At 63.1% G+C, this 56,534-nt stretch carries 50 protein-coding genes (2 of these 50 cut by a window edge); 26 read left to right on the top strand and 24 right to left on the bottom strand.

What is annotated here, in order from left to right; translation table 11 throughout:
• The 4 genes in view from benA to AC57B1_RS28015 are tightly spaced (at most 24 nt apart) and all read left to right on the top strand, a layout consistent with a single transcriptional unit that may run on beyond the window.
• A protein-coding gene (benA, locus tag AC57B1_RS28030) for a benzoate 1,2-dioxygenase large subunit (RefSeq protein ID WP_408182687.1) crosses the window boundary here: on the top strand, nucleotides 1-935 show its 3' portion. The gene continues 457 nt to the left of window position 1, outside the view; 935 of the gene's 1,392 nt are visible here — the last part of the coding sequence; its start codon lies off the left edge, out of view; its stop codon occupies nucleotides 933-935.
• The gene (benB, locus tag AC57B1_RS28025; protein ID WP_091807474.1) at nucleotides 932-1,423 is read left to right on the top strand and encodes a benzoate 1,2-dioxygenase small subunit; all 492 of its coding nucleotides are present in this window, start codon (nucleotides 932-934) and stop codon (nucleotides 1,421-1,423) included. Before benA ends, benB begins: the two co-directional genes overlap by 4 nt.
• 24 nt (nucleotides 1,424-1,447) lie before the next feature.
• Complete coding sequence (gene benC / locus AC57B1_RS28020; RefSeq protein WP_408342641.1) at nucleotides 1,448-2,467, top strand: benzoate 1,2-dioxygenase electron transfer component BenC; 1,020 nt, start codon at nucleotides 1,448-1,450, stop codon at nucleotides 2,465-2,467.
• A gap of 5 nt (nucleotides 2,468-2,472) precedes the next feature.
• Nucleotides 2,473-3,261 carry a 1,6-dihydroxycyclohexa-2,4-diene-1-carboxylate dehydrogenase gene (locus AC57B1_RS28015; protein WP_496419291.1) on the top strand — a complete coding sequence of 263 codons (789 nt, stop codon included), beginning with the start codon at nucleotides 2,473-2,475 and terminating at the stop codon, nucleotides 3,259-3,261.
• 11 nt (nucleotides 3,262-3,272) lie between these two features.
• Here AC57B1_RS28015 and AC57B1_RS28010 read toward each other — a convergent pair whose 3' ends face one another.
• From AC57B1_RS28010 to AC57B1_RS28000, 3 genes are read right to left on the bottom strand one after another with little or no spacing between them, the layout of a single operon-like run.
• Nucleotides 3,273-4,379 carry a porin gene (locus tag AC57B1_RS28010; protein ID WP_496419290.1) on the bottom strand — a complete coding sequence of 369 codons (1,107 nt, stop codon included), beginning with the start codon at nucleotides 4,377-4,379 and terminating at the stop codon, nucleotides 3,273-3,275.
• A 53-nt stretch (nucleotides 4,380-4,432) separates the two neighbouring features.
• Complete coding sequence (locus AC57B1_RS28005; protein WP_496419289.1) at nucleotides 4,433-5,761, bottom strand: uracil-xanthine permease family protein; 1,329 nt, start codon at nucleotides 5,759-5,761, stop codon at nucleotides 4,433-4,435.
• Between the two features lie 38 nt (nucleotides 5,762-5,799).
• The gene (locus tag AC57B1_RS28000) at nucleotides 5,800-6,915 is read right to left on the bottom strand and encodes an aryl-sulfate sulfotransferase (protein ID WP_496419288.1); all 1,116 of its coding nucleotides are present in this window, start codon (nucleotides 6,913-6,915) and stop codon (nucleotides 5,800-5,802) included.
• A gap of 104 nt (nucleotides 6,916-7,019) precedes the next feature.
• On the opposite strand from AC57B1_RS28000, the gene AC57B1_RS27995 reads away from it, so the two are divergent.
• The gene (locus tag AC57B1_RS27995; protein ID WP_496419287.1) at nucleotides 7,020-7,976 is read left to right on the top strand and encodes a LysR family transcriptional regulator; all 957 of its coding nucleotides are present in this window, start codon (nucleotides 7,020-7,022) and stop codon (nucleotides 7,974-7,976) included.
• On the opposite strand, the gene AC57B1_RS27990 is transcribed toward AC57B1_RS27995, so the two are convergent.
• Nucleotides 7,969-10,113, bottom strand: coding sequence for a tetratricopeptide repeat protein (locus AC57B1_RS27990; protein WP_496419286.1), 2,145 nt, complete (start codon nucleotides 10,111-10,113; stop codon nucleotides 7,969-7,971). The genes AC57B1_RS27995 and AC57B1_RS27990 overlap by 8 nt on opposite strands.
• A 207-nt stretch (nucleotides 10,114-10,320) precedes the next feature.
• Here AC57B1_RS27990 and AC57B1_RS27985 point away from each other — a divergent pair, with 207 nt between their 5' ends.
• From AC57B1_RS27985 to AC57B1_RS27975, 3 genes are all read left to right on the top strand, one after another.
• The gene (locus AC57B1_RS27985) at nucleotides 10,321-10,722 is read left to right on the top strand and encodes a DUF2946 domain-containing protein (RefSeq protein WP_408342631.1); all 402 of its coding nucleotides are present in this window, start codon (nucleotides 10,321-10,323) and stop codon (nucleotides 10,720-10,722) included.
• Between the two features lie 82 nt (nucleotides 10,723-10,804).
• Nucleotides 10,805-13,219: a TonB-dependent receptor gene (locus AC57B1_RS27980; RefSeq protein WP_496419285.1), complete on the top strand. Its 2,415-nt coding sequence runs from the start codon at nucleotides 10,805-10,807 to the stop codon at nucleotides 13,217-13,219.
• Nucleotides 13,220-13,293: 74 nt separating this feature from the next.
• A complete protein-coding gene (locus AC57B1_RS27975; RefSeq protein WP_496419284.1) occupies nucleotides 13,294-14,850 on the top strand; it encodes a PepSY-associated TM helix domain-containing protein in 1,557 nt (518 codons plus the stop codon).
• A 79-nt stretch (nucleotides 14,851-14,929) separates the two neighbouring features.
• Here the strand turns inward: AC57B1_RS27975 and AC57B1_RS27970 are convergent, their stop codons facing one another.
• The 3 genes from AC57B1_RS27970 to AC57B1_RS27960 all read right to left on the bottom strand — a co-directional run bounded on the left by AC57B1_RS27970 (nucleotide 14,930) and on the right by AC57B1_RS27960 (nucleotide 18,785).
• Entirely contained in the window at nucleotides 14,930-16,276 is a 1,347-nt protein-coding gene (locus AC57B1_RS27970; protein ID WP_496419283.1) for an MFS transporter, read from the bottom strand.
• A 65-nt stretch (nucleotides 16,277-16,341) separates the two neighbouring features.
• The gene (gene mhpA, locus AC57B1_RS27965; protein WP_496419282.1) at nucleotides 16,342-17,871 is read right to left on the bottom strand and encodes a bifunctional 3-(3-hydroxy-phenyl)propionate/3-hydroxycinnamic acid hydroxylase MhpA; all 1,530 of its coding nucleotides are present in this window, start codon (nucleotides 17,869-17,871) and stop codon (nucleotides 16,342-16,344) included.
• Between the two features lie 62 nt (nucleotides 17,872-17,933).
• Nucleotides 17,934-18,785 (bottom strand): fumarylacetoacetate hydrolase family protein, encoded by an 852-nt coding sequence (locus AC57B1_RS27960; protein WP_496419281.1) that lies wholly within the window; start codon nucleotides 18,783-18,785, stop codon nucleotides 17,934-17,936.
• A gap of 144 nt (nucleotides 18,786-18,929) precedes the next feature.
• Here AC57B1_RS27960 and AC57B1_RS27955 point away from each other — a divergent pair, with 144 nt between their 5' ends.
• Complete coding sequence (locus AC57B1_RS27955; protein ID WP_496419280.1) at nucleotides 18,930-19,496, top strand: VOC family protein; 567 nt, start codon at nucleotides 18,930-18,932, stop codon at nucleotides 19,494-19,496.
• Nucleotides 19,497-19,643: 147 nt separating this feature from the next.
• Here the strand turns inward: AC57B1_RS27955 and AC57B1_RS27950 are convergent, their stop codons facing one another.
• The 3 genes from AC57B1_RS27950 to AC57B1_RS27940 all read right to left on the bottom strand — a co-directional run bounded on the left by AC57B1_RS27950 (nucleotide 19,644) and on the right by AC57B1_RS27940 (nucleotide 22,786).
• Nucleotides 19,644-20,399 (bottom strand): IclR family transcriptional regulator, encoded by a 756-nt coding sequence (locus tag AC57B1_RS27950; RefSeq protein ID WP_496419279.1) that lies wholly within the window; start codon nucleotides 20,397-20,399, stop codon nucleotides 19,644-19,646.
• Between the two features lie 42 nt (nucleotides 20,400-20,441).
• Nucleotides 20,442-20,774, bottom strand: coding sequence for a DUF2322 family protein (locus AC57B1_RS27945; RefSeq protein ID WP_496419278.1), 333 nt, complete (start codon nucleotides 20,772-20,774; stop codon nucleotides 20,442-20,444).
• Between the two features lie 95 nt (nucleotides 20,775-20,869).
• Nucleotides 20,870-22,786 (bottom strand): SMP-30/gluconolactonase/LRE family protein, encoded by a 1,917-nt coding sequence (locus AC57B1_RS27940; protein ID WP_496419277.1) that lies wholly within the window; start codon nucleotides 22,784-22,786, stop codon nucleotides 20,870-20,872.
• Nucleotides 22,787-23,189: 403 nt separating this feature from the next.
• On the opposite strand from AC57B1_RS27940, the gene AC57B1_RS27935 reads away from it, so the two are divergent.
• Entirely contained in the window at nucleotides 23,190-24,863 is a 1,674-nt protein-coding gene (locus tag AC57B1_RS27935; protein ID WP_496419276.1) for an FAD-dependent oxidoreductase, read from the top strand.
• 41 nt (nucleotides 24,864-24,904) lie between these two features.
• Here AC57B1_RS27935 and AC57B1_RS27930 read toward each other — a convergent pair whose 3' ends face one another.
• The 4 genes from AC57B1_RS27930 to AC57B1_RS27915 are packed head-to-tail and all read right to left on the bottom strand — an operon-like array spanning nucleotide 24,905 to nucleotide 27,459.
• On the bottom strand, nucleotides 24,905-26,224 hold the full coding sequence (locus AC57B1_RS27930; RefSeq protein ID WP_496419275.1) for a sensor histidine kinase: 1,320 nt from the start codon (nucleotides 26,222-26,224) through the stop codon (nucleotides 24,905-24,907).
• Nucleotides 26,221-26,961 (bottom strand): response regulator, encoded by a 741-nt coding sequence (locus AC57B1_RS27925; RefSeq protein WP_496419274.1) that lies wholly within the window; start codon nucleotides 26,959-26,961, stop codon nucleotides 26,221-26,223. The genes AC57B1_RS27930 and AC57B1_RS27925 overlap by 4 nt, the downstream gene beginning before the upstream one ends.
• A 7-nt stretch (nucleotides 26,962-26,968) precedes the next feature.
• The gene (locus AC57B1_RS27920; RefSeq protein ID WP_286162180.1) at nucleotides 26,969-27,091 is read right to left on the bottom strand and encodes a hypothetical protein; all 123 of its coding nucleotides are present in this window, start codon (nucleotides 27,089-27,091) and stop codon (nucleotides 26,969-26,971) included.
• Nucleotides 27,088-27,459, bottom strand: a complete 372-nt coding sequence (locus AC57B1_RS27915; RefSeq protein ID WP_408342611.1) for a GFA family protein — start codon at nucleotides 27,457-27,459, stop codon at nucleotides 27,088-27,090. The genes AC57B1_RS27920 and AC57B1_RS27915 overlap by 4 nt, the downstream gene beginning before the upstream one ends.
• A 209-nt stretch (nucleotides 27,460-27,668) precedes the next feature.
• Here AC57B1_RS27915 and AC57B1_RS27910 point away from each other — a divergent pair, with 209 nt between their 5' ends.
• The 3 genes from AC57B1_RS27910 (at nucleotide 27,669) to AC57B1_RS27900 (ending at nucleotide 29,965) form a co-directional block, all read left to right on the top strand.
• Nucleotides 27,669-28,208 carry a thioredoxin family protein gene (locus AC57B1_RS27910; protein ID WP_496419273.1) on the top strand — a complete coding sequence of 180 codons (540 nt, stop codon included), beginning with the start codon at nucleotides 27,669-27,671 and terminating at the stop codon, nucleotides 28,206-28,208.
• Nucleotides 28,209-28,415: 207 nt separating this feature from the next.
• The gene (locus AC57B1_RS27905) at nucleotides 28,416-28,667 is read left to right on the top strand and encodes a DUF4148 domain-containing protein (protein WP_408342607.1); all 252 of its coding nucleotides are present in this window, start codon (nucleotides 28,416-28,418) and stop codon (nucleotides 28,665-28,667) included.
• 194 nt (nucleotides 28,668-28,861) lie between these two features.
• A complete protein-coding gene (locus tag AC57B1_RS27900; RefSeq protein WP_408295688.1) occupies nucleotides 28,862-29,965 on the top strand; it encodes a linear amide C-N hydrolase in 1,104 nt (367 codons plus the stop codon).
• Between the two features lie 22 nt (nucleotides 29,966-29,987).
• On the opposite strand, the gene AC57B1_RS27895 is transcribed toward AC57B1_RS27900, so the two are convergent.
• From AC57B1_RS27895 to AC57B1_RS27885, 3 genes are all read right to left on the bottom strand, one after another.
• Nucleotides 29,988-30,689 (bottom strand): OmpA family protein, encoded by a 702-nt coding sequence (locus tag AC57B1_RS27895; protein WP_408342603.1) that lies wholly within the window; start codon nucleotides 30,687-30,689, stop codon nucleotides 29,988-29,990.
• A 91-nt stretch (nucleotides 30,690-30,780) separates the two neighbouring features.
• Nucleotides 30,781-31,545: a flagellar motor protein gene (locus AC57B1_RS27890; protein ID WP_091807398.1), complete on the bottom strand. Its 765-nt coding sequence runs from the start codon at nucleotides 31,543-31,545 to the stop codon at nucleotides 30,781-30,783.
• Nucleotides 31,546-31,617: 72 nt separating this feature from the next.
• The gene (locus AC57B1_RS27885) at nucleotides 31,618-32,862 is read right to left on the bottom strand and encodes a Crp/Fnr family transcriptional regulator (protein ID WP_408182739.1); all 1,245 of its coding nucleotides are present in this window, start codon (nucleotides 32,860-32,862) and stop codon (nucleotides 31,618-31,620) included.
• A 506-nt stretch (nucleotides 32,863-33,368) separates the two neighbouring features.
• Here AC57B1_RS27885 and AC57B1_RS27880 point away from each other — a divergent pair.
• Together AC57B1_RS27880 and AC57B1_RS27875 are read left to right on the top strand one after the other, a co-directional pair.
• On the top strand, nucleotides 33,369-33,518 hold the full coding sequence (locus AC57B1_RS27880; protein WP_496419272.1) for a hypothetical protein: 150 nt from the start codon (nucleotides 33,369-33,371) through the stop codon (nucleotides 33,516-33,518).
• Nucleotides 33,519-33,581: 63 nt separating this feature from the next.
• Nucleotides 33,582-33,932: a DUF4148 domain-containing protein gene (locus AC57B1_RS27875; protein WP_408182743.1), complete on the top strand. Its 351-nt coding sequence runs from the start codon at nucleotides 33,582-33,584 to the stop codon at nucleotides 33,930-33,932.
• Nucleotides 33,933-34,113: 181 nt separating this feature from the next.
• On the opposite strand, the gene AC57B1_RS27870 is transcribed toward AC57B1_RS27875, so the two are convergent.
• From AC57B1_RS27870 to AC57B1_RS27850, 5 genes are all read right to left on the bottom strand, one after another.
• Entirely contained in the window at nucleotides 34,114-34,965 is an 852-nt protein-coding gene (locus tag AC57B1_RS27870) for a carbohydrate ABC transporter permease (protein WP_091807391.1), read from the bottom strand.
• A 10-nt stretch (nucleotides 34,966-34,975) separates the two neighbouring features.
• Nucleotides 34,976-35,956, bottom strand: a complete 981-nt coding sequence (locus tag AC57B1_RS27865) for a carbohydrate ABC transporter permease (RefSeq protein WP_408295698.1) — start codon at nucleotides 35,954-35,956, stop codon at nucleotides 34,976-34,978.
• A 161-nt stretch (nucleotides 35,957-36,117) separates the two neighbouring features.
• On the bottom strand, nucleotides 36,118-37,371 hold the full coding sequence (locus tag AC57B1_RS27860) for an ABC transporter substrate-binding protein (protein WP_496419271.1): 1,254 nt from the start codon (nucleotides 37,369-37,371) through the stop codon (nucleotides 36,118-36,120).
• Nucleotides 37,372-37,459: 88 nt separating this feature from the next.
• Nucleotides 37,460-39,445, bottom strand: coding sequence for a beta-galactosidase (locus tag AC57B1_RS27855; protein WP_408342597.1), 1,986 nt, complete (start codon nucleotides 39,443-39,445; stop codon nucleotides 37,460-37,462).
• 11 nt (nucleotides 39,446-39,456) lie between these two features.
• The gene (locus AC57B1_RS27850) at nucleotides 39,457-40,611 is read right to left on the bottom strand and encodes an ABC transporter ATP-binding protein (protein ID WP_496419270.1); all 1,155 of its coding nucleotides are present in this window, start codon (nucleotides 40,609-40,611) and stop codon (nucleotides 39,457-39,459) included.
• Between the two features lie 192 nt (nucleotides 40,612-40,803).
• On the opposite strand from AC57B1_RS27850, the gene AC57B1_RS27845 reads away from it, so the two are divergent.
• The 6 genes from AC57B1_RS27845 (at nucleotide 40,804) to AC57B1_RS27820 (ending at nucleotide 47,567) form a co-directional block, all read left to right on the top strand.
• Entirely contained in the window at nucleotides 40,804-41,835 is a 1,032-nt protein-coding gene (locus AC57B1_RS27845; RefSeq protein WP_408182749.1) for a LacI family DNA-binding transcriptional regulator, read from the top strand.
• Between the two features lie 264 nt (nucleotides 41,836-42,099).
• Nucleotides 42,100-42,864 (top strand): flagellar brake protein, encoded by a 765-nt coding sequence (locus AC57B1_RS27840; protein WP_408342593.1) that lies wholly within the window; start codon nucleotides 42,100-42,102, stop codon nucleotides 42,862-42,864.
• A 468-nt stretch (nucleotides 42,865-43,332) separates the two neighbouring features.
• Nucleotides 43,333-44,337 carry a sugar ABC transporter substrate-binding protein gene (locus AC57B1_RS27835; protein WP_408182753.1) on the top strand — a complete coding sequence of 335 codons (1,005 nt, stop codon included), beginning with the start codon at nucleotides 43,333-43,335 and terminating at the stop codon, nucleotides 44,335-44,337.
• Nucleotides 44,338-44,429: 92 nt separating this feature from the next.
• Nucleotides 44,430-45,416, top strand: coding sequence for an ABC transporter permease (locus AC57B1_RS27830; protein ID WP_091807372.1), 987 nt, complete (start codon nucleotides 44,430-44,432; stop codon nucleotides 45,414-45,416).
• 84 nt (nucleotides 45,417-45,500) lie between these two features.
• Complete coding sequence (locus AC57B1_RS27825; protein WP_091807369.1) at nucleotides 45,501-46,298, top strand: ATP-binding cassette domain-containing protein; 798 nt, start codon at nucleotides 45,501-45,503, stop codon at nucleotides 46,296-46,298.
• Nucleotides 46,299-46,328: 30 nt separating this feature from the next.
• The gene (locus tag AC57B1_RS27820; RefSeq protein ID WP_408182756.1) at nucleotides 46,329-47,567 is read left to right on the top strand and encodes an ROK family transcriptional regulator; all 1,239 of its coding nucleotides are present in this window, start codon (nucleotides 46,329-46,331) and stop codon (nucleotides 47,565-47,567) included.
• Nucleotides 47,568-47,597: 30 nt separating this feature from the next.
• Here AC57B1_RS27820 and AC57B1_RS27815 read toward each other — a convergent pair whose 3' ends face one another.
• Nucleotides 47,598-50,678, bottom strand: a complete 3,081-nt coding sequence (locus AC57B1_RS27815) for a transglycosylase domain-containing protein (RefSeq protein WP_496419269.1) — start codon at nucleotides 50,676-50,678, stop codon at nucleotides 47,598-47,600.
• Nucleotides 50,679-50,873: 195 nt separating this feature from the next.
• On the bottom strand, nucleotides 50,874-51,857 hold the full coding sequence (locus AC57B1_RS27810) for a LysR family transcriptional regulator (protein WP_496419268.1): 984 nt from the start codon (nucleotides 51,855-51,857) through the stop codon (nucleotides 50,874-50,876).
• Nucleotides 51,858-52,016: 159 nt separating this feature from the next.
• Here AC57B1_RS27810 and AC57B1_RS27805 point away from each other — a divergent pair, with 159 nt between their 5' ends.
• From AC57B1_RS27805 to AC57B1_RS27785, 5 genes are all read left to right on the top strand, one after another.
• Complete coding sequence (locus AC57B1_RS27805; RefSeq protein WP_496419267.1) at nucleotides 52,017-52,949, top strand: dihydrodipicolinate synthase family protein; 933 nt, start codon at nucleotides 52,017-52,019, stop codon at nucleotides 52,947-52,949.
• A 448-nt stretch (nucleotides 52,950-53,397) separates the two neighbouring features.
• Complete coding sequence (locus tag AC57B1_RS27800) at nucleotides 53,398-53,967, top strand: RNA polymerase sigma factor (protein WP_091807359.1); 570 nt, start codon at nucleotides 53,398-53,400, stop codon at nucleotides 53,965-53,967.
• Nucleotides 53,967-54,749, top strand: a complete 783-nt coding sequence (locus tag AC57B1_RS27795) for an anti-sigma factor (protein ID WP_091807356.1) — start codon at nucleotides 53,967-53,969, stop codon at nucleotides 54,747-54,749. The genes AC57B1_RS27800 and AC57B1_RS27795 overlap by 1 nt, the downstream gene beginning before the upstream one ends.
• 142 nt (nucleotides 54,750-54,891) lie before the next feature.
• A complete protein-coding gene (locus tag AC57B1_RS27790; protein WP_496419266.1) occupies nucleotides 54,892-56,172 on the top strand; it encodes an NAD(P)/FAD-dependent oxidoreductase in 1,281 nt (426 codons plus the stop codon).
• A 94-nt stretch (nucleotides 56,173-56,266) separates the two neighbouring features.
• A protein-coding gene (locus AC57B1_RS27785) for a TetR/AcrR family transcriptional regulator (protein ID WP_091807353.1) crosses the window boundary here: on the top strand, nucleotides 56,267-56,534 show its 5' end (the start). Its footprint extends 428 nt past the window's final position; 268 of the gene's 696 nt are visible here — the first part of the coding sequence; the start codon lies at nucleotides 56,267-56,269; its stop codon lies off the right edge, out of view.

The following is a 56,534-nucleotide window of genomic DNA, read 5'->3' as shown; positions in this document are numbered from 1 at the left end:
AGATCGCGCGCTTCCAGAGCTATCGTGGCTTTCTGTTCGGCAGCCTGAATGCCGACGTGCTGCCACTGGAAGCGTTTCTCGGCGAGGCCGCGCGCATCATCGACATGATTGTCGATCAGTCGGAAGACGGGCTCGAAGTGCTGCGCGGCGCATCGACCTATACGTATGAAGGTAACTGGAAACTGCAAACCGAAAACGGCGCCGACGGCTATCACGTCTCGGCGGTTCACTGGAACTATGCGGCGACGACCAACCATCGTAAGGAAGAAAACGCACGGGTCGATCAGGTCCGCGCGATGGACGCGGGCAACTGGGGCCGGCAAGGCGGCGGCTTCTATGCGTTCGAACATGGGCACATGTTGCTATGGTCGCGTTGGGCCAATCCGGAAGACCGTCCGAATTTCAGCCAGCGTGACGCATTTGCCGCGCGCTGCGGCAGCGAGACCGCCGACTGGATGATCCAGAACTCCCGCAACCTGTGCCTCTATCCGAACGTGTATCTGATGGACCAGTTCGGTTCGCAGATCCGCCTGCTGCGCCCCCTCTCCGTCGACAAGACCGAAGTGACGATCTACTGCATCGCGCCCAAAGGCGAATCGGCCGAAGCGCGTGCGCGCCGCATCCGGCAATACGAAGACTTCTTCAATGTGAGCGGCATGGCCACGCCCGACGATCTCGAAGAATTTCGCGCCTGTCAGCAAGGCTATGCCGGCAGCGCGCTCGAATGGAACGACATGTGCCGTGGCGCGCAACACTGGATCGAAGGTCCGGACGAAGCGGCGAGCCGCATCGGCCTCAAGCCGTTGATGAGCGGCGTCAAAACCGAGGACGAGGGACTCTACACCGTGCAGCATCGCTATTGGGTCGAGACGATGAAACAGGCGTTGAAGCCGGCAACGGCGCCAGCCCGTTCCGCCGAAGGAGTCGACGCATGAAGCCGATCGTCATCACCGACCTCGAAGCGTTTCTCTACCGCGAAGCGCGCCTGCTCGACGACGAGCAATGGGACGACTGGCTCCAGTGCTACCACCCCGATGCGGTGTTCTGGATGCCTTCATGGGACGACGAGGACAAACTCGTCACCGATCCGCAAACCGAAATCTCGCTGATCTATTACCCAAATCGCCAGGGACTCGAAGACCGTGTGTTCCGTATCAAGACGGAGCGATCGAGCGCGACGATGCCGGACACGCGCACCAGCCACAACATCAGCAACGTGGAACTGGAAAGCGAGCAGGACGGCGTGTGCACCGTGCGCTTCAACTGGCACACGCTGAGCCACCGCTACAAGACGAATTACAGCTACTTCGGCATGTCGCGCTACGTGATCGACTTTTCGGGCGATGAGCCACGGATCCTGAACAAGTATGTCGTACTGAAGAACGACTACATCAATCAGGTTATCGACATTTACCACATCTGAACAGACGTGGTTCGGGAGCAGCACATGGAACATAGCATTGCACTTCAATTCGAAGACGGCGTGACCCGCTTCATCACCTGCCGCGACAACGAAACGTTGTCGGACGCGGCGTATCGCCAGAAGGTCAACATTCCGCTGGACTGCCGCGACGGCGCATGCGGCACGTGCCGAGGCTTCTGCGAATCCGGCAAGTACGATCTGCCCGCGTCGAGCTATATCGAAGACGCGCTCACCGCGGACGAAGCCGCTCAGGGCTACGTGCTCGCCTGTCAGACGCGGCCGCGCTCGGACTGCGTGATTCGGGTGCCGGCTTCGTCGGCCGCGTGCAAGACCGGCGTATCGAAGCATGCGGGCAAACTGGCGGCGATCGACAAACTCACCGACTCGACCATCCATTTTTCAATCGACGTAGACCAGCCGGAGCAATTGGGCTTTCTGCCCGGTCAATATGTGAACGTCGACATTCCGGGCAGCGACACCTTCCGCTCGTACTCGTTCAGCTCCGCTCCCGGCGCTACGCAGGCCGCTTTCGTGGTGCGCAACGTACCGGATGGCCGCATGAGCCGCTATCTGTGCGAGGAAGCACAAGCGGGACAGCGCATTACGTTTTCCGGTCCCTATGGCAGCTTCTATCTGCGCGAGCCGGTTCGTCCCGTGCTGTTTCTCGCCGGCGGCACCGGCATTGCGCCGTTTCTCTCGATGCTGCATGTGCTTGGCGCACGCGGCAGTACGCAACCGGTTCGCATGGTCTATGGCGTCACGCATGACAGGGACCTGGTAGGCACCGAGCAGCTCGATGCAGCACAACGCGCGATCGGGCAATTCGAATACCGCACGTGCGTGGCCGACGCCGCCAGCGATCACGCTCGCAAAGGTTATGTGACGGAGCATGTGGACCCCGCGTGGCTGAACGACGGCGATGTCGACGTCTATCTGTGCGGCCCGGTCGCAATGGTCGAGGCCGTGCAGACATGGCTGCGCGCCAGCGGCATCACACCGGCGCATTTCTTCTACGAGAAATTCTCGGCAAGCAATCTCGCGTGATGACCATGACTTCGTCCAACCAACGCTTCAATGAAAAAGTCGTGATCGTCACCGGCGCGGCGCAAGGCATCGGCCGGGGCGTGGCGCTGCGCGCCGCCGCCGAAGGCGCTATCGTCGTGCTCGCCGACCGCGCGGAACTCGTGCACGAGGTGGAGGCGGAGATCGCCGCCCTCGGCAGTCCCACGCTCGCCGTGATCGCGGATCTGGAGACTTACGCCGATGCGTGCAAGCTGATGCGAGCGGCGCTCGACGCCTTCGGCAAGATCGACGTACTGGTCAACAACGTGGGCGGCACGATCTGGGCCAAACCATACGAAGAGTATGACGAAGCGCAGATCGAAGCCGAAGTGCGCCGCTCGCTCTTCCCTACCTTGTGGAGTTGCCGCGCGGTGCTGCCCGCCATGATCGCGCAGCGGCGCGGGGCGATCGTGAACGTGTCGTCGATCGCCACGCGCAGTATCTACCGCGTGCCGTATGCGGCATCAAAGGGTGGCGTGAACGCGTTGACCGCCAGTCTCGCGTTTGAACATGCGGACGACGGCATCCGCGTGAACGCCGTCGCCACCGGCGGCACCGAGGCACCGCCGCGCAAGGTGCCGCGCAATACGGCGCCGCAGAGCGAGCAGGAGGCGCGCTGGTATCAGGGCATTGTCGATCAGACCATCGCGTCGAGTTTGATGCACCGTTACGGCACGATCGACGAACAGGTCGGCGCGATTCTGTTTCTCGCCTCGGACGAGGCGTCGTATATCACCGGCACCGTGTTGCCCGTGGGCGGCGGCGACCTCGGTTGATACGGGCTGGCTCAGAACAGGTGATGGATCCCGCTGAGGAACACCGTCTGCCGTCCGCCTGAAGCGGCGCCAATGCCGAGCGTATTGGCCACCGAGCCGCCGCTTGCGGTCTCGAACATCAGATCCGCGTAGAGCTGCGTGGTTTTCGACAGCGAATACACGTTGGCCAGCGTGAACTGCGTCCAGCGACGCCCATCGAGCGTCGCGGTCCATGCGCCGGCCGCGACTTCCTCGGCGGGCGTCAAACGCAGATTGGCGCCGCCGTCGATGCTCCGAAAGTGTTCACTGCCGCCGTTCGAGGCGATCCGCACATCGGTGGCGAGCGCGTGCAGCGTCACCCGCTCGAAACGGTACGACCCGCCAATGCCCATGTCACGCACCTGTTTCGCGTTGAAGGTTGCGCCGGGCGTAAGCGTCTGCCCTTCGAACGAGGTCAGGCCGAGTCCGTTCGAGAGCGGCAGCAAGCGGTCGCGATACTCGGAATACACGGCCACCAGCTTGAGCGGACCATTGCTATAGTTAGCGCCGAAGCTGATAGTTCGTCCGTTGGTATTGCTGGCCGTCGCGCCCGGAAATCCATACAGCGCGCCGAGCGTCAGGCCGCGATAGCTCGCGCTCTTCCATTTCACCGTGCTCGACAACTGCACGGGCAAGGTGCTGCCGAGTCCATCCAGATTGCCGGGGTGAAACGCGGAGAAGTCGCCGAGCACCTGCCCTGTCGAGAGCGACCCGAGCCAGTCGAAATTCCAGTCTGTCTGGCGGCCGAGGGTCACTGTGCCGAACATCGGATCGGCCAGGCCCACGTACGCCTGGCGGTTGAAGAACGTGCTGCTGCTCGCGGACGCGCCCGTCGTCGTGACGAAACCGCTTTCGAGCCTGAACACCACCGAGCGGCCCGCGCCGATATCCTCGACGCCCTGAAAGCCGAAGCGGTCGGCCTGCAAGGTGCCCTGCTCCGCGATATAAGCCGGCGAGCCGTGCAGATTGCTCACGTAACCCAGACCTGCATCGAGACTGCCGTACAGCGTGACACTGCTCTGCGCGTAGGCCGTCGAGGAAACGACGAGCGCGAGCGAGCCCGCGACGAGCGTCGCGTGGAAAGCGATTTTGTTTTTCATGGCGTGTGGGTGAAGCGTTGGAAGGAAAACTGCGCGGGCCCGGAAGCCCGACATCAGGTGGTCTGGATGTTCTCCGCCGGTGCGAGGCGCCACGCGCCGAACACCAGATTGACAACGATGGCCGTGAGCGTGCCCGCCGCCATGCCGTTGCCCAGCACGATCTGCAACGGTCCGGGGAACGACGCGTAGACGTTCGGCACCAGCACCGGTATCAGCCCCACGACGAGCGCCGCCGCCAGCGTGTACTGATTGCCTCGCTCATGCAGGTCGACCTTGCCGAGCAGATTGATGCCCATCACACCGATCATCGCGAAGACAATCAGCGCGGTGCCCCCGACCACCGGCGCCGGAATCGCGTAAGCGAAACGCCCGAGCGGCGCGAACAGGGCGATCAGCATCAGCATGCCGCCCGCCGTTGCGGTGACGTAGCGCGAGCGCACGCCCGTGGTCTGCACGACGCCGATGTTCTCCGCGCTGGTGATGATGAGCGACGTGCCCAGCAGCGAGCCGATCAATGACGCGAGCGCATCGCCGCGAATCGTGCGCGGCACGTCGCGCCGCATGTCGATCTTCCTGCCCGTGATTTCGCCGACGGCTACCGTCTGCCCCGTCGCCTCGGCCATCGAGATCACGCTGAAGATCAGCATGGGCAGCGCGGCCAGCACGTCGAAACGCGGCATGCCGAATGGCAGCAGCGTCGGCAGCGTGACGAGCGGGCCGCTCCAGAGTCCGCCCGCGGCCATCTGCCCCGTCGCCCAGCCTGCGAATGTGCCGACGGCGAGGCCCAGCAGCACCGCGAGCCTGCCCACGGTGCCCTTGAACAGACGCGCCACCGCGAGCGTGGCCACGATCGTGACCAGCGCAAGGCCGAGCGACTGAGGCCGCGCGAAAGCCGGCGTACCCGGCTGTCCGACAACGATGCCGGCGTAGATCTTGATGAGGCTCACCGACACGAGCAATAGCATCGTGCCCACCACCACGCGTGGAAAAAACCGCAGGCAGCGCGCGAATACCGGTAGCACGATCCAATAGAACAGACTGGTGAGAATCGCGGCGCCTGCCGCCGTACGCAAATCCGTTTGCGTCGCGATAACGGCGAACAGCATGGCGGGCGCGCCGCCCGGCACCATCACGAAGGGCAGCCGCGCACCGATCGGCCCGGCGCCGAGCGACTGCAGCAGCGTGCCCACGCCGCATACGAAAAAGGTCGCGCCGATCAGATGCACCGTCATGTCCGACGGCAGCGACACCATGCGCGACACGAGAAAAACCGCAGTGACCGGCGAGGCGGCCATGGACAGCACATGCTGCAGGCCGAACAGCACGAGTTGCCACGCGGGCAAGCGCGCGTCGACGCTATGAATGGCGGGTTCTGGATTCACGTTACCCTCGGAGTTCGAAGCGCAATGAAGCGCGGCAGTCATGCGCGCAGCCACGGCAATTGCTCGCGGCTGTAGCGGAAAGTCTGGAACACGCTGTTCAACTGGCCCGGACCGGTTTTACGCGCCGCTTCGTCCGGATACTCGCCGAACCACGGAATCACGTATTCCCACACCACTTCGCCTGCCGGCGTCACTTCGAACAGACGCCCGGTGGCCGACTCGGTGATATGCGTGTTGCCGTTCGCGAGGCGTTGAGCGTTGCCCATGAACGCGCTGTAGAACATGTTCACCATGTCGTCGGCATACGACCACACCACTTCGCGGCTCGACGGATCGATCTCCAGCACGCGTGAGAACGCCACGTGCGCGCCGGTGCGGAAGTTACCGTTGTCGAAGGTGAGAATGTTGCCGTTGGCGAGCGCCACCGGGGCGTGCTGATGCGAGACCACGCTCGGCGGGATATGCGTCGTTACGCCGCCAGTCTCGCGATCCACGGCGATAATGCCCGACGTGGTGCGCAAACTCATCAGCACTTCGCCCCTGGCGTTCACGCCGAGCCCGTTCACGAGCGGCCAGTGATAGCGGCCGAAGCCCGGCGCAATCGGAAAGTCCTTGGGATTCAGGTGCTCCCAGGCCTTCCACTCCCACACCAGTTCACCGGCGCGATTTACTTCGCGGATCACGTCGCCGTACATCACCTCTTCGGGTCCATGCGCCGTGCCGCCAGGCACGCGCTCCGCAAAACCTGCCGGCACCGGCGCGCACGCGGCATACAGCAGATTGCCGTTCGGCAGCCACTGCGCGTCGTGGTGATGTGCGGGGTCCTGGTAGCGCCAGACCACGTCGCCTTGTGGCGTGACTTCATAGAAATCGCCGCCATGCCACATCGACCACGGTGCGTAGCGGTCTTCCGAATCCGCATGGCTGCCGTTGTAGCCGAGATTGCCGTTCGGGAGAATCACCGCATGTCGGCCGGGGCGCACCGGCATTCGCCATTCATGCACGACCTCGCCGCCGATGTCGATGAGATATACGCGCCCGCCCGCCGTTTGCGGCGCGATCAGCGCATAGCCGCCCGCCGACAGTTCCGGGTCGTGAGCGATGAGACCGACGCCGCGGCGTCGCTGGGTGATTTGATCGACTGTGGTAGTCACGTTTCGCTCCGTTAAGATGATGGAGCAAAATCTAGGCTATTCGAGCCGTCAGGAAAATCTGATTGTTCTTTACAGGCCGTACGAGAAAACTATACGGTACATGCATGCGTCCAATATCACAGACATTCCGCTGTTTCGACGAGGTGGTCAGGCGAGGTTCAATCCGCAAGGCGGCCGAAGCGCTGCACCTGACCGCTGCCGCAGTGCACCAGCAGATTCTGAATCTGGAGGAACAGGTCGGCTCGCCGCTCTTCGACCGCTTGCCGCGCGGCATGCAGCTCACCACGGCGGGGGAGATCATCATTGCCGCAGTGCGGCGCGGCCAGCGCGATTTCGACAACGCCATGACGCAAGTCGAAGATCTGCGCTCGCTGCGTCGCGGGCATGTGAATCTCGCGGTGTCGCCCTCGTCGGCCGAACAACTGGTGCCAGATGCGATCCAGGCCGCGATGAAGCGCTATCCGGGCGTGACCTATGGCGTGCGTTCGGGCAACGGCGAAAGCATCCTGAAGTGGGTGGAAACCGGCGAAGCGGACATCGGCTACGGCCTGCGCCGCAAACCGCCGCCCGGTGTGGTGGAAGTGCGCGCGTTCACGCAACATCTCGGTCTCGTCACGCCACCGGGGCATCCGCTCACGAAACTGCAGAAACGCCCACGCCTGCGCGAGTGCCTCGACTACCCGCTCATCCTGATGACGCCGGACACTGAGTTGCGCGCGATGGTGGATCAGATCGATCACCGCGAACGGCGCAAGGCGCGTCCGCTAGTGGAAACCAGCTCGGTATCCATGGTGCGCCGGCTCGTGGCGGACGGCGTCGGCATCGGTTTTCTGATCGCGGAGAACGTCGCCGAAGATGTCGCGCAACGTAAGCTGGCGTGGACACCTCTCGCCGATGCGGGCGCACAATCGTCCAGCTGCCTGTATCAGCGCTCGGATCTGACCACCACGGTCGCGATGAGCATGTTCCTGCAGTTTCTCGGCCAGGCCATCGAGACGATCGAGGACCGCTTTCACACGGCAACGCAACCGGCTCGCAAGCGTGGTGCGCGCGTCACGTGAGCGCGCGGCCCACGGTAGCGAATCGTTCCGCGCACGCCTGACGCACGCGCTCGACCGGCATCGACCAGTCCTCGCCCGGCGCGCGCCGGAACAGGCGCAGCGTGTGCGGATACCACGGGGAATCGCTGCGCTCGTGCATCCAGCGCCAGTCGATATCCTTTTCCGGCAACATCACCCAGCACGGTTTACCGAGCGACGCGGCCAGATGCACGGTGGAGGTGTCCACGCCGATCAACAGATCGAGTTGCGCGATGATCGCGGCGCTGTCGGCGAAATCGGTTACGAGCGACCCGAGGTCGAGGAGCGGCTGACCGGCGGGAGGATTCTTCGCCTCGTCTTCGCCCCGGCCTTTTTGCAGACTCACGAAACTCACGCCGGGCACGCTCCAGAGCGGCGCCAGCATGGCGAGCGACGGGATCGACCGATTCGCGTCGTTATGATGGTTCGGATTGCCCTTCCACACCAGGCCGATCCTGCGGCCGGGCGGCAGCGCATCCAGCATCGACCGCCACCGTTCGACCAGCGACGGCTCGACCGTAAGACGCACGGCGCGCGGAATGGTAGCCACGCTCGTGCGCAGATGCAGCGGCGCACTCAGCAGACTGGTCCAGCAATCGTAAGCGTTCGCTCGCGCGCGTGCGGTGTCGTGATCGAACACCGCATCCACACCATCGACGCAGGCCATCAGCCGGTGCAGCGCCGGCGCGCAGGCAAAGGCGATGTGCGAGGCGCCCTGTGCTTTCAGCAAAGCGAAATAGCGGCTGAACTGGATCATGTCGCCAAGGCCGTCTTCCTGCCACACCAGCAAGGACTTGCCCGCGAGCGGGCCGCCTTGCCACTGCGGGCAGCCCAGCATCGAGGCACTCGCGTGATGAACGAAGGCCGGCTGCGCGTAGCGGCTCTCGTACAGACGCCATCCCTCTTCGAAGCGGCCCATGCCGAGCAGCAGGACAGCCAGGCCGAACCGCGCATCGCCGTAATCGGCACGTATAGCGAGCGCGCGGCGATACGCGTTTTCGGCCTCGGGCAGTCGCGTGAGCTGGGCCAACGCCGCGCCGAGGTTGTAGTGCGCTTCCGCCAGCTGCGGACCCACGCTGAGCGCTCGCTCGAATGCCTCGACAGCCGCCGGCAGACGATCGAGCCGGCGAAGCACGCAACCCAGGTTGTTGTGCGCATGAGCGAGATCGGGCCGCAGCCGAATCGCCTCGCGATAAGCCGTTTCGGCCTCGAACAGTTGCTCCTGCTTCGCCAACGCCGCGCCGAGGTTGTAGTGTGCTTCGGCGTAGTCGGGGCGTTGCGCGATGGCTTCGCGGTAAGCGGCCGCGGCTTCGGGCAAGCGCTCGAGATCAGCGAGCACCGTGCCGAGATTCAGGTGGGCTTGCGCATAATCCGCACGAATGGCAAGTGCAAGGCGAAAAGCCAGTTCGGCTTCCGCGAGACGGAACGTGGCCCTCAGTACGCCGCCGAGGTTGTTGAGCGCTTCCGGATAGTGCGGCCGGATTCTCAGCGCTTCGCGGTAGGCGTCGTCCGCTTCGGCGAGACGGCCCAGTTCCATCAGCACGTTCCCCAGGTTGTTGTGGAGTTCGGCGTGATCCGGCAACCCAGGCAGCGCGTGGCGAAACGCCGCTTCCGCTTCGTGAAGGCGGCCCAGTTCGTGCGACACCATGCCGCGGTTATAGTGCGCTTCGGCGTAGTCGGGACGAAGCGCCAGCGCATCGCGATAGGATGCCTCCGCCTCTTCCCTGTAGCCGAGACCATGGAGCACCGCGCCGAGATGATTGTGGGCGTCGGCATGGCCTGGCCGCAGCGCGACCAGTCGGCGGTATATCGCCTTGGCCGCGGACAAACGGCCTTGCGACTTGAGCAGCATGCCGAGTGTGCCGTACACCTCGGCATAACCGGGTTTGATGCGCAGACAGCGGCGCCACTGGTTTTCCGCATCCACGGGGCGCTGCAACGCAAACGAACACGCGCCGGCGATGTTCAATGCGTCGGCCCGCGCGTCGTCCGGCACGGCATCGGCTTCGAGCAGCGGCGTCACCATCGACAAGGCTTCGGCGAATCGTGCGGCCGAGAACAGCGCGACGGCCTGCCGGTTGAGGTCGTCGAGCGGGGAAGCGAACTGCGTGTCGGTCATGAGTCGTGTCACCGGGATCGGCGGCGATCCGGCCGGAAAAGCGGGAGATGTACCACGCAGCTTAAGGGAATCGGCACACCTGTAACGCGGCGAAATGAACGGCTTTCGGGCTTTTAATCCCTCGCTATATCCAGGATCACACCTGGATCACGCGATAAAAGCGGGCGCGGCGATGTTAGAATCGCCCGCGTCTTTACGCCCATCATCATGACTCTACGCTCCCGCAACCGCATGACTGCCTGGCTTGGCCTGTTCGCCATGTGCCTCGTCGTGTTCGCGCCGCTCGTGAGTCAGATGCTGGTGTCCAGCCGCGCGCACGAACCCATCGCCGCGCTCTGTTCAACGCTCCAGCCACGCGATTTCAGCATGGCGAGCGCGGCGACCCAGGCCGCTCCGGCGCCGGTCCATTTGAGCCATGACGACGCGTTCGGCGCGTGCGGCTACTGTCATCTGCTCCAACACCATGTCGCCATGCCGGCGGTCGCCGTCGTCGCGCCGCCGCCCGCGCTCGCGCTTGCCGGCACCGCGCCGCCGAGCCTCTCCACCCGCTTCACGCCGCTCGGCGCATTTCCGTCCGGCCGTCCCAGAGCTCCGCCCGTCGTTTCCTGATCGCTGTCAGTCCTGATCGCGCATTTGCCGCACCCGTCGAGGGGGCGCGCGATCGCCTGTTCCATGCATCAAGGAAACGTTCATGTTCAACTTCGTCCTGCGAAGGCTGCCCTCTTGCGCCCGCCGCGGCGCGCGCGGCATTCCACCGCGCTTTTCGCGTGGCTTTTTGCCTGGCTTCTCGCTTCAATTGCTGCCCCAGTCGCTGTTCCCAGCCTGTTTGCCCGCTATCGTTCCAGCGGTCGTGCCAGCTCTGCTCGCCTCGTCTGCTCATGCGCAAAGCGCGAGCGCCGGAACCACGCTGCCTGTGGTCAGCGTCAGTGCGAATGCGCTCGCCGCGCCGCGCGCCGTCGATCCCAACCTGCCGGCCTCGGTCGAAACGGTCACCCCCGAGCAGTTCGGCAACTGGAACGTCGTCAATACGGAAGACGTGCTGAAGTACATGCCGAACCTCGCCGTGCGCAAGCGTTTTATCGGCGATCTGAATTCGATCATCGCCGTGCGCGGCACCAGCAACACGCAAAGCGCGCGCGGTCTCGTCTACGCGGACGGTTTGCTGCTCAGCAATCTGCTCGGCAGCAGCTATTCGTTTCCACCGCGCTGGTCGATGGTGTTTCCCGACGAGATCCAGCAGGTCGACGTGATCTACGGGCCGTTTTCCGCGCTCTATCCGGGCAACTCACTCGGCGCGACCGTGCTGATCAGCACACGCATGCCGAAACAGTTCGAAGCGACCGCCGACGTCAAAGGCTTCACCCAGCACTTCAGCCTGTTCGGCGTGAATCAGAATTTCAACGGCAGCGAAGCAAGCGCGACGATCGGCGACCGCGTCGGCAAGTTCTCGTATCTGCTGGGTGTGAATCACCTGGAAAACACCAGCCAGCCGCTGCAATTCGCCACGCTGGCGAAATCCAGCACGCCCGCCAAAGCCGGCGACACGCCCGTCACCGGCGCGTACTTCTACAACAACCAGACCAATACGCCGACAGCGGTGCTCGGCGTGAATGGCGAAGGCATCGAACACACGGTGCAGGACCAGTTCAAGCTGAAGATGCAGTACGACTTCACGCCGACGCTGCAAGGCGGCTTCACGCTCGGCTACTGGCATCAGACCTATAACAGCCAGACATCGACCTTTCTGCGCGATGCGAACGGCAATCCGGTCTACAGCGGCAAAGTTGCGATCGACGGCTATGAATACACGATTCCCGCGTCCGCACTCGCTCCGAGTCTCGGCCATAGCGAGAACTGGCTGTACGGCGTGTCGCTGAAAACGCGCAATGCCACCGGCTGGAATGGTGAGGCAATCGCTTCGTACTACGACATCGGCAACAGCGTGGCGCGCACCGCGAATTCCGGCGAGCCGGGCAACGGTCCCGGCACCGTGATCTTCGGCGACGGCACCGGCTGGAAAACGCTCGATCTGCGCAGCACCTATACGCCCGCGACGAATCAGGCGGGGCTCGCGAATCACGCGCTGAGCTTCGGCTACCACTACGACAACTACTTTCTCGACAACGAAAGCTACAACACGTTGAACTGGCGCGACGGCGCGGCTACGTCGTTCGCCAATGCGTTCGCCGGCAAGACCCAAACCCAGGCGCTCTACGTGCAGGACGCATGGCGCTTCCTGCCGCGCTGGAAGCTCGTCTACGGCGTGCGTTACGAAGACTGGCAGGCCTATGGCGGGTCGCAGTCGCTAGCCGGCACTACGCTCGCCTACAGCGACGTGAGCCAGCATCACTTTTCGCCGAAAGCCTCCTTGTCGTTCGACGTCACCGACGACCTGACCTTGCGTGCGTCCATTGGCCGCGCTTATCGCTTCCCGACAGTGAGCGAACTGTTCCAGGGAAAAATCAACGGCTCCACGATCGTCAATAACAATCCGAATCTGCAGCCCGAAGACGCTCTCTCGAAAGAACTGACCGCCGAATGGGCGCACTGGAACGGCGTGTTCCGCCTCTCGCTGTTTCAGGACGACGTGAAGAACACGATCTTCAGCCAGACCGATACGACCGTGATTCCCAACGTCACCAACTTCCAGAACATCGGCAAGGTCCGTTCACGTGGCGTGGAAACGAGCTATTCGGGTGAGGACGTGCTGATGCACGGCCTCGACCTGCTGGCGAGCGTGGCCTACACGCAGTCGAAGATTCTCGCCAACGCGCAGAACCCCGCCACGGTCGGCAAGTACTTCTACCGGATTCCGTTGTGGCGCGTGGATCTCGCCGCGACGTATCACTTCGACGAACGTGCGGCATTCACACTTGCCGCGCGCTATTCGGGGCGTCAGTACAACACGCTCACCAATACCGACACGAATCCGGACGTGTTCGGCGGCACCAGTTCGTACACGGTGGCCGATGCGAAATTCACCTACAAGCCGACGAAGCTGAGTGAAGTCGGCATCGGCGTCGACAACCTGTTCGACGCCCGCTACTTCGTCTATCACCCGTATCCCGGCCGCACCTTCTACGTGGAAGCGAAGCTGCGCATGTGAGCGCGCTGGACCCGCCGCACGCCCAGGTGTGCGGTTCGAACCGATCGATTCATTTTTTGCTCCAGGAGGATTTCATGTCCACCACCATCACCACCGAGCGGCCACGTGTCACGCCGGCGGCCGGCGCGGCCAACCCGGGCTACCGCACGCTCTGGCGCTGGCACTTTTATGCAGGCCTCTTCGTGATGCCGTTTCTGGTCGTGCTCGCGATCACCGGCACGCTGTATTGCTTCCAGCCACAAATCGAACCGTTGCTTTATCCGGAGCGTCTGGTCGTCGCACCGCAGGCCGTGCCCAGGCTACCCCCGGAAGCGCTGCTTGCCAACGCGCGTTCGGCCATGCCGCCGAGCGCGACCGCGGTGAGCGCCGTCGTCGCGAGCGACCCGCGGCGCAGCGCGGAATTCGTCTTCCGTCTCGCGGACGGCGATAAACAGAGTGTCTATGTGAACCCCTACACCGGCGTGGTGCTGGGCACGTTGAGCGTCGAACAGCGCTTCATGCAAGTGGACCGGATGCTTCACCGCAAGCTGCTGCTCGGCAAACCCGGTGAACTGCTCATGGAACTCGCCGCCTGCTGGACGCTCGTGATGATCGGCACCGGCATCGCACTATGGTGGCCGCGTGAGAAAACCACGGCTCGCCAAGCGCTGTTGCCGCGTTTCGCTTTGAAAGGGCGCGCGCTGTGGAAGAACGTTCACGCCGTGATGGGCATCTGGCTCGCGCTCGGCGCACTGGCGTTCGTGTTGACGGGGCTGCCCTGGACGGGTTCGTGGGGCAAGCAATTCAAGGCGCTCGCGAGCGCGGCGAATCTCGGCGCGCCGCCGGGTTCCTGGGGTGGTCTGGCGTTGCATTCGACACTGCCCGGCGCGGTCGGCCTGCAAGCCGCCCAAGCGGATACGCGTACGCAGAACGCGGCACATGACGAACATGCCGAGCATACCGGCCACACGGGCCACCACGGAGCTGCAGCCGACATGGACTCGATGCCCGGCATGGTGATGGACGACCTGCCTCTGCCGCTCACACCCTGGGCCGTCGGCAACACGCCGGTGCCCAATTCCGTCCCCGCCGATCCTCGCCTGGCCCATCCCCTGCCGCTTGGACGCGTGATCGCGCTTGCCGCATCGCTCGGTTTGACGGAGGGCTACAACATCGTGCTGCCGGCCGCCGTGACAGGCGTCTACACCATCTCATACTTTCCAGGCGACCCGAAAGACGAGCGCACGCTGTACATCGACCAATACAGCGGTGCGATCCTGAAGGACATTCGCTATAGCGACTACGGCGCGGTGTCCAAGGCGGTCTCGTACGGCACATCGCTGCATATGGGCCGCTATTTCGGCCTCGCCAATCAACTGCTGTGCGCCGTTATTTCTCTCGGCCTGGCGGCGATGGCCGTTACCGGGTGCGTGATGTGGTGGAAGCGCCGGCCGCAACGCTCGCTCGGCGCGCCCTCGCGCGAACGGGCCGCACCGCCCATGCGCGGCTGGAAAACCGGGCTCGTTCTGCTCGGCGTCGTCTTCCCGTTGATGGGCGCCACGCTGTTCGCCGTGTGGCTCGCGGATCGCGCGATATTCGGCCGTGCTGCGCGACACGTCCCCCCCGGCCAGACAGAGCGGGCGGGAAAATGAGCCAGCGCCCGTGTTACATCACTGGCGAGTCCGCGCCGACCGCCAACTGCACAGCGAGCCGAACTTCCGGTCGAGGGCATTACCGTTGCACAGTCCCGACATCGTGCCCGCGCTGTGCGGCGTCGCAATCGTGCCTGCGGTGTTGTTGCAGCCGCTCTGACGCCAGCAACGTGACCACCGAGGCGCCGATCACGTAATACGCGGGCGCCGCAAGCGACCCGGTCTCGCGGATCAGAACTGTCGCGAGCAACGGTGCAAATCCGCTGAACATCACCACCGCAACGTTATACGACAGCGCAATACCGCTGAAACGGATCTGCACCGGAAAGTGATCGGCGAGGACCGACGCCCACGTACCGCTTGCCAGCGAAAACACCAGCGCTGCCAGCACGAAAAGCACGACGGGGTCGACCGTATGAGTGCTGAGCGCGACATAGAACGGATAGCTCAGCACGATCAGCAACAGCGCGGACAGGCGCAGCAGATGCCGGCGCGGAACTCTGTCGCCGAGCCAGCCCGCGAACAGCAGCCCGAACGAACTGACGACGAGGTACGCGTTCTGCGCGATGGCCGCCGTGCGCGGCGCATAGTGCAGTTGCTGAACCAGAAACGCCGGCATGTGCCCATACAGAATGCCATTCACGCCGGCCATCACCGCAATCGACATGACGCCGGCGAGCACGGCTCTGCTGTGATTGCGCAGCGTCTCACGAAATGGCTGCTTCGCGACGGCGCCTTGCATCTGCTCGAATTCGGGCGACTCGTCGAGATTGCGCCGCATCCAGTACGACACGATCCCGCACGCGCCGCCGAACAGAAACGCGATGCGCCAGCCGTATGCGGCGGCGTCGGCGCTGGAGAGAAACGTCTGCACGGCGAGGTTCACCAACGTCGCCAGCAACACACCCACGTTGACCGCGCAGATGATGATCCCCGCAGCCAGACCGGCGCGCTCGGGCGCGGCCTCCACGGCATACGTGATGGCGCCGGGCATCTCGCCGCCCACGCAAAAGCCTTGGAGCATGCGCAGCACGATGAGCAGGATCGACGCCGTGACACCCCAGCTCTGATAGTTGGGCAGCAGCCCCAGACCAATCGTGGCCGCCGTCACGACGACGATGGAGACGAGGAACACCGGCCGGCGCCCATAGCGATCGCCCCAGCTGCTCAGGACGATGCCGCCGAGCGGACGGATCACATAGCCGATCGCAAGAACGGAAAACGAGAACAGCAAACTGATCACCGACGACGCGTTGGGAAAAAACTGTGCGGCGATGTAATGCGCGAAAAATCCGTAGACGATGAAATCGTAGAACTCCAGCGAGCCGCCGAGACTCGCGATGAGGATCATCTTCCACTGCGCGCGGGAAATGCCGCGAGACGCGGCGCGCTGCGCCGCCCTGACTTCGTGTTGGGTTGCTTCCATTGACTCCTCCGATATGAGTGTCTGGCTTCTACTGGCCAGTACGAATGTGACTGCCGGCAACACCTTCACGCGTGTTCGGCCGGCGAACCCGTGAACGCGTGCGACAGCAATGCCTGCAACGACGCATCGTCATGGGCCACGCCGTGTATGTAGCGATCCGGCCGGATGAGCACGGCGCTCGCGCCGATCTCCGCGAGCCACGCGCCGAGCGCCGCGGAGCCATCGGCGACAAGCGCCATGTCCGTGAGCGCCGCGAGTTCGGCGAGGCCGGGCTGGTCATGCAGGATTTGCGGCAGCGCCACGAGCGCAAAGCGGTAGCCGACGGCGTCATCGAGCAGGCGTCCATCGGACAGTCGCGGCTGCGCGGCGATGCTGCCTGCCTGCGGCTGAGCGGGGCCGAGATGCGCGCCCTCGCCCAGCAGCGGCTGCGGAGTCACGAAAGCGCGGATCGCCCGGCTCGTTTCGCCGGCAGCGGCATCGGGATCGGCAGGGTGCGAAGGCGTGGTCTGGATTACCGCGCCGAGTTGCACGGCGGTCTCGATGAACTCGCGCACATGCGGCGAGCGTTCCGATTCGTAGGTGTCGAGCAGCGTGTCGTCCGCTTCGCCATGAATCACTGCGGCGAGTTTCCACGCAAGGTTGCTCGCGTCGCGGATGCCGGCCGCCATGCCCTGCCCCATGAACGGCGGCGTCTGATGCGCGGCGTCGCCGGCGAGCAGCAGACGCTGGTTGCGCCAGCCCTTCGCCACCACCGAGTGAAACGTGTACACCGCTGAACGTTCGAGGGTGGCATCGGCCGGCGTCACCCAGCGAGCGAGCCTGTCCCACAGCCACTCGGGCGATGAAAGCTTCGACGTGTCGTCGCCTGGCATGACCATCAGCTCCCACCTGCGACGATTGTTCGGCCCGCGCGTATAGGTGCTCGGCCGCGTGGGGTCGCAATACTGGATCGAGTAGTCGCCGAGGTCGGGACGCGGCTTGTCGAGCAACACATCCACGACGACCCAGCGCTCGTGCGATTTGAGATCGTCGAGTTCGGTGCCCATGAAGCGCCGGACGATGGAGCGCGCGCCATCGCAGCCCACCACGTAGCGCGCGGTGGCTCGTCCGAGCTTGCCCGTGCGGGTGTCTTCGAAGCGAAGCGCAACGCCGTTGTCGGTCTGATCGAGCGCGAAGGCTTCGTGGCGCAGACGCACGTCGATGGTCGGCTGTTTCGCGAGCTGCGCACGCAGAGCGCGTTCGAGATCGGGCTGATGGAATTTGTAGCTCGCGCACCAGCCGAGCGGACCTACGCCGGTAGGCCGCTGCCAGTCGATCAGCAAGCGGCCGGCCGCGTCGACGAACTTCATGCCGGGTCCGACGAACAGGTTCGGCAGCAAGGTATCGGTGAGACCGATCGTCTGGAATACACGCATGCATTCCGCGTCGAAGTGCACGGCACGCGGCAGCGCGAAAATATCCTGGTCCCGTTCGAGCACCAGCACGCGCAAACCGTCGAGCGCGAGCAGGTTGGCGAGCGTGGCGCCGCTCGGGCCCAGGCCGATCACGGCGACGTCGTAGTCGCAGGCGTCGGGGTTGGGGATTGGCTGTGACATGGTTTTTTGCCTTCAATGATGGGCCGGCGCGACGAACCCGCGAGCGCACCGGCCGGACGCGCTCAGGCCTCGTCGGCGATCGGGTTGGACAGAATGCCGACGCGGTCCACTTCGACCTCCACCACGTCGCCCGCTTTCATGAAGAGCGGCGGGTTGCGCTTCGCGCCCACGCCGCCCGGCGTGCCGGTCACGATCACGTCGCCGGGTGCGAGTGGCGTGAAGGTGGACAGATAGGCGATCTGTCTCGCGATGCCGTGAATCAGCATGTCGGTCGTGGCGCGTTGCACTTCCTGTCCGTTCAGGCGCGTGCTCAGGGTCATCGTGGCGTTGGGTTCGATCTCGTCGCTCGTCACCATCCACGGACCGAATGCGCCGGTGCGGTAGAAGTTCTTGCCCGGCCCCCACTGCCCGGTGTGGCGCTGCCAGTCGCGGATCGATCCGTCGTTGTAACAGGCATAGCCCGCTATGTGCTCCCACGCGTTCTGCTCGGCAATGCGCCGCCCGCCTTTGCCGACGATCACGGCAATCTCGCCTTCGTAGTCGAACTGCGTCGACTCGGGCGGCCGCAGCATCGGCTGGCCGGCGCCGACCTGCGAGGCCGGCACGCGCATGAAGATCACCGGGTTCTCGGTCGTCTCACGGTTGGTCTCTTTCACGTGCTCCGCATAGTTGAGGCCCACACAGAAAATCTGCCCGGGGTTCGGGATGACCGGCAGGAGCGTCACCTCGCTCAACGGATAGTCGCTCGCGCCGCTTGTCGCGAGGCGGCGGGCTTCGCCGAACGCATCGGCGGCGATCAGGGCCTTGAGATCTGCAAAGCGTCCGTTCAGGCGCTTGCCGAGATCGATCACCGATTGATCCCGGACGATGCCGAAGGACGGTCCTTCATGGGTGGAAAAGCTGACGAGTTTCATGTTGCTCCATGGATAAAAAGAAGCGATCGCTTCGAAAAATTTGGCTTTTTTTTGATGTTTTTATCGTTATTTGAGAATACACTGATAAAAACACGATCCACAAGATACTTTTTATCAGGGTTTATCACTACCAAGGAGGAAGACATGACATCGACCAAGACCAGACGCCCCGGCCTGTCGCTCAGCCACATGGGCTTTTACGTGAGCGACATGGTGCGGGTCGAAGACTTCTACACACGCGTGCTGGAGTTCACCGTGACCGACCGCGGCAGTCTGTCCACGCCGCGTGGCGACGTACGTCTGGTATTCCTGAGCCGGGATCCGGCCGTGCATCATCAGATCGTGCTGGCGAGCGGCAGGCCCGAGCACCTCGCGTTCAATCCGATCAACCAGATTTCATTCGAGGCGGACAGCCTGGCGTCGCTGAAGCGCTTCTACCGGCGCTTTATCGAAGAAGACGCGAAGGAGATCACGCCGGTCACGCACGGCAACGCGATCTCGTTCTATGCGCGAGATCCGGAGGGAAACCGGCTGGAGTTGTTTATCGACACGCCGTGGTACGTGGATCAGCCGATGCGCGTGGCCGTGGATTTCTCACTGCCCGATGCGCAACTGATGGCATCGGTGGAACGGCATGCGCGCGGGTTGCCGGGCTTTCGCCCGCGCGCGGAGTGGGAAGCGGAGATGGCAAAGCGGATGGGCATCGCCTGATGCGTGGCGATGCCGTTGCGTGAAGCGACGTGGCGATGGATCAGCCGGCGTGGCGGTGCGTGGCGGAGTGCCGGCGTGGCGCGGCATGAGTCGGCACGACAGCGTGGCGCTGCCGGCGTAGACACCGACACATCGCCGGCAACGCGTTCAGCCGGAAATCACAGCGCGCGTGCGCTGCGACGTGCGGGCGGCGGCTTCGCGAATCAATTCGACAAGCCGGTCGAGGTTCACGAATTCGAGCCGCGGCGTGGGCACGATCAGCGCGAGCGAGCCGACCGCTTCGCCCTGATCGTCGGTGAAAAGCGGCGCGGCGATAGCCGAGACGCCTGCTTCGAGTTCGCCCTTCGACAGATAGAAACCTGCCCGGCGAATCTTGTGCAAGGCGGAACGAAAGTCTTCGAAACTCGGGCCCAGCCCGCTGGTTGCGATGTCGGCGGCGTGCCGCTCGAACAGCAGCGCGAGCTTCGCCTTCGGGAAGGTCGAGAGAATGGCCTTCGGCGCGGCGCCGAGAAACAACGGCCGGGGACGCCCGCGCCCATAGCGCAGATCGAGCTTCGAATCGAGGCTCTCGCGGTGCGTATCCACCAGTTCGTCGCCGTACCAGCGCGACATCACCACGTCGAAGCCCGAATGCTCGCTCAGTTCGCGCATGATGGGTTGCCCCATCTTCAGCAGCGGATCGGACATGCGCAGGTTGTAGTCGAGCTTGATGATGCGCGGACCGAGTCCATATTCGCCCCCGGAGAAGCGCACCAGCATGCCCGACTCGACCAGTTCACGCACATAGCGATAGGCGGTGGGAATCGAGCAGTCGAGCTCGGCAGCCACCTCTTCCGCGGAGAGAAAGGGCCGCCCTTCGGAAAAGAGTTCGAGTATGGAGAGAAGCTTGGCGATGCTCGACATCGAAGAGATGGCTTTCCGGGTGAGGTGGCGAAATTATAGCCTTCAGCCTGCCGCGATGACGTCGATACGCAGCGCTTCGCCACCCGCCGCGATAGCGAGCAGGATGTCGACGTTCGGGTGCGCGCCCGGACGATTGCGCGCGTCGGCGGTGTGCTCGGCGAACACCACGAGGCCGTGCTCGGCCGCCCTGGCGTCGAGCGTGCCGAACGTCTGCTGCAGATAGTTGTACACCGCGAGCGAGCCCTGCTTGCCGGGCTTGTTCTCGATACTGGCCGCCACGGCGCCCTTGCCGTCGGCCAGGTCGATACGCGCGATGCCCTCGATGCCGGGCATCTGCGCGAGGTTGTCCTTGAATACGTTGCTCGGTTGGATCATTGAAAACACTCCTTCTATTCGGAAAAATGCGGCGCGGGCCGTATCTTATCCGATAGGGTGTCGTTCAAATCACCGGGAGCACGAGCACACGGCCGTCAGGGCGTCCAGCGATACACCACGATGCTGGAACCGTTGTAGTTGTCCTTCGTGATCACGTACTCGCCCGCGGCTCTGAGATACGCGCGCAGGCCGTACATCGAATCGACGTCGTTGCCGACATCCACGGTCGCGGGACTCGAATTGACCAGCGTGGTGACGAGTTGGCCGGTAGTGAGATTGAAGGCGTCGATATTGGGCACCGTATGCACGTAGCCGACGAACAGATAATTGCCCGCCGCCGTGATCGACTTGGGATTGGCGCTGGTCAGATTGATCACCGGATCGGGCCGCGTGGTGTTGCCCGCGCTCCAGCCGTGATACACCTCGATCCTCGATTGCATGGCCGTCCAGTCCCAGCTTCCGGCTATACCTTGCGCAAGGATCATGGTGTCGCTCTCCGCGAGGTAGATGATGCGCGTGAGCGGCCGGATGCTCTGCGGAATCGAGATCGTGACCGCCGGACCCCACGAAGGTTTTCCGTTACCGTCGAAACCGCTCAGCGGATAGTGATAAATGTGATTCGTGCGGTCGAGACCGGCCCACACGTCGCCCCTGCTGTCGATGCAAAACCCGCCCGTGACCTGACGGTCCGTATTGAACGCCGTGCCCGGAATCGACACGTCCGGTATCGCGATATAGCCGCTCGCCGGGTTGAAATGGAAAAAGTTGAAGATGCCGGGGTTCTGTCCGGACGCCACCAGAATCCGGTTGCCGCCGACCGTGACCAGTTGGCCGAAGTGTTGGCCGCGCTGCGTGTCGTTCATGTTCAGGCGCGGGTCGGACGGATACGTGAACGGATCGACCGTGTTCGCGACGAACGTGCCGCCCGCCGTGCCCGTGTAAATGTGCATGCCGCTGTAGAAGTAGGCGCCGTCCGTCGACGGATCGGGCGCCGCGATCGACTCGAAGTTGAGGGACTGCAGCTTCCATTCGAGATTGCCGGCGGTGTCGTATGCGTGCAGGTCGGTGGCGCCGTTGCGCCCGAGGTCCCAGCCGCCGCCCCACGGGTTGTTCAGCACATAGAGGTTGCCGGCGGCGTCCCTGCCGATGCCGACCACGCGTGTGAAGCGCTTGTCGCCCACCTGACCTTTGATACCGCTGGTGGTGTCGAGATAACCGCCCTGAATGCCGAACGTGCTGGCGAGCGTCGGCGTGCCCGCGATGGTGTAGCGCTTGATGTTCATGTCCGGCCCCTGGTCGCCGACCATGAGTTGGCCGGACGCCGCATCGAAATAGAGCGCGGACGGCCGCGACGCAGCGGGCATCTGAATCGTATTCAGCAACGCGCCGGCCGGACTGAATTGGACGATCGTGCCCGCGCTCTGCTGCGCGACCCAGAGATTGCCGGCGCTATCCAGCGTCAGTGCGCCGGGACTCGCTATCTTGATGTCCTGCTGCCAGACGCCGTCGGTCGTGAAGACCCGCACGCGATTGCCGAAGAAGTCGCTCGCATACAGCAGCGAGCCCGCCGTCGCGAGGCCGGTGATGACATCCGCATGCGGTATGCCGGTCCACACGCTGACGGGAATGACGAGGTCGCGCGTTTGCGTGGCCCGGTTGTAGCGTCCCACCGACCCGCTGCCGAACGACTTGTTGTACTGCAACGCTGCGAAGATCGACGTGGCATTGCCGGTAATGGCGCTGCCCTGAAAGTCGGCATGCGTTCCGATCGAGCCGATGCTCTGAGCATTGCGGTAGATCGCGACGCCGCCCTCGTTTTCGTCCCACAGTGAAGCCGTGTAGATCACGCCTTCAGGCGCGACCCACATCGAGCGCGCTGTGTTGCCCACGTGCGCGGCGAGCGTGCCGAATGTGTTCGCCAACCAGTCGGTGGTGTACTGCGCCCGACATGTCTGCGCAAACATCGCGATTACCGCGCATAGGAAGGCAGCACTGATTCGGTGCTTGACCATATGTGATGCTCTCCAGAAAAACATTCGAGGACAATCTACCTCGACAGATATGACAGAAGCTAATTGATGTGAAGATATATACCTGAGGTGACGGGACAATCAATGCAACGCGGATATAAATAAAGAAAAGAAATTCGCGGAGGATTTTTTTCGTCGTCGGGACACGGCTTGACAACGTGAAGAGTGTGAGCAGCATCATCGCGGCGCTGGTTTTACCGACGCGCGCCGCGAGCGAGACACCCTTCTTTTCCGCACTTTACCGAGCACCGGACTCAGGCGCACAATCTCTGCGGATATTGCGGTCCGCCTTCTTTTCCGGTAATGCAGAATGCTTGCGCCGGTGCGATATCTGGCGGCAAGCTCATGTACGGTCGCACTGCGCGTCCTCTATTCGGAACATGCAATGGGTCATAAATCGTCAAGCAGACTCGAAGACCTGGTGGCAGGCGGCAGCCGTCACCATCAGATTTTCCCAAAGCTCGATGAAGGTCAGTTCGCGGTGCTGGAGCGCTATGGCGAACGGCGTCGCCTGAAAGCGGGCGACATGCTGTTCTCCGAAGGCGACCGGCACATTCCCATGTTCACCATCGTCTCCGGAACGATTGAAGTCACGCGCGGCGCCGGAGACAAGCGCCACGTTCTGGGCGAGCACGGCCCCGGCAGCTTCACCGGCGAAGTGGGCACGCTGGCGGGCCGCGGCGCGGTCTCGACCGCACGCGCCATCAGCGATTGCGAGGTGATCGTGATCGACGAGGAATCACTGCGCGCGCTCGTCGTCGCGGAGGCGCAACTGAGCGAAACGATCATGCGCGCCTATATCCTGCGGCGTGTCGCGTTCATTCAGGATCAGCATGGGGGGCTTCTGGTCATCGGCAGTTCTGCATCATGGAGCACACTCGCTCTGCGGCATTTCCTGAGCCGCAACGCTCAGCCTTTCGCCTACTTCGATATCGTCGAACACGAAGAGGCCGGAGCGCTGCTCGAACGCTATGACGCGACCGAAGCCGACATACCGGTGATCATCACGCAGCAAGGCGTCGTGCTCAAACAGCCGACCAACCGCGCAGTGGCCGACGCGATCGGCCTGAGTCCCGACCGGCTGAACGGCGAGCGGTTCGACGTGGTCGTGGTCGGCGCGGGACCGGCCGGTCTCGCGGCTGCGGTCTACGCGGCCTCCGAAGGATTGCGGGTGGCGGTGCTCGACACGAAGGCGCCGGGCGGCCAGGCCGGCACCAGCTCGAAGATTGAAAATTACTTCGGATTCCCGACCGGCATTTCGGGCCAGGCCCTGGCCGGCCGTGGCCTGTCTCAATGCCGGAAATTCGGCGCCGAAGTCGGCGTGCCGATCGAGGCGCTCGGCATTGAATGCGAAGGCGCGCCGCCCTTTCACCTGCGCCTCAATTACGACGAGCACGTGTATGCCAGCGCGGTCGTCATCGCAACCGGCGCACGCTATCGGAAACCGCTGCTGCCGCGCCTCGAACAATTCGAAGGCCGCGGAATCTACTACAGCGCGACGTTCATGGAAGCCGCGTTCTGCAATAACGAAGAACTGGTTATCGTCGGCGGCGGCAATTCAGCCGGCCAGGCCGCCGTGTTTCTATCGGGATTCGCGCGGCACGTTCATATCGCGATTCGCGGCGACGGACTCCAGGCGAGCATGTCGAACTATCTGATCAGACGGATCGAAGCGACCGCCAACATCACCGTTCATTCGCGCACGCAGATTGTCGAACTGAACGGCGCAGCACAGCTCGAGTCGATCAAATGGGACACTCAGGGGTACATCGAGGAAAAACCGATCCGTCACGTGTTCCTGTTTCTCGGTGCGCAACCCAGTACCGCCTGGCTCGGCGATTGCGTCGCGCTCGACAAACACGGCTTTGTGCTGACGGGGCCCGATGCGCTCCACCAGTGGCCTTCCGAGCGTCCTCCGCATTATCTGGAGACGAGCCGGCCCGGCATCTTCGCGGTGGGCGACGTTCGCAGCGGCTCGGTCAAGCGTGTGGCAGCCGCGGTTGGGGAAGGCGCTGCGGCGATCCAGTCGCTGCATCAATATCTGGCGCTCGATCGCTGAGGGCGGGCTGCCGGCGCGGTGATACTCGACCGCGAACCTGTCTAGCGCACGTTCCGCAACGTCAAACGCGCTTCCAGACCACCGCCGGGCCGATTCTGCAGCGTGAGCGTCGCATCCATCGCCATGGCAAGTTGCCGTGCGATGGCAAGGCCCAGCCCCGTGCCGCCCGTGTCGCGATTACGCGAGGCTTCGAGCCGGTAGAACGGCTCGAACACCGCCTCCAGCGACTCCGCCGGTATGCCGGGGCCACGGTCGAGCACTGCGATCAGCGTCTGTCCGCCGGGCAAGGTGCTCACGGTGATCTCGGCCGTGCCGCCGAATTTCAGCGCGTTGTCCACCAGGTTGCCGAGTATGCGGCGCAATGCCTGCGGACGCGTCATTAGCGAAACGCCTAGCCGTCCCTCCAGGCTGACCGCCTGGCCGGCGTCCACGTAATCGCAAACGAGGCTGTCGAGAAGCGCGTCGGGATCGACGCGGCATGGCACTTCAGTCGCGCCGTGCAGCGTGCGCGCGTAGGTCACGCCCTCCTTCACCAGGCTTTCCATCTCATGCAGATCCTGGCGCAGCTTCGCGCCCTGCTCGTCGTCGTCCATGACATCGACGCGCAAGCGCATCCGCGTGATCGGCGTTTGCAGGTCGTGCGAAATGGCCGCCAGAATCTGCATGCGTTCGGTCATGTAGGTAGCGATGCGGTCCTGCATCGCGTTGAATGCGCGCGCGGCGCGCGACACTTCCGACGGTCCGTCTTCCGGCAGACGCGCCGCCTTCAGGTCGGGGCCGAGCGTATCCGCGGCAACCGCCAACTGATGCAACGGACGCGTCGCGAGCCGCACCGCCAGCCAGCAGCACGCAACCAGCACCGCGAGCTGCAGCGCGAGCACAAGCAGCAGCCAGCGCGACAGCGGCGCCCCCGACATGGGGCGCATATCGATCGTTAGCGGTGAGCCATCGCTCAGTCGCAGATGAACCTGCAGGCGCTCGTTGTCACCGGGCACTGCATTCACGGTCAGCGGATAGCGGGTGCCGATGCCGTCCGCGATGGATTGCGCCACGCGTGCGGACAGACGCGCATCGACCGGACCGCCGGCCACGCCCGGCCCGAGGATGAACTCGTAGCTGCGGCGCGCGAGCCGCGGCAGCCACTGCGCGCGCTCATTGGGCGGCAAATGATCGAGCAGCGCCACCGAACTGCTCACTTCGCGCTCGATGTAGCCCATCATCACGTTGGTCATGGTCTGATCGCGTTCGGTCAGCGTGAGCCAGAACGACAGCGTCTGCGCGAGCGCGAGGCCGACGAAAAGAATCAGCGCGAGCCGCGCGAACAGCGTGCGCGGCCAGCGCAACCATGACCAACGGCTCATTGGGGGTCCTCGAGTGCAGTCACCGCCGCGGAAAACACATAGCCCTCGCTGCGCAGCGTCTTGATGTAACGCGGCTCGCGCGCGACGTCGCGCAGGCGCTGGCGCAAACGGCTCACCATCAGATCGATCGAACGGTCGAACTGATCGGCCTGGCGTCCTTGCGTGAGATTGAGCAGTTGATCGCGCGTCAGCACGCGTTGCGGATGATCGAGAAACACGCGCAGCAAGCGGTATTCGGCGCCGCTCAACGCCACCATGGTGCCTTCGGCGTCGAGCAGATGGCGCGCGGTGGTGTCGAGCCGCCAGTCGCCGAAGACCAGCATCGGTGCGGATTCCGTCACCTGCATGCCGGGCGGCAGCATGCGCGCGCGGCGCAGCACGGCGCGAATACGAGCGAGCAGCTCACGCACGGCGAACGGCTTGGGCAGATAGTCGTCGGCGCCCATCTCCAGACCCACAATGCGATCGGCTTCCTCGTTTCGGGCGGTCAGCATCAACACCGGCACCGCACGGAATTTGCCCGCCCGCAGCTCGCGGCACAGCACCAGACCGTCCTCGCCGGGCAACATCAGATCGAGCACGATCAGATCCGGCGCGCCCTGCTCCAGCACCGCGCGCATCTGGCGTCCGTTCGCCGCGAGCGAGACGCGCATGCCGTTCTTCTCGAGGTAGCCGGCGAGCAGTTCGCGGATGCCGCGGTCGTCGTCGACGATCAGCACGTGGTCGATCGTTTCCATCAATGGATCATCTCCGTTGGCGTTTTACCTGCGTCCGGCTCGCACCCACCAGCGAACAGTGCACCGGATGCGCCAGTTCGGCGGCAAGACCGCCGGATACGAATACGAGGATGGCGAGCAGGCGTTTCATGCGTCCTCCAGCACGGACAGGCTGGCGCCGTCGGCAACCGCTGCTTCCAGACTATACGGATCGACGCCTTCCAGGCAACCGATGTTGACGCGCCACTGCAGCGGGTCTTTGCGCGTCTGATGAAACGGATAAATACCGCAGTGCTTGCAGAAAAAATGCCGGGCCACCCGGGTGTTGAATTGATAGAGCGTCAGCGCATCTTCGCCGCTCAGAATCTTCAACTGACTCGCCGGAAACAGCGGCGTCATCAATGCACCCTTGCGACGGCACAGGCTGCAGTTGCAGCGCCCGGCCGGGACGATCGGGGTTCGCACTTCGAATTTGACGGCTCCGCAGTGGCAGGACCCATGCAGCAAGTCGGCGCTCATGATGCTCTCCGTGATTGGCAATGCCTGCTTTATAGCCTGGCGCGCACGGCGATTTGTGTCGCAGTGTATCTGGACGGCGGCCGGATACACAACATTGCACTCGCGCGGATTGGACGACACAAGCCAGATACCTGCGCACGATCCAATACGGTCATTCGCGGCCGAAGCGCGAATTGCCGTTCGTTGCCTCCTCCTGAAAGGACTCTGACATGCTCTGCCGACCCAAGATCAAAACCCTCGCCGCCGTCACGGTGATTGCCGCCGCAACCGCTGCCAGCATTGCCCTCGCCGCGGACCCGTTCGAAAACCATGCGCCCGCGCCCGAATTCACCGGTATTTCGAATTGGCACAACAGCGGTCCACTGACGCTGCAGCAACTGCGCGGCAAGGTGGTGCTGGTCGATTTCTGGACCTATACCTGCATCAACTGCGTGAATACGCTGCCCTATGTGAAGAGCTGGCATCAGAAGTACAAAGACCAGGGGCTGACGGTTATCGGCGTGCATACGCCCGAGTATCCGTTCGAACGCGACACCGAAAACGTCATGTCGGCGCTCAAGCGCTTCGGCATTACTTATCCGGTCGCCCAGGACAATCGTTACGCGACCTGGAACGCCTACGAGAACCAGTATTGGCCGGCCTTCTATCTGATCGACAAAAAAGGGCAGATCGTCTACACCCATTTCGGCGAAGGCGCCTATGCGCAGACTGAAGCGAAGATTCAGGCATTGCTCGCGCAAAAGGAATAGCCCCGATTTCATGTCGAAATGTATCCGCGAATTAGGGCGATACACAAGCTTGCAATTCGCGGCTTTCCCGACACATGCCAGATACGCCCGCACGGTTCAATACATCAACGCCGCTTCACAGAAGCGATCGCAATCCGGCAAGTACTGACCTCTGCCCTTGCTTCTGACCTGCGGGCGTCTCTTATCCAACCGTTCAAGGAGAACGATATGAAAGTTTCTATGATCGCTTTTACTCTGGCTGCCAGTGTGCTCGGAAGTCTTGCTCACGCCGCGGAGCTGCCGGCTCCCGCTGACAATGTGAATGCTTCGCAGATCGCGCCGGCCCAGCAGCCGCAATGGTCCGCAAACGCAGCCACCAGCGCGCAGAAAACGCGGGCACAGGTTCGCCAGGAACTCGTGCAGGCGGAGAACGACGGTCAGCTTGCCAACCTGAATCGGACACTCTATGCGGGCGGTTGAGCAGGTGCCTCGAATGGACGTCACCAGCTATTCTGAAAGCGCGCCTCGTGACGCACGTGCCGTGTGGTACGCCCGTGCGCTAAACGTGCTGGCCGCAGGTTGAGCATCGCTCGACGAATTCGTTATTCTCTCCGTGGCGGCAAGCCCCGCCGATTCGAAATGGATACCCATGGGCCCGTTTCAAGGAGATCGTCATGTGTGGTGTGCTTCGCAAGCTCCGTTATGCCGTGGCCGGTTCGGTCCTCGCTGCGCTTGCCCTATTCGCCTCGTCGCTCGCCAACGGCTGCACGCGCGCGCTCTACGTGGGCGAAGACGGCACGGTGATAACCGGGCGCTCGATGGATTGGTCCGAAGACATGCGCTCGAACCTCTGGGTTTTTCCCGCCGGGATCGAGCGCGACGGCGCAGCGGGGCCGCGCACGCCGCACTGGACGTCGAAATACGGCAGCGTGGTCGTATCCGGCTATGAAATCGGCAGCGTCGACGGCATGAACGAACGCGGCCTCGTGACCAACGTGCTCTATTTGACCGAAACCGATTATGGCAAACCTGACGCGTCGCGCCCGCCCATGTCGATCAGTCTCTGGGCGCAGTATGCACTCGATAATTTCGCCACGGTGGCCGAGGCAGTCGATGCGCTCGGCCGCGAACCGTTTCAGATCATCGCACCGCCCTTGCCCAACGGCAAACCGTTGACGTTGCACCTCGCGCTCTCGGATTCGCAGGGCGATTCGGCGATTCTCGAATATCTCGACGGCAAGCTCGTGATCCATCACGGCAAGGCATTCAAGATCATGACCAATTCGCCTATCTATAGCGAACAGCTCGCCCTCGACACCTATTGGCGAGGCGTTGGCGGCCTCACCTTCCTGCCGGGCACGAATCGCGCGGCGGATCGCTTCGTGCGTGCATCGTTTCTGATGGATGCCATTCCGAAGCACCTCGATCCCAACTATATTGCCGGCGTGCCTCAACAGTCGTATGCGTTTCAGGCCGCGGCCGGCGTGATGAGCGTGATGCGCGCCGTGAGTGTGCCGCTGGGGATTACTACGCCGGGTCAGCCGAATATTTCATCGACGATCTGGCGCACCGTGTCCGACCAGAAGAATCTCGTGTATTACTTCGATTCGTCGACGCGGCCCGATACGTTCTGGGTGCCGCTTAACAAACTGAATCTGAAACCCGGCGCGCCCGTGATGAAGCTGACCATCGACGGCGGCCAGGTGATGTCGGGCGACGTATCGGGTTCCTTCGTGCCGACGCCTTCGTTCAAGTTCATGCCCGCGAAGGCGCCGTGACTAGCGCGAATGGAAAAGCCCCTCAGTACTCGACGAGAATGGTCACGCGCCGGTTCGCGGCGCGTGCGGCCGCGTCGTCGCCGATAATCAGGGGGAAATTGTCGGCGCGGCCAATAGCGGCCATTCTGTGCGCTTCGATGCCTCTGTCCGCGAAGAAGCGCACCACCGCGCCTGCCCGCGCGGAAGACAGCTCCCAATTGGATTCGTACTTCGCCGTCGAGATAGGCACACTATCCGTATGCCCTTCCACCAGAATGTTGTTCTTCGACCGGTCACGCAACACCTGGGCAATCTGGTTCAACACGTCGAATGACTCGGGCAATAGGCGCGCGTCGCCCGAGTTGAACAGAATCTTTGCGTTGATGGCAATCTCAACGCCTTGAGCGGCATTTGAAATCGTAATCTGACGGTTGTCCTGAAGCGGCTCCAGTAGAGCGAGCAAGCGCTTCTTCGAGACATCCGGCGAAGGTGCCGCGGCCTGGGAAGGCTGGATGTTGCCGGCGGCCGGCACCTTTGCCACTGCGTGGTGCTCCAGCGCCTTGATTTCCAGCTCCCGCGTTTTTGCCAGCTGAAGCACGTAGAGCGCAAGGAACAACACCATGAGGGTGGTGATGAGGTCGGCGTAGGAAATCAGCCAGCGCCCGGACTGCTCCTCGCCTTCGTCGGCGGCGTCATAGCCGGTTTTGTCCGCAGCAAGGCGCTTGTTACCCGAGGAGATGTTCATAACCGAAAAGTCTGCGTTTCAAATGACGTGTGATTCGCGCCGCGCTGCTCGCCGACAGCGAGCATCCAGCAGCCGGCGCGGTCCGAACCGGTTAGCCCAGCAACTCGGCCGATCTTTCCCGCACGTCGCCCGCAAGCCGCGTTTCGATTGTGTGAGGCGACTCCTTGCGCGAGATCGCGAGCAAGCCGTCGAGATATAAACGCCTGAAGCGCAATTCGCTATCCACCTGCGCCCTGATCTTCCCGTACAACGGCAGAAAGACCAGATTCGCCAAAGCCAGGCCGTATAGCGTCGCGACGAAAGCCATCGCAATACCTTGCCCGAGTTGCGCGGGTTCGAGCATATGACCTGTCACCTGAATCAGACCGAGCACGGCGCCCAGAATGCCGAACGTCGGCGCGTAGCCGCCCGCCTGTTGCCAGATCCGCGCAGCCGCCATGTGATTGCGTTCATAAGCAACCAGTTCCCGTTGCAGAGCGTCTTCGAGCACCGCTGTCGATACGCCGTTTGCCAGCAACTCCAAGCCTCGTTGTGCAAACGGATTGATGCCGCCCGCCCCGATCGATTCGAACACGAGCATGCCATTGAGCTTGGCCTGATCACCCCACTCCAGCAGGACGGCCAGACTCTCGCGATCCACCTGTCTTGCCTTCACGAAAGCAAGGCGCAGTTGCTTCATGCCGTCGTAAAACCGCGCCCACGTGTTCTGAATCATTACCGCGCCGAACGTGCCACCAAGGACGATGACAAACGCCTCCAACTGGAACAGCGAGGTAAAGTGGCCACCCTCGAGCGAGAAGCCCGCGACGATCGCCGTCACGCCGACCAGGGCGCCAAATAGCGTCAAAAGATCCATACGTCCTCTCGAATGGCCACCCGAGCCATCAAACCCTTCAGTAAACAATGCCCGCCGCCGGTGTGCCGCGCGTCAAACATCCAGATTGGAAAGCGGCGCACCAGTGGCGACCGGCGATTTGATCGCTCGCACGGTGTCGAGGAAACGGTCTTCGATTTCCGCAATTTCCAGCGGATCGATCTTGATCTCCCGACGCATGACCCACGAGACCTCTTTCTTTCTCGCTTCGGTCATCACCGAGAGCAGGCGCTCCGCGACAGGCTGGCCCGTCAACGCGGAAAGCAGTTTCGCGAGGTCATAGGTATCGAACGCGCTCACCGCCTCGAACAACGTCCGCTGGTCGACGAACTCCAGATCGTCGAGTGACTTCAGGTCGCTCAGAGCGCGCGTATTGCGGCGCGAAAAATAGCTGATGCCCTTTTCCTCGACGTAGTTCAAGACCTTGGACTTGCGAAACGCGAAGATGTCTTCGGCAATTTCCGCGTTCGACAGTTTGTTGAGAATCACCTTCTTCTCGACGCCGATCAAGGCCTCCAGGTCGTCCAGTTCGATCAGCTCCAACTCGCTGCTGATGGAAAGATCGAGATCGTGGTCCGCTACCTGCTGCGCACGCTCGATGATTCGCGCCGGATCGAACGTGACCAGTTGCCGGCTCGTCGCGCCGTCCTGCGCCGAATAGCGCGCCGACGTGTTGCTCACGCGATCGGACCGGCCGGGTTCGAGCGAAACGAGATTGAGTTTCTCCATCCGTTTGAGCATGGCCATCACATGCGGACGCGAATGGCCGGCAATCGCATGACACTTCTTGATCACTTCGGGCAACGGCACCGAAAATTCCTCGCCTTGCGCGCGGCGCAGGCGCCCGTCGAAGCGGTCGGCGTTTTCGCTTCCCGCCATCAGGGAGAGAACGTGCGCGTAAGAGACCACGCCAGGCAGGAAGTCGGCATGCGTATTCGTGGCGAGAACATCGTCCTTCTTCTTGACCCGCCGGATCAGCGTGCGGACGATATGGCGAAGCAACGGCGACACGCGCGCGAGTTCCTCCTCCACCACGTCCGCCGCAACGACAGTCAATTGACAGAAGCTCAGTGCTTTAGCGGTATGCGCTCGTGGTTCGGGCGGCAACAAGGCCGCCTCGCCGAAAAACTCGCCTTTACCCAGCGTGGCGAGAATCACTTTCTTCTCGTCGCACTGGGTGGAGATTTCGACTTTGCCATCTGCAATGACGTAGACGACAGCGTCGCCCGCGAAGCCTTCGGAATAGATGACTTCGCCCGGAGCCGCTGTACGCGACCATGGCGATCGTTGGTGATTCAAGATTGATTCCCCCGAAGAGCTAATTCCTCGGTCAGCGCGCGCCCTGCCGAGGGCGTGCACGTAGCCGATGGTCCAGATTATTTGACTGGATATCGACATGCAAAACGCAAAGCTTTAATAAACGTAATCGTCAGACTTTATAGCGCAAACGTTTGGCAGCCTTTCTGGTCAAGGCTTTGCGCGATGTAGGCTTTTTTCAGGGGATGGCTGTGCCGCACACTCCAAGGCATACCTGGCGGCGAAAAAGCGCCGGACTTGCTATGCGTCGACGTTCAGGAAAATGTAAGAATCACATTTAATGTACGAACGCGAAAAAAATTTGGAATAAGCGGAAACCCGATGTGTTTGCCCTTACGTAGACAGCAACGAACACTGCTACGCGACTCACGAAACAACCACGTAAGCGGTGCTCCAGTTGCAAGTAGGACATGTTGGTAGTCAGGCAAAGACGTAGCTTCACTCGAACCGAAAGGTATTTCCAATTTCACTCTATTTAGGCATCCAAAATGAAAAGCAAATTCGCAATGATTCTCTCGCTGATCGTCCTCGCTTCGGCAGGCGTCGTGACTCAGGCCTCTGCGAAAGAGCACGTTCACACGAGCACGCAGCAGTGTGTCGGCCCCGCAAGTTTCTGCACCCCGTACTTCGGCAGCTAAGTACCCACTATTTTTCGGCAATCGTTGCCGTCAATTCATCACCGTCAAAAAGGAATTTTTATCATGAAAAAAGCTCTTGTTTGTCTCGCTCTCGCCGCCGGTGCCTTGACCGCTCCCGTTCTGAGCTTCGCGCAATCGAATGCGCCCGTCACGCGCGCCGAAGTGCGTGCCGACCTGGTGCGTCTCGAACAGGCTGGCTACAACCCGTCGGTCGCGAACGACGCTGACTATCCTGCCTCGATCCAGGCAGCCGAAGCAAAAGTCGCGGCGCAAGACGCTTCCCAGACCACCCAACCGTCGTACGGTGGCGTTGCCCAGAATGGCACCGCTTCGTCAGGCATGCGCAAAGCTATGTCGACCGATTCGAGCTGCGTCGGTCCGGTCAGTTTCTGCAATGTTTTCTTCGGAAGCTGAATGACGCGCATCGGGAATCCTGCTGAACTTCACCTACACACAGGATTCCTGCTTTTTTTCTTGTCATGGATGCGCTGCTTCTCATCGACGGCAATGCGAATGCAATGCCCGGTGGTGAAGGACAGGCTGGCACGGCGGACCCACGCCGCAGGCAACCTTTCCTGCACCACCTGTTACCGCTTCATCCCTTCGTGGCGCCGAACGTCAAGCCGGCCACGAAATGCTTCTGCATTGCAAAGAACATTGCCACAGAAGGCAACGCCGCGAGAATCGATCCCGCCGAAACAAGATTCCATGCCGTGGTCCACTGCCCTTTCAATGCGGCCACGCCCACGGTGATCGGCGCGGCGTCGTCGCCTTGCGTCAGACACAGTGCCCAGAAGTAATCGTTCCAGACGAACGTGAACACGAGAATCGCCAGTGCCGCGAGCGCCGGTCGGATCAAAGGCAGCACGATCTTGAAGAACACGGTCCACTCATTCGCGCCTTCGATGCGCGCCGCCTCGACCAGTTCAAACGGCAACTGCTTGATGAAGTTGCGCAGAAACAGCGCGCAAAATCCCGTCTGAAACGACACGTGAAACAGAATCAGTGCGCTGACTGTATTGAACAGGCCGAGTTGCAAGGACAAATCCCGCACCGGAATCATCAGCACCTGCACCGGCACGAAATTCCCCGCCACGAACGTGGCGAACAAGGTCGAATTGCCGCGGAACCGGTAGATCGCCAGCGCGAATCCGGCCATCGCGGCAAGTGCAATCGACCCAACCACGGCGGGCACCGTAATCAGCACACTGTTCCAGAAGTAGTGCAACATCGGCGACGTGGTCAGCGCCTCGCGGTAGTTATCGAACATCGCGAAGTGCTTCGGCCATCCCCAGTAGTTGCCCTCGCTCAGTTCCTCCGAGGAACGCACCGATGTGACCAGCACCGCGATCATCGGCAGCAGCCAGATCAGCAGAGCGACAGGCAACGTCAGTTTGTACATGCGGCGAGTGGCCGGCTTCCATTTGTCGATGGGAATCGGAAACATGGTCGGCTCCTTATTGCTCGGCGCGCAGCATCCGCCGCAAGTGATAAACGATGTACACCAGCATGATGGCGAACAGCACGACCGCCACCGCCGCCGAATAGCCGATGCGGTAGTACTTGATCGCCTGGTCGTACATGTAATACGCCAGCACGGTCGAGCTTTCGAATGGGCCGCCGCCCGTCATCACCGAGATCAGATCGAAACTACGCAGTGCGCCGATGATGGTCACGACGATCGCCATGAACGTGGTCGGCCGCAGTTGCGGCAGGATCACGTGCCACAGCATCGACCAGCCGCGTGCCCCTTCCATGCGCGCGGCTTCGATCTGTTCGGCGTTCAGCGAAGTCAGGCCGGTGAGATAAAGAATCATGCAATAGGCGGTTTGCGGCCACAGTGCCGCGAACACGATCCCGAAAGTCGCGTAACGCGGGTCGCCGAGCACGGGCACGCCATGGCCGAGAATCACCGCGAGCAGGCCGAAGGTCGGATCATAAAACCACGAGAAGATCAAACCGACCACCACGCCCGACAGCACGAACGGCGCGAAGAAAAGCGACTTCACGATACGGATGCCGGCGACCGCCTGATTCAGGTACAACGCAACGGCCAGTCCCATCGGCGGGGCGAGCAGGAACAGCAGCAGCCAGATGACGTTGTTCTTGAGCGCCGTGTAGAAGGTCTGCGCGTGGAATAACTCCACGTAGTTCGCGAGGCCGACGAACGACGGCTCGCTCATCCCATCCCAGTTGAAAAAGCTCAGGCGGATGGTCGACAGGATCGGCCACACCACGTAGATGGCCACCATCACGCAGGCCGGCGCGAGAAACAGAAAGGCGGCACGCCGCTGCCGGCGCGCGGTGGGCGACGGACGGCGCCGCCGCGCGGTGTCGGCCTTGCCGCGCAACGCGCCGCCCGGCGTGGGCAAACCCGGACCGCCGGGTTCAGCGGGACCGCCGACAGTGTGGCGGGTAACGGAATGCGACACGATCATTCTCCATCCAACATTCTTGTCGATCGGAGTTCGCGCTTCAGCGCGTTACTCCGATCCCATGCAAAGCTGTCGACCAGAGTTAGCGCTTCAGCGCGCTACTCCGATCCCATGCAAAGCTGTCGACCAGATGCAACGAAAGGCGGCCTCGCGGCCGCCACCGCTCACTTCTTGTAGATCCGCTTGCGCGTCTGCTCGAGTTGCGCAAGCACGTCGTCGATCTTCGCAGGATCGGAAATGAACTGCTGCATCCCCTTCATCCCCTCGTCGGCCATTTCCTTGGTCATGTCGCGATCATAAAACTGCGCGATGCCGCCCTTGGTGTTCGCAAGAATCTGGAAGCCGATCTTCGAGATCGGATCTTCCGGCTCCGGCGACTTGCTGTTCGCCGACAGCGAGCCGAGCCCGGTTGCCAGCTTCGCGCCGATTTCCGGTGTCTCGACGAACGCAAGGAAGGTGTGGGCGTCGGCCTTGTTCTTGGCCTTCGACGGAATATGCAGCGACTCGACCGGACCGTCTTCGGCGGTCGGCACCTTCGCGTCGATGATCGGGAACTGGAAGTAGCCCATCTCCGGTTTCACGTTAGGCGGGAAGCCCGCGGTGATGAACGTGCCCATCAGCATCATCGCGGCCTTGCCCTGGAACAGGAACGGCTGCACCGAATCGAGATCGTAGGAGAGCGAGTTGTCGATGAAATAGCCCGCGTCGATCAACTGCTTCCAGGTCGTGTAGACCTTCTTCACGCGCGGATCGGTGTAGGGAATTTCGCCCGCCATCAACTTCTGATGAAACGCATTGCCGTTCAAACGCAGGTCGAGATAGTCGAACCAGCCGGCCAGCGTCCATGAGTCGCGGCCCGCCACGGCGATCGGCGTGATGCCGGCGGCCTTCAGCTTCTTGCAGTCTTCGAGAAACTGATCCCAGGTTTTCGGCTCGCCGCCAATACCGGCCTTTTGAAAGAGATCCTTCCGATAGAACATGCCCCACGAGTAGTACACGGTCGGCGCGGCGTACTGCTTGCCTTTATACGACGACGCTTCCTTGGTCGACGCATACATATCGTTCCAGCCGTTCTTCGCCCAGTCACCGCTCAGATCTTCGAACAGGCCGCGCTGCGCGTAATAGGCCATGCGCTCGCCGTCATGCCAGTTGACGATATCGGGCGCGACCGTCGTGAGCCAGCCAGGCAATTGCACCTTGTACGCTTCTTCATCGACGAAGGACACCTTCACGTCGATGCCGGGATGCGCTTTCTTGAACTCGTCGATGACCGACTGCCACACCGCGCGCTGGCTCGCGCCCTTGAACGCGATGTTGGCGGTGAGCGTGCCCGCCTGTGCGCTAGTGACGACGGACGTCCCCGCAGCCGCAGCGGCCAGCGCGAGGGCCAACAGAATCTTGCGTGGTTTCAGTTTCATGCTGCCTGTCTCCTTTATTCCTTGATTTTGCGTCGTTGTCGGTACTGCATGGAATTTCGTAGGCCACTGCCTCGGTGCAGTCGGATCGTCATTGCGTTCGATAGACTGCCACACCCTGCGGCTCGATCGTGTGCGAACCGATCACGAACGCGTCTGCGGCTACGCCGTCGAGCGTGTGCGGTTTGTCGCCGTAATTGAACACGTAGGTCAGCGCGCCGCGGCGGCTCACCCGCACGCTGTCGCCGAGCTGCGTCGTTGCAAGGCCCGCCTCCCGCGCGATCCGCTCGAACAGGCGCACCGTGAGCGAATCATCGAACAGACTCGCGAGGTAGTGAAACGCGCCGCTTCGCACATAGGCGGGGTGGCCATCCGCAAAGCGCGCGCGCACGTCGAGCGAATCCGCTGCGTCGCTGTCGATGAAATCGCGCCAGTGGCGTGCGAAACCGTCGTCTCCATTCGTACCCGCGTTATCGGCGAGTCGCACCGTTTCCGTCACGTTCGGCCGCATCGATTCAACGCGCCATACGCGCAGCGGCAGCACCGAAGCCAGCGCGCCGGGCGGCAGGTTCGCGGGAATCTGCAGGTCGCCCGTTTTCGACCCGGTGCGCGGACCGAGCACGACCTGAGCGCCGGAGCTTGCCAGACGCTGCGCGAAATCGGCCGGCACCACCGGCAGCGGCGGCACGACGATCAGGCTGTAGCCATCCAGCGGGGCGTCGGCCGGCACGATATCCACGTCGAGCCCGAGCGCACGCAGCGCCGAGTAATACTCGAAGGCGAAGCGCGGATAGTGAAAGTCCGCACCCTGCGGATGAATCTCGAACAGCCACTTCGCTTCATAGTCGTAAACGAGCGCGACTTTCGAGCGGATTGCGGCGTTGGCGTCGGCATTCGCGCCGAGCACCGCGTGAATCTCGCCGGCGACCTGCGCCGCCTCGTTGCCGCCCACGTCGAGCCGGTTATCGGGCGTGTTCAGTCCAGCATGCATCTGCTCCTGCGCGAACGGCGCCTGACGCCAACGGAAGTACGACACGCAACCCGCGCCGTGCGCGAACGCCTCCCAACTCCAGAGCCGCACCATGCCCGGCAGCGGCGCCGGATTCCACAGCGCCCAGTTAACCGGACCCGGCTGCTGCTCCATCACCCAGAACGGCAGCTTCGACATGCCACGATAGACGTCGTGATTGAACGACGCGAAGTCGGGATGCCCACTGCGCAACCAGCGCGCCTTCACCTCCGGCGCGAACCATTGCTCTTCGAGCGCGCCGAGCGGATAGCTGTCCCACGTCGCGATGTCGAGATCCGCGGCGACCTTGTAGTGATCGAACTCGGTGAAGAGCTGCATGAAGTTGTGCGCGACCGGACGCCCCGGCGAATGCGCGCGGATGATCTCGACCTGCATGCGGTTGTAGCGCGCCACCTCGTCGGAGGCGAAACGGCGGTAATCGAGGCGATGCGAAGGATGCGCTTCCGTCACCGTCGCCACCGGCGCGTCGATCTCGTCGAAGCTGCGGTACTCCATGCTCCAGAACACCGTGCCCCACGCACGGTTCAATGCGTCGACGGTTTGATAGCGGGCTTTGAGCCACTCGCGAAAGCGCCCCACGGCGGCCGGCGAATAACTGACCACTGTGTGATGGCAGCCGAATTCATTGTCGGTCTGCCAGTAGGCGACAGCCGGATGCTTGCCGTAGCGCTCGGCCACAGCCGTGCAAATCCGCTGCGAGGCGGCGAAATACGACGGCGACGAGAAGTCGTAATGGCGTCGCGAGCCAAACGCACGCGGGCGGCCGTCCGCGCCGATCGGCAGAATGTCGGGATGGCGGTCGATCAACCACTTGGGCGGTGTCGCCGTCGGCGTGCACATCACCACCTGCAGGCCGGCCGCGCCCAGCACGTCGATCGAACGGTCGAGCCAGCCCCAATCGTATTCGCCGGGCGTAGGCTCGATCCGGCTCCAGGCGAACTCGGCGATCCGCACCTGTTCGATGCCGAGGGCTTTCATCCGGCGGGCGTCGTCTTCCCACATCGACTCCGGCCAGTGTTCCGGGTAATAACAGACTCCAAGGCGCATGCGAATGTCCTTTATGCGTAGTGTTCGATGGATTCGAGCGAAGCGGCGGCAAAGCCGTCTTCGGTAAACAAATGGCAAGCGGGGCGAGGCACGCGCAGGTTGGCGCGCTCGCCGGGCGCGAGGCGCGTATCGCCGGGCGCTTTGGCGATCAGCGCGGCGCCGCCGGGCTGATCGAGGTGGACATAGCTGTGTTCGCCGAGCTGTTCAACGAGCGAGACCGTGCGAGTCAGCACGGCGTCGTCCAGCGAAACGGAAGATGCGTCGACAAACTCCAGGTGCTCAGGGCGCACGCCGAGCGTGACGGCTTGCGAGACTTGCAAGCCCGTGCCATTCACCGGCACGCGCACGCTTTCACCCGTGTGATCGAGCGTGACGCTCACGCCTTGCGCATCGATCGCGGCCACCTTGCCCGGCAGAAAATTCATGCGCGGCGAGCCGATGAAACCCGCGACGAAGCGGCTCTTCGGACGGTGATACAACTCCAGCGGCGCGCCGACCTGCGCGATGCTGCCGTAGCGCTCGGTATCCTTGCCGGCATGCAGCAGCACGATCTTGTCGGCGAGCGTCATCGCTTCGATCTGGTCGTGCGTCACGTAAACCACGCTGGCCTTGGCGAACTGTTTGTGCAGCCGCGCGATCTCGATGCGGGTCTGTCCGCGCAACGTGGCATCGAGATTGGAGAGCGGTTCGTCGAACAGGAACACACCCGGCTCGCGCACGATCGCACGGCCAATCGCCACACGCTGGCGCTGACCGCCGGACAACGCCTTCGGCTTACGCTCGAGCAACGCCTCCAGTTGCAGGATGCGCGCGGCTTCCCGCACCTTGCGGTCAATCTCGTCCTTGGGGGTTTTGGATAACTTGAGGCCGAACGCCATGTTCTCGAACACGGTCATGTGCGGAAACAGCGCGTAACTCTGAAACACCATCGCCACGCCGCGTTGCGCGGCCGGCACGTCGTTCACGAGTCGGCCGCCAATCGAGAGGTCGCCGTCGGTGAGATCCTCGAGGCCCGCGATCATGCGCAGCAAGGTGGATTTGCCGCAGCCGGAAGGGCCGAGAAACACGCAAAACTCGTTCTCGCCAATCTCGAGATCGACGTCGCGGATTACCGGCGCGCCGTCGCCATACGCCTTCTGCACGCCTCTTAACGAAATACTCGCCATTGCATCGACTCCGTGGTTTAATCGGCTCGAAGTCGGAGATTAAGCGCTTAATCAGCTCGGCCAAAAAAAGCGATCGCTGGCGATCGTTGGGCCTTGCCTGTCTCCGATATCGTTTTGTCTGTGCGAGAGATGGTGCCGCGCCTTTGGCCGCGATGCAAATGTCGGGCAGCCATCCCAAATATTGAAAGCCCCATGCCCACACTCAGCGAAGTCGCCCGCCATGCCGGCGTCACACCTGCCACGGTATCCAACGTGCTGCGCAATCGCGGCCGGGTTGGCGCGACCACCCGGCAACGCGTGCTCGACGCGGTCGACGCGCTCGGCTACCGCCCGCATCTCGCCGCGCGCGCACTCGCCGAAGGTCGCGCGCCGACGCTCGCGCTGATGGTGTCGAGCATCGCCAACCCGTTCTATCCGGAGTTCGCGCTCGCCGTCGAACGCGCGGCGCGCACGAGCGGCCACTTCGTGATCATCTGCAATACGAACGAAGATCCGCTGACCGGGCGCGCATATCTCGACCAGATTGCCGGCACGCTCTCCGAGGGCGTGCTCGTGACGAATGCGAACCTCGATTTCGCCGATCTTCATACGACCGAATCACGCGGCACACCCGTGGTTCTGTGCATGTGGGAACGGCCCGACGAGCCGCCGGGTTTGCCGTGTGTCGCGGTCGATTTCCGGCGTGCGGGCGAACTGGCCGGTACGCATTTGCTGGAGCTCGGTCATCGGCGAATTGGCGCGATTGTCGGCAGTAAGGCCTCGGGCATTCACGCGGCGCGTTATGAAGGTTTCGTCGACGCGATGCGCGCGGGTGGCGCGCCGAAAAGCCGCGTGAAACACGCGGCCGATACGATCCAGGGCGGCTATGCCGCAGCACGCGCGCTGCTCGAAAGCGATCCGAAGCTCACCGCGATCTTCGTGACCAACGACCTGCCCGCGCTCGGCGCGATGCACGCCGCCGCCGACCTCGGCCTGAACGTGCCGGCGGACCTCTCCGTGATCGGCATTACCGACATCCAGCTCGCGCGCGAGTCGCGCCCCGCGCTGACGACGGTTGCCGTGCCGACGGCCGAAGTCGCCGAACTTGCGGTCTCGCTGTTGCGCGAACTGATCGAGTCGTCGTATGGACAGGCGGGACGCGACGCCACCAGCGTGCCGATGCGGATTTCCTCGCCGCCCGAACTCGTTGTGCGCGCATCCACCGGCGTGCCGCGTTCGCGGTGATGTGGCCGTAACAGCATCTCGGACGTTACGTAGCGAAACCTCCCTACGCGCACCACCGGCGCCCCGACGCGGCACCCGCGAACGTCCGCAAACGCCCACGGCAAGCGCTTCGACACCATGCGCGCCGCGTTGCGCCCACTCTTCCATGCAGTTGGCACGGTCCCTGCAAACAAGCAGGCAAAGGCCGAGCGCCGCCGCGACCGAGAGGCCGCCCGCGCTCCCCAACTGGCCAGGCCAAGGCCATCACACGCATGGAAATTCCAAATGATTGCCGATCTCTTGCAGGACGCTGAAGTCTCCGACCACGCCCACGACATCGACTCGAATTTCGCGCAGCGCCACCCCTTGCAAATCGCCGTTTGTCTGCGCAACCTCGCGGCCGGACAGGACTTCGTCACGGTCGAATTCGGCGGCCGGCAAATCGTCACGCAAATCCTCGACGTCGACTCGCGCAATGCACGTTTCATCTTCGATGCAGGCAGCGTGGCCGACGACAACACTGCGCTGCCCGCTGCACGGCAACTCACATTCCGCAGCCTGCCCGGCGGCATTCGCACCGAGTTCACCACCGTCGACGCCACGCCTGTCGTATTCGACGGACTGCCGGCGTTCGAAGCGCCATTCCCGTCGGTGCTCTACTACGTTCAACGCCGCGAATTCTTCCGCGTGCAAACGCCCGTGCTCGACCCGTACATCGCAAGCGGCCGGTATGCGGAAGGTGATTCGTTCCGGCTGGAATTGCAGGACCTGTCGCTGGGCGGCATCGCATTAAAGACGGCTGATGAACGCTTCGGTTCGCTCGAAAGCGGCACGGTTCTGCGCGACGTCGCGTTGCAACTCGGCAGCTTCGGCACACTGCGACTCGATCTGGAAATCGTCGCGCCGCGCCAGGTGAGCACGGCGAAGGGCGATCGGCGCTTTGTGATCGGCTGCAAGTTCGTCGCGACGCCGGGGCCGGCCGAGCGGACCTTGCAACGCGTCGTCACGCAACTGGAAACCCGGCGGCAAACGCTCGCGCCGCGTCGATAAGCGCATGCGCCGCGGACCTCGCGTTGGAGGCGATCATTCAATCGCCGCCACGCGAGCCGCGCATCTCGGGAACCGCTGAATTTCCCTCTCGACGCAACGTGATTTGCGGTCGATAAAATCGCATTCAGCCTTCAATTAGCTTTCACATGAGCCAGGACTTTCCCCAAGCCCGACGGCTCGATCTTGCATCGCATCAAACGACGCAAGCCCCACTGAGCATGGCTCGCAGCCTTCCGGCAGGTTTTCCTCCGTCACTGTCCCTGGTGATCGATTTCTTGACGAGAGTCGCCGCGCCTGCTGTACTAAATCAACCAAAGTGATTTAGGTGGTCCGAATCGAGCCGGTCCAGGTTTTTTCAAACCCGCCTCGCTCGCATCGAGCCGCAAACCAGGTTGTCAGCGCGCAGCGTTCGCGCGGGCAGCCGCCAGCAGTCCACAACGTCGTTGCCAAGAACCGGAGGAGCGTCCCATGAATCTGAATTCCCGCAGGCTTCCTGTCGCCAGGAAAATCGTGTCGATGTGCGTCGCGGCATCGGCGGTATGGTGTGCGAGCGCGAGCCAGGCGGCCGACCAGCCTGTCGTCGGCCTGATCACCAAGACCGACACCAACCCGTTCTTCGTGAAGATGAAACAGGGCGCCGAAGCGGCCGCCTCGAAAGACGGCGCGAAGCTCATCACCGCCGCGGGCAAGTTCGACGGCGACAACGCGAGCCAGGTCACCGCCATCGAAAACATGATGACGGCCGGCGCGAAAGCGATTCTGATCACGCCGAGCGACACCAAGGCGATCGTGCCGAGCATCAAGAAAGCGCGCGCCGCCGGCGTGATGGTGGTCGCGCTCGACACGCCGACCGATCCGCAAGACGCCACGGACGCCCTCTTCGCCACCGACAACTTCAAGGCCGGCGTGCTGATCGGCAAATACGCGAAAGCGGCGCTGAACGGCAAGCCCGCGAAGATCGCCACGCTCGATCTCGCGCCCGGCGTCTCGGTCGGCGTGCTGCGGCATAACGGCTTCCTGGAAGGCTTCGGCGTGAAGCCGGGCGATCCGTCGGTGGTCTGCAGCCAGGACACGCGCGGCGATCAGGCCAAGGGCCAGACGGCGATGGAAAACTGCCTGCAGAAATCGCCCGACATCAACGTGGTCTACACGATCAACGAACCGGCCGCAGCGGGCGCCTACCGCGCGCTCAAGGCGGCGGGCAAGGATAAAGACGTGATGATCGTCTCGATCGACGGCGGCTGTGAAGGCGTGCGCAACGTCAAGGCGGGCGCCATCGCCGCGACCTCGCAGCAATATCCGCTCAAGATGGCCTCGCTCGGCGTGACGGCCGGCGTCGAGTACGCGAAGACCGGCAAGAAGGTCTCCGGCTATCAGGACACCGGCGTGACGCTGATCACCGACAAACCGATGTCCGGCATCGACAGCAAGGACACCAGGTTCGGCCTCGACAACTGTTGGGGCAACAAGTAACGCGCATTGAACAGAGCGGCCCGCTTCGGCGGGCCGCCATCGGAATTGCCGCGTGGCCGACGCGCCACGCTCATGCATCGAGGTTATCCATCATGTCGACTCCATCCGCGCCCGCCGGCCATTCCCGCTCGTTCGCCGAGCGCATGCCATCGCTTGCCGAGGTCGGGCCACTCATCGCACTGGTCCTGGCTTGCGGCTTCTTCATCTCGCAGAGCAGCCGCTTCCTGTCGTTCCAGAACCTCTCGCTGATCCTGCAGCAAACCATGGTGGTCGCGGTCATCGCCATCGGCCAGACGCTGATCGTGCTGACCGGCGGCATCGATCTTTCGTGCGGCATGGTGATGGCGTTCGGCTCGATCATCATGACCAAATTCGCGGTCACGCTCGGCGTGCCGCCAGTCCTCGCGATCCTGTGCGGGATCGGTGCGAGCACGCTGTTCGGCGCGCTCAACGGCGTGCTCATCACGCGCATCAAACTGCCCGCTTTCATCGTCACGCTGGGCACGTTGAATATCGCTTTTGCGCTCACGCAGATCTATTCGAACGCCGAGAGCGTGTCGAACCTGCCGGACGCGATCATGTTCTTCGGCAATACGTTCAAGCTCGGGCCCGCGGATGTCACGTACGGCACCGTGCTCACCCTGCTGATGTATCTGGCCACCTGGTTCGTGTTGCGCGATACGGTGCCCGGGCGTCATCTCTATGCGCTCGGCAACAACCCCGAGGCCGCGCGCCTGATGGGCCTGTCGTCGCAGAAGATCCTGCTGACCGTGTATTCGCTGGCCGGCGCGATCTACGGCATTGCCGCATTGCTGTCCGTGTCGCGCACCGGCGTGGGCGATCCGCAGGCGGGACAAACCGAGAACCTCGACAGCATTACCGCAGTCGTGCTCGGCGGCACGAGTCTGTTCGGCGGACGCGGCTCGATTGTCGGCACGCTGCTCGGCGCGCTGATTGTCGGCGTGTTCCGCAATGGTCTGACGTTGATCGGCGTTTCTTCGGTCTACCAGGTGTTGATCACCGGCATGCTGGTGATTCTCGCCGTAGCCGCGGACAAACTTTCCCATCGTCGCGGTTGAACGCAATCGCACTACGTGCATGGGGCCGAAGTAAGCGCTAAAGCGCTGAGTCAGGCCGACCGCACTACGTACATGGAGCCCGTCATGTCGACAAACACTTCCGCTTCAACCGCAATGCCCGTTTTGCAGGCGCGCGGTCTTATCAAACGCTATGGCAACGTGACCGCGCTCGACGGTTGCGATTTCGAAGTGCTGCCCGGCGAGATCATGGCCGTGATCGGCGATAACGGCGCCGGCAAATCGTCGTTGATCAAGGCCCTTTCCGGCGCAACCGTGCCGGACGAAGGCGAGATTCTGCTCGACGGCAAACCGGTCAAATTCCGCAGCCCGCTGGATGCCCGCGCGCAAGGCATCGAAACGGTGTATCAGGAACTCGCGGTGGCGCCGGCCATGAGCATCGCCGAAAACCTGTTTCTCGCCCGCGAACTGCTCAAACCCGGCTGGCGCGGCTCCATCTTCAAGATGATCGACAAGCGCCGCATGCTGGATGAAGCGACCGCGCATATGAAAGACCTGCAGATCGGCATCCGCTCGATGCGCCAGGCGGTCGAAACGCTCTCGGGCGGCCAGCGCCAGGGCGTGGCCGTAGCGCGCAGCGCGGCGTTCGCGCGGCACGTGGTGATTCTCGACGAACCCACCGCCGCCCTCGGCGTGAAGGAAGGCAACATGGTGCTGGAACTGATCCGCCGCGTGCGCGATCGCGGCTTGCCGGTGATCCTCATCAGCCACAACATGCCACACGTGTTCGAGATCGCGGACCGTATCCATATTCAGCGACTCGGCCGGCGCGCGGCGCTCGTGAACCGGAAGGACATTCATATGTCGGAGGCCGTGGCAATCATGACGGGTGCAAAGGAAGCCGACGTCAAGGCGATTGCATGATCCACGCATCCTGCTGAGCGGGCTCCCACCATGGACACCACCGGCACCCGCTCGCCTCTCAAACGCACGGTCGGCTCGAATCAGGTCGGCATGCGGCAATTCAACGAGCGCATCGTCCTGCAGGCGATCCGCTTGCATGGGCCGCTGCCGAAAGCCGACGTGAGCCGCCTCACGCGCCTTTCCATGCAGACGGTGTCGATGATCGTCGAGCGCCTCATCGACGACGGCCTGCTCGAAAAACAGGCGCGGGTGCGCGGCAGAATCGGCCAGCCGTCCGTGCCGATCGCGTTGCGTGCGCAAGGCGCGTACACCATCGGCATCAAGGTGGGACGCCGCAGTCTCGACGTGCTGGCCATGGATTTTGCCGGTCATGTCGTGCATCGCGATGTCTTCGAATACGCGTACCCCGATCCGCGCACGCTGTTTCCCGCGCTCGAAAGCAAGCTCGCGCGCGTGAACCAGACGCTCGGCGCGAAGGCCAGCCAGGTGGTCGGCGTAGGCGTCGCGGCGCCCTTGTGGCTCGGCGGCTGGCGCGATTTTTTAGGCGCGCCGCCGGACGCGCTGGAGGCGTGGCACGAGATCGATCTGCGCTCGCGCATCGCCACCATGACGGGCCTGCCCGTCGAGTTCGCCAAAGACACCACGGCTGCCTGCGCCGCCGAACTCGTGATGGGCCAGGGCCGCGGCATCCACAACTTTCTGTATCTGTTCGTCGGCACGTTTATCGGCGGCGGCCTCGTGATCGACGGCCGTTTGCACGGCGGCCCGCACGATAACGCGGGCGCGGTCGGCTCGATTCCGTTGCGCGAAGGCGGCCCGCGCAAACCCGCGCGCCAGTTGCTGCACGCGGCCTCGGGCTTCGTGCTCGAAAAGCTCTTGAACGATGCGGGTGCACCGGCCGCGGCCGCGCACGATCATCGCGCGTTGTCGCCGGAAATGTGGCGGCACACCGAACAATGGCTCGACAGCGCGTGCCCGGCGATCGCCAACGCGCTGACCAATGCAGCCGCGTTGCTCGACCTCGAAGCGATCGTGATCGACGGCGAACTCGACCGGCAACTGGTGCGGGAAATCATTCGCCGCACCGAGCGCGTGCTCGACCGTTTCGAATGGGAAGGCATGGTGCGGCCGCAACTGCTGGAAGGTGCAATCGGAGCCGATGCGCGCGCAATGGGCGGCGCGATTCTGCCGCTCTATGCGCATTTCGCGCCGGTGCACGAGCTATTCCTCAAACCGGCAGCGGAAACGGTTTATCAGACGCCGGCGTGATTCATCAGCACCGGCACTTTTCACCCGTGATCATTGCGCCGCAACCTTCCTGACCGAAGCCGTCTTTGCCGGCGGGTTGTCCAGCAACGGCTGCAACACCGGCGCCATCGACTTCAGCAACTGCACCGACAGCGCGCTCGTGAACTCGTAATGCGCGGCATACGGTTCATGCACCCACGCGGTCAAGGTGCCGTAGAAGCGGTCGCCCATCGCGAACACGAAGGTCGCGCTGCGGTTCACCTTGCGCGACTCGATCAGACGAGCGCCTTTGGCGAACACATTGAAGCGCTGATCGCCGGTGCCGGTCTTGCCGTACACCTCCAGGGTCTGGCCATCGGGGAATGTCATGCCTTGCGCAAGACGTTTCGCGGTGCCGCCCGTCACTACGTCACGCAACAGCACTTTCACCACGCCGGCGATTTCCGGCGATAACTGCTGTTGCGGCGCCACCGCCGCGCGCTGGAAATGCGTTTCGTAAGGCGTGTCTTTCGCGAAGTCGAGTTGCGTGAGGCTTTCTGTCGGCACCTTGTCGCCATTGTTGGCAATCACGCCGATCAGTTGCGCGAGCGCGGCGGGCCGATCGCCCGACGCGCCGATTGCAGCCGCATACGAAGGTGTGAGCGTCGCGAACGGATAACCGAGCGCCTGCCACGATTTGCCGATGGCATCGTACGCGCGCAGTTCGACCATCCGCTTGATGCGGCGGTCTTGCGTGGCGTGATAGCGCGTCTTGAAGAGCCATGAATACGTCGACAGACGCACGTCGCGGCTCGCGCTCTGAATCTGGTCGAGCGTGGCGTCGGGATGCTCGCGCAGATAGTTGAGCGCCCACAGTTCGAGCGGATGCACGCTGGAGATGTAGCCGCGGTCGTTCAGATTGAAGCGGTCAATCGCGTATTTGGCATACAGATTCCCCAGATCCTCGTCGTCGAGCACGGAGGCGGCGGGCGTGTTTTTCAGCGCCGCGCGCATCTGCGCGTTGAACCATGCATTCGACTCGTCGGGCGCGACGCTGCGTAACACCGTCGCCACTTTGGGCGGCGATTTGCGCACGCCGAGCAGCAGCAGCGCCAACGCCTGGTCGCGCGTCTTGCCGTGGTACTTCGTATAGAAACGATTCATGTACACGCGGCTTTCCTGATCGGCGAAGCGCGTCAGATACATCTTGCGGATCTGCGGATCGCCCAGCCATTGCGACGACGGCCCGGTGGTCTGCACCATTTCGTAATGAACGATGTCGCGCATCAATCGCACGAAAACCAGATTCACCGAATGCTGGAACGCACGGTGTACGGTCAGGATGCGGCTGTTGTCGTCGGATTCGAAATTGTTGAAGGTCTGCGCGCCGCCGCCCGTATAGAAGGTTTCGCCAGGACTGGCCGAATACTTGCGCTCCACGGCAGCGTCAAGCATGGCTTGCAGCGAGCGGTCCGATGTGTGCGCAAGATAATCGAGCGACCAGCGCGTGAGCTGGTCGTTCGGATCGTACTTGACGGCTTTCAGCTCCGCTGTGCTCAGCGGCGCATAACGCTTGTGCAGATCTGAGACGATCTGCAAATACGTCACCACGGTACGCAGTTTCGCCGTCGAACCGAGATTGAGCCGCGCGCCAGAATTGATATCGAACGGCTGGTTGACGCTATCGGTTTGCACGCGCACGAGGTTAGCGCCGTCGCGCCGCTCGAACAGCGTGAAGCTATAAGCGATCTTCGAAGGATCATCCGACGCGCGCAGCATTTCGAAGCCGACGAGACCCGCGGCCTTCGCACCGTCGCGCGTAGCGGCAGCGGCGAGGCGTTCGCTCACGGCTTGCTGCACTGCGTTGTTGAGCGTGCCTTTCGCCTGCAGATCGAGGCGGTCGAGTTCGTAAAAACTCGGAATGCCGAGCGCGGCTAGCAGATGCGAGCGCATGGACGTGACCGCCTTGCGCGACACGAAGGACTCCGTGCTCGCCGTTCTCACGGGCATGCGGTGCAAATCCACCACGGCGGACAGCGCGGCATCGCGCAACGGGATCGACACGATGCCGCCGTTCGCGAGCAGCCGCAGATAACTGTCGGTCAGCCGTTCGAGTTCTTTGTAGCCGTGATGCAGGAAATACGACGGCGCGCGTTGCGCGATCATCAGCGAGAGCACCTGGCGAAACGCCACGCCTTGCTCCGGCAGATTCTGTTCAGTCGAAGGCGCTTTCAGAATGCGATTGATGTCGTTGAAATCGCGCCCGTACCAGGCGGCGAGTCCGTCGCCAATGCCGTTGATTTCGCCGATGCCCGGTTGCGCGGCGAGCGGCACCGAGTTGAGATAGTGGACCACGATCTGCCGGCGCGCCGGCATGGTTTGCGGGCCGTTCAGATAGGCGCGCACCGAGGCCGACGCGATCTGCCGCAATTTCTCCGGCGGGCTCGCCGTGCGCCCGTCTGCCGAATGGCGGAATTTCTCGATCTGCGTGGCGAGCGTGCTGCCGCCGGGCTGCGACTGATGGTGGTTGAACAAGCGCACGCCCTGATCCGCCAGGGCACGGCTGAAGCGGCCCCAGTCGATTGCCGGATTGCGGTTCGGCTGATCCGGATCGAGCAGATAACGGTCTTCGATAAAAAGCAGCGAATTCACGACGAGCGGCGGAATCGCGTCGAAGTTGTCATACACGCGGCCCGGGAACTGCGCGAAGAAGAGCGGCGCGCCCGTGCCATCGAAGAGTTGCAAGCCTGCCCGATCCTTTTCTTCGTATGGAAGAAAGAGGCCGTTATCCGCCAGCGACAGCATCCGCTCGGAATCGCGCGCCTGAGCGCTCACTTCGAATCCGCGTTGCAGCAGGCGCTGCTGGATCGACGGCAGCAGCGCATAGCCTAGACGGCTGTCGTAGGGACCTTTGTCGGCTTGAGGAAAACGGATGGAGTGACTGGGACCGTCGGCGACGGAGAAACCCACGTCGCGAGTCAGTTCGGAGAGATAGCGCGCCTGCAATCGCGAGGTTTCGATCTCGACCTGGCAAAAGCGCGCCGCCAGTGCCAGCAGGAGCAGTAACGCCGCCGCCAGCGCCCATTTGAACCACTTCCGCACAGACGCCGTGCCTGTTGCGCGAAACGGTAACCGAACCAGTGGCCGATTCATGCTGCTCTCCCCGAGCGGGCGCCATGCTCTTCTGACCTGGCGCACCTTCAAAGGAGTGTAGCGCGGAACATGAAGCCGCGATCGGTACGGATTTACCCGAGAGTGTCGCGGCTACAACACCCTTTTGCGACGCATGGCGCAGTGGCCATTGCCGTGAGATATTGAAAGTCTTTCGCGTGTCGAAAAAGCGCTGCTTCAGGCGCTTTTTTGCTTTCGTGCCGTGTGCTCCGGCAACCGTCTTGGCGTTGGCTTCGCCGCCTGCGCACTCAGCAATTCGACGAACTGTTCCGCTGACGGCGACAGCTCCCCACCCTTGCGCGTGACAACGCCAAAAGTCTGCGACGGCGATTTGAGTTTCACCGGAACGAGGCGCAGCATCTTTTTTCGCACGAACATACCGGCAATCGCGGTAGGCAAGAGCGAAACCAGATCGTGACTGCTTTGCAGCAGAGCGACCGTGACGAAAGTCGAAGCCGTCGACACCGGGTTATCCGGCATGTCCAGACCGGCCAGATCCATCTCACGTTCGAGCAGCGCGTGCAGCGGCATGTGCGACGGATACATCACCCAGCGATGTCCGGCCAGATCGCGCAGTTTCACCTCTTTCCTCGGCAACGGCGGATGACCGTAGCCCACCACCACCGAGAGCGGCTCGTCGCCTAGCGGACGATAGTGATACTTCGATGGATCGGCCGCCACCGCCGCGCGACCGATCACCAGATCGAGCCGGCCGTCGTCGAGTTGCTGCAGCATGCGAGCGCTCGTGTCTTCCACCACTTCGACGGAAAGGTTCGGCTGCCCGGCATGCAGTTGATTCAGCGCCGGCACGACGCACTCCGGAATCGCGCCCATGATCGCGCCGATCGCGAGACGCCCGCCGCGCCCGGAACGTATCTCAGCGACGTCCTGACAAAGCGCGGTGAGATCCGTCGTCACGAGGCGCGCGTAGCGGATCACGCAATGGCCGAGCTGGTTCGGGATCATGCCGCTTTTCGACCGCTCGAAGAGCGGCGCGTCGAGCATCGACTCCAGTTCCTGCAAGGCCTTGCTGGCCGCCGACTGCGTCAGCGACATCGCACCGGCGGCTTTGTGCAGCGACTTCTGGTCGTCGAGCGCAATCAGCAATTGGAGTTGCTTCATGCGCAGTTTCGAGAGCAGGAGGTTCAGGGTGTCTTTCATGGCTTGCCGAGCGAAAGCGGAGGTAAGTCGCGAAGGTGAGTCGCAAAAGCGATCACAAGATGGAAACAATTCAATATACCTGCCGGGCCCAGCTCCGTATAGTCGGCGACAGCCATCCTGCATGGAATCGACCCACACTTTGCGACAACGCTTATCACCATGACTCAGGCATCCACTTCCAGCGCCTTGCGCGGCGTGTTCCCCGTCGTGCCGACCATCTTCGACGACGCCGGCCGGCTCGACCTCGAAGGCCAGAAACGCTGCATCGATTTCATGATCGACGCGGGTTCGAACGGGCTGTGCATTCTGGCGAATTTCTCCGAGCAGTTCGCCCTGTCCGACGACGAGCGCACGACGCTGATGCACGTGGCGCTCGAACACGTCGCGGGCCGCGTGCCGGTGATCGTCACGACCACGCATTTCAGTTCGCACCAGTGCACCGAGCGCAGTCGCAGCGCACAGGCCGCGGGCGCCGCGATGGTCATGATCATGCCGCCGTATCACGGCGCGACGATCCGCGTCGGCGAGCGCGGCATCTACGAGTTCTACCGGATCGTGTCCGATGCGATCGGGATTCCGATCATGATTCAGGACGCGCCGGTGAGCGGCACGCCATTGTCCGCGCCGTTTCTCGCCCGCATGGCGCGCGAGATCGACCACGTGTCGTACTTCAAGATCGAAGTGCCGCAAGCGGCCAACAAACTGCGCGAACTCATCGAGCTCGGCGGCGACGCAATCGTGGGTCCATGGGACGGCGAAGAGGCGATCACGCTGATGGCCGATCTGGATGCGGGCGCAACCGGATCGATGACGGGCGGCGGCTACGCCGACGGCATCCGTCTGATCGTCGACGCCTATGCGGCCGGCGACACCGAGGCGGCCGCCGGCCACTATCAGCAGTGGCTGCCGCTGATCAACTACGAAAACCGCCAGGGCGGCCTCGCGTCGTGCAAGGCGCTGATGAAGGAAGGCGGCGTGATCCGTTCCGACGCGGTACGCCATCCGTTACCGCAAATGCATCCGGCCACACGCGAAGGACTGTTGAAGGTCGCGCGACGGCTCGATCCGCTGGTGCTGCGCTGGGGGCGATAAGCCGAAGGCGCGACGAAGCGCAACCGAACGCACATGCAGACGCACATGCGGACGCCAGCAAGCATGACCTGAGCCGGCCAACCCATTCCGGTCGAAGGCGGTTGCCGATCCATCGACAACCGCCTTCGACCTCATCAGAAATGAGCCGTACCCCCGTGCTTTGTCAAACCACCCGCGATGCGCTATCCGTCCCGCATCGCGCGGCTCCGTTGCCCGCCGTTCATCGACTGGCGCAACGGCCCTACCCTCACTCACACGCACCCCGTGTCCTCTTCGCCCGCCATCCTGTCATCGCGCGAACGAACGCACGCAACTCACGCAACGCCGGTCTCTGCAGCCACATACGCGAACCTCGCCTCATCGGATGCGCGCCCAACGAAAAAAACCGCATATAAGACGACGGAGAAATTGAGTAACATAGGCCCGCAAGCTCACCCTAACTTTCTCCATGACCGCCAATCCTCGAGAACTGACGCCGGAAACCCTCGCCGAGCTGCTCGAACGTGTCGCCAAACAGGACGGCGCGGCATTGCGCGAGCTATATGATCTCGCCGCCCCGAAACTGTTTGGCCTTGCCCTCCGTATATTGAGCAAGCACGAGTGGGCCGAAGAAGTCTTGCAGGACAGCTTCGTCAATATCTGGCGTTTTGCCGGCGACTATCGCCGCGCGCTGTCCGCCCCGATGACGTGGATGTCGGCAATCGTCCGTAATCGTGCTCTCGATCACCTGCGGCGGGTCAACTCGCAGGAAACAGAATGGAGCGATGCGTTGGACGATCTCGTGGCAACCGGCGATCCGGATCCCGAAGCGCTGACGGCGGTCAGCCTGCAGGCACGTTTGCTGGCCGGCTGCATGCAGCAACTGGAGCCGGCGCAGCGTCAGGCAGTTGCCCTCGCCTACCTGCGCGACCAGAGCCATAGCGAGATCGCCGAAGTGCTGACGGTGCCGCTCGGCACCATCAAGTCATGGATCAGACGCGGCCTCGCCAAGCTCAAGACCTGCCTGGGAGGCGAGTGATGAATCTCCATCGCTATCCTCAGCTAGTCGATCTGCTGGCCGCCGAGTATGTGCTCGGCACGCTGCGTGGTGGCGCGCGCCGCCGCTTTCAACGCTACGCGGACCACGACACGACGATCCGCAAGGCCGTCGACGAATGGCAGCGCCGCATCTCGCCAATGGCCGAGCTCGCGGAGCCGCGCATGCCGCCGGCCGCCGTGTGGGAAGCCATCGAACGGCGTCTCGGCCTCACGGCGGCGCGGGAAGCGGCACGCCCGCGCAGCGTGGTGGAAATACCCGCGCGGCCGTCGCGCAGCCTGTTCGAGAACCTGGCGTTCTGGCGCGGCTGGGCACTCGGCGTCACAGGCGTCGCGGCAGTCGCCCTGGTGGTCGCGGTGCGCTCACTGTTGCCGTCCGCCACCGCGCCTGTCACGGCGCCGACCGTGGCTCAGCAACCCGAAACGGCCGTGTCGCATGTGGCCGTGCTGAACAATAAGGACGCGCATCCGGTCATGCTGGTCGCGTGGGACGAAGCGCATTCGACCATGACCGTGCATCCGCTCGGCAAGGTCGATCTGCCCGCGGGCCGGGCCATGGAACTGTGGGGCATTCCGGCGAGCGGCCATCCGGTTTCGCTCGGCATGCTGCCGGACAGCGCGAACGGCAAGGTCACCGCCGGTCAGCAGAAGCCGGAGAGTTACGCGGCGCTGGCCGTCTCGATCGAAGCGCCGGGCGGCTCGCCCGATCACAACGCGCCGAGCGGTCCGGTGGTGTTCACCGGCAAGTTGCTGCCGGTGTCCTGAGGCCGCTCCCGTTCGCCTCGACGCCTGGTCCGGCCAGGCCGGCATTCGCTCGACGCGGGCGCCGGCTTTTCGTATCCACCGTTTGACAAGCGGATCGCGCAACGGCTGCACGCAAGCGCGCGATTGCCGCTACCCTAGCCCTATGCAAAGCTTTTACGAAGCCACTGTCACGCGTTCGTCCGCCTATGCGCCGCTGGCCGGGCGCCGTAGCGCCCATGTCTGCATCATCGGCGGCGGTCTCGCGGGATTGTCCACGGCATTGGGACTCGCCGAGCGGGGCGTCGCCGACGTCACCGTGCTCGAAGCCCGTCAGGTGGGTTTCGGCGCCTCCGGGCGCAACGGCGGTTTCGTGTTCGGCGGCTACAGCCTCGATTGCGCCGATCTGCTGAAAACCCTCGGCGCGGCTCGCGCCCGCGAACTGTACACGCTGACCACCGACGCCGTCGATCTGATGAGAAAGCGCATCGCGCGCTATCGCATCGACTGCGACGCGACCGACGCCGGCGTGATCCTCGCCAACTGGTTCGACGAACCGGCGCGGCTCGAGTCGCAGCGTCGCCTCATGCGCGATTCGTTCGGCGTCGAGTGGGAACCGGTGACGGCGGAACAGTTGGCTTCACAGCTCAAGACGAGCCGTTATCACGGCGGGCTGTTCGAGCGCAACGCGTTCCACTTTCATCCGCTCAAATACGTGCTCGGCGTGGCCGGCGCCGCGGCCCATGCCGGCGTACAGATTCATGAGCACTCGCCGGTCGTGCGTCTGCAGCGCGATGGCGACGGGTTCGTGGTGCACACACAGCACGGCGCGCTGGAAGCGCGCCACGTCGTGATGGCGGGCGGCGGCTACGCGCGGCACGTCTACCCGCGCGTCGAACGCGCGGTGCTGCCGATCGCCACCTACGTGATGGCCACCGAGCCGCTCGGCGCACGCCTGAAAGATGCGATCGACACCCGCGCCGCCGTCTACGACACCCGCTTCGCCTTCGACTATTACCGGCCGCTGGCCGACACACGCATTCTGTGGGGCGGCCGCATTTCGGTGCGTGAGCGCGCGCCCGAGGTGATCGCGCGCCTCTTGCGGCGCGATCTGCTCAAGGTTTATCCGCAACTGCACGACGTGCGCATCGAACACGCATGGGGCGGCCTGATGAGCTATGCGCGGCACAAGATGCCGCAAATCGGCCGCAGCACCGACGGCGTCTGGTATGCGGTCGGCTTCGGCGGGCACGGCATGGCGCCGACTACCGTGTCCGGCGAACTGCTGGCGGCCGCCATTGCGGGCGAGCGTCCGGTGCCCGAGGCATTCGCGTCGTTCGGTTTGACTCCGACGTATGGCGCGCTGGGTCTCGCGGCGGCGCAACTCACCTACACCGCGATGCAGACGCGCGACGCGCTCGCCGCGCGCCGCAGGCCCACTGTTTGACGTTGGCCAATACACGGCCGCTTATGCCCGGGACCCGCGTCGGACGCCAGTTTGGCCATGCTAGAATGCGCCGTCACTGCCGCTCGAATACACAATGAAAAAGGGAAGCAAGGCTGCCGAGCCTGATACCAACGGCATCCCGTCCGACAGTCCGCGTACCGACACCCGGCGCAAGTACGATCCCGAACAGACGAAGCGCAACATCCTCGAGGTCGCGACCCAGGAGTTCTCCGCGATGGGATTGACGGGCGCGCGCGTCGACGCGATCGCGGAGCGTACGAACACCACCAAGCGCATGCTGTACTACTACTTCGGCAGCAAGGAAGGGTTGTACCAGGCGGTGCTGGAAAAGGTGTACGGAG

Source organism: Paraburkholderia sp. BGA-UO-ETr-F21, from assembly GCF_059567925.1.
Note: the sequence above shows the minus strand (reverse complement) of the source record. Positions and strands in the feature narration are given on the sequence as shown.

What these genes read in the sequence shown, in the direction of transcription:
- AC57B1_RS27995 (WP_496419287.1), top strand. Translation starts at nt 7,020, where the DNA reads ATGCGTCCAATATCACAGACATTCCGCTGTTTCGACGAGGTGGTCAGG.
- AC57B1_RS27795 (WP_091807356.1), top strand. Translation starts at nt 53,967, where the DNA reads ATGAATCTCCATCGCTATCCTCAGCTAGTCGATCTGCTGGCCGCCGAG.
- AC57B1_RS27980 (WP_496419285.1), top strand. Translation starts at nt 10,805, where the DNA reads ATGTTCAACTTCGTCCTGCGAAGGCTGCCCTCTTGCGCCCGCCGCGGC.
- AC57B1_RS27905 (WP_408342607.1), top strand. Translation starts at nt 28,416, where the DNA reads ATGAAAGTTTCTATGATCGCTTTTACTCTGGCTGCCAGTGTGCTCGGA.
- AC57B1_RS27820 (WP_408182756.1), top strand. Translation starts at nt 46,329, where the DNA reads ATGGACACCACCGGCACCCGCTCGCCTCTCAAACGCACGGTCGGCTCG.
- AC57B1_RS27865 (WP_408295698.1), bottom strand. Translation starts at nt 35,956, where the DNA reads ATGATCGTGTCGCATTCCGTTACCCGCCACACTGTCGGCGGTCCCGCT.
- mhpA (WP_496419282.1), bottom strand. Translation starts at nt 17,871, where the DNA reads ATGTCACAGCCAATCCCCAACCCCGACGCCTGCGACTACGACGTCGCC.
- AC57B1_RS27890 (WP_091807398.1), bottom strand. Translation starts at nt 31,545, where the DNA reads ATGGATCTTTTGACGCTATTTGGCGCCCTGGTCGGCGTGACGGCGATC.
- AC57B1_RS27880 (WP_496419272.1), top strand. Translation starts at nt 33,369, where the DNA reads ATGAAAAGCAAATTCGCAATGATTCTCTCGCTGATCGTCCTCGCTTCG.
- AC57B1_RS27940 (WP_496419277.1), bottom strand. Translation starts at nt 22,786, where the DNA reads ATGGTCAAGCACCGAATCAGTGCTGCCTTCCTATGCGCGGTAATCGCG.
- AC57B1_RS27800 (WP_091807359.1), top strand. Translation starts at nt 53,398, where the DNA reads ATGACCGCCAATCCTCGAGAACTGACGCCGGAAACCCTCGCCGAGCTG.
- AC57B1_RS27855 (WP_408342597.1), bottom strand. Translation starts at nt 39,445, where the DNA reads ATGCGCCTTGGAGTCTGTTATTACCCGGAACACTGGCCGGAGTCGATG.
- benC (WP_408342641.1), top strand. Translation starts at nt 1,448, where the DNA reads ATGGAACATAGCATTGCACTTCAATTCGAAGACGGCGTGACCCGCTTC.
- AC57B1_RS27845 (WP_408182749.1), top strand. Translation starts at nt 40,804, where the DNA reads ATGCCCACACTCAGCGAAGTCGCCCGCCATGCCGGCGTCACACCTGCC.
- AC57B1_RS28015 (WP_496419291.1), top strand. Translation starts at nt 2,473, where the DNA reads ATGACTTCGTCCAACCAACGCTTCAATGAAAAAGTCGTGATCGTCACC.
- AC57B1_RS28010 (WP_496419290.1), bottom strand. Translation starts at nt 4,379, where the DNA reads ATGAAAAACAAAATCGCTTTCCACGCGACGCTCGTCGCGGGCTCGCTC.
- AC57B1_RS27990 (WP_496419286.1), bottom strand. Translation starts at nt 10,113, where the DNA reads ATGACCGACACGCAGTTCGCTTCCCCGCTCGACGACCTCAACCGGCAG.
- AC57B1_RS27985 (WP_408342631.1), top strand. Translation starts at nt 10,321, where the DNA reads ATGACTCTACGCTCCCGCAACCGCATGACTGCCTGGCTTGGCCTGTTC.
- AC57B1_RS27970 (WP_496419283.1), bottom strand. Translation starts at nt 16,276, where the DNA reads ATGGAAGCAACCCAACACGAAGTCAGGGCGGCGCAGCGCGCCGCGTCT.
- AC57B1_RS27850 (WP_496419270.1), bottom strand. Translation starts at nt 40,611, where the DNA reads ATGGCGAGTATTTCGTTAAGAGGCGTGCAGAAGGCGTATGGCGACGGC.
- AC57B1_RS27835 (WP_408182753.1), top strand. Translation starts at nt 43,333, where the DNA reads ATGAATCTGAATTCCCGCAGGCTTCCTGTCGCCAGGAAAATCGTGTCG.
- AC57B1_RS27900 (WP_408295688.1), top strand. Translation starts at nt 28,862, where the DNA reads ATGTGTGGTGTGCTTCGCAAGCTCCGTTATGCCGTGGCCGGTTCGGTC.
- AC57B1_RS27955 (WP_496419280.1), top strand. Translation starts at nt 18,930, where the DNA reads ATGACATCGACCAAGACCAGACGCCCCGGCCTGTCGCTCAGCCACATG.
- AC57B1_RS27975 (WP_496419284.1), top strand. Translation starts at nt 13,294, where the DNA reads ATGTCCACCACCATCACCACCGAGCGGCCACGTGTCACGCCGGCGGCC.
- AC57B1_RS27875 (WP_408182743.1), top strand. Translation starts at nt 33,582, where the DNA reads ATGAAAAAAGCTCTTGTTTGTCTCGCTCTCGCCGCCGGTGCCTTGACC.
- AC57B1_RS27815 (WP_496419269.1), bottom strand. Translation starts at nt 50,678, where the DNA reads ATGAATCGGCCACTGGTTCGGTTACCGTTTCGCGCAACAGGCACGGCG.
- AC57B1_RS27925 (WP_496419274.1), bottom strand. Translation starts at nt 26,961, where the DNA reads ATGGAAACGATCGACCACGTGCTGATCGTCGACGACGACCGCGGCATC.
- AC57B1_RS27945 (WP_496419278.1), bottom strand. Translation starts at nt 20,774, where the DNA reads ATGATCCAACCGAGCAACGTATTCAAGGACAACCTCGCGCAGATGCCC.
- AC57B1_RS27935 (WP_496419276.1), top strand. Translation starts at nt 23,190, where the DNA reads ATGGGTCATAAATCGTCAAGCAGACTCGAAGACCTGGTGGCAGGCGGC.
- AC57B1_RS27930 (WP_496419275.1), bottom strand. Translation starts at nt 26,224, where the DNA reads ATGAGCCGTTGGTCATGGTTGCGCTGGCCGCGCACGCTGTTCGCGCGG.
- AC57B1_RS27960 (WP_496419281.1), bottom strand. Translation starts at nt 18,785, where the DNA reads ATGAAACTCGTCAGCTTTTCCACCCATGAAGGACCGTCCTTCGGCATC.
- AC57B1_RS27840 (WP_408342593.1), top strand. Translation starts at nt 42,100, where the DNA reads ATGATTGCCGATCTCTTGCAGGACGCTGAAGTCTCCGACCACGCCCAC.
- AC57B1_RS27910 (WP_496419273.1), top strand. Translation starts at nt 27,669, where the DNA reads ATGCTCTGCCGACCCAAGATCAAAACCCTCGCCGCCGTCACGGTGATT.
- AC57B1_RS27920 (WP_286162180.1), bottom strand. Translation starts at nt 27,091, where the DNA reads ATGAAACGCCTGCTCGCCATCCTCGTATTCGTATCCGGCGGTCTTGCC.
- AC57B1_RS27950 (WP_496419279.1), bottom strand. Translation starts at nt 20,399, where the DNA reads ATGTCGAGCATCGCCAAGCTTCTCTCCATACTCGAACTCTTTTCCGAA.
- AC57B1_RS27810 (WP_496419268.1), bottom strand. Translation starts at nt 51,857, where the DNA reads ATGAAAGACACCCTGAACCTCCTGCTCTCGAAACTGCGCATGAAGCAA.
- AC57B1_RS27860 (WP_496419271.1), bottom strand. Translation starts at nt 37,371, where the DNA reads ATGAAACTGAAACCACGCAAGATTCTGTTGGCCCTCGCGCTGGCCGCT.
- AC57B1_RS27825 (WP_091807369.1), top strand. Translation starts at nt 45,501, where the DNA reads ATGTCGACAAACACTTCCGCTTCAACCGCAATGCCCGTTTTGCAGGCG.
- AC57B1_RS27790 (WP_496419266.1), top strand. Translation starts at nt 54,892, where the DNA reads ATGCAAAGCTTTTACGAAGCCACTGTCACGCGTTCGTCCGCCTATGCG.
- benB (WP_091807474.1), top strand. Translation starts at nt 932, where the DNA reads ATGAAGCCGATCGTCATCACCGACCTCGAAGCGTTTCTCTACCGCGAA.
- AC57B1_RS27830 (WP_091807372.1), top strand. Translation starts at nt 44,430, where the DNA reads ATGTCGACTCCATCCGCGCCCGCCGGCCATTCCCGCTCGTTCGCCGAG.
- AC57B1_RS27915 (WP_408342611.1), bottom strand. Translation starts at nt 27,459, where the DNA reads ATGAGCGCCGACTTGCTGCATGGGTCCTGCCACTGCGGAGCCGTCAAA.
- AC57B1_RS27870 (WP_091807391.1), bottom strand. Translation starts at nt 34,965, where the DNA reads ATGTTTCCGATTCCCATCGACAAATGGAAGCCGGCCACTCGCCGCATG.
- AC57B1_RS27805 (WP_496419267.1), top strand. Translation starts at nt 52,017, where the DNA reads ATGACTCAGGCATCCACTTCCAGCGCCTTGCGCGGCGTGTTCCCCGTC.
- AC57B1_RS27895 (WP_408342603.1), bottom strand. Translation starts at nt 30,689, where the DNA reads ATGAACATCTCCTCGGGTAACAAGCGCCTTGCTGCGGACAAAACCGGC.